We start from the raw sequence: 57,671 nt of genomic DNA, 5'->3' as shown, positions 1-57,671 counted from the left end.
GCCGCAGCCATCACAACCGCAGGCGAGGATGCCGCAAAATCCGGGCGGTGGTGCTCCCCTACACCATATACATCCAGCCCCACCTGATCCGCAAGCACAATTTCTTCTACTACTTCACGCAGCCGCTCCGCGTGGCTCATCGTTTCACCTGTGATTACATCAGGTGTGGTTTCGACAAAAGTGCTGATTCCAAGTTCCACTATTTTGTTCCCCCAAGCTGTTATCAAATTCAATTACTATATTCTATATCTTTATAGTTGAATATTCAAAATTTAAATTCCGCTATATAGATTAAACTTGTGTTCTTCTATTTCGGTATTCCCTGTTTTTTATATTTTCAAGTTCAATCTGTATAGACATGCTGGCAGCAAAAAGCAGATCGAACCGTCACACGGATGACGGCCCAATCTGCTACTAGGATGCGGATTTCTCTACTACTCTTATTTATTAGCGGTTAGTTCAGAAGCCAGCTTCTCAGCCCCGTCAAAGATGGAGTAGCTGTACCCCCAGAACTGGTTGAAGTCGATCGCATAAATCGTTTTGTTCTTAACGGCCTTCAGACTCTGCAGGGAAGGGTCGGCATAGAAAGCCTTCAATGTCTTCTCCGGATCCACGCCTCCGGTATACACGGAGAGCAGCAGGACATCGGGGTTAGTTGCGATCAGCTGTTCTTTGCTGATTTCCCCGGTAACTGTGCCGAAGCTGTTTTTAAGTCCCAGCAAACCAAGCACATCTCCGGCAAAAGTGTCGGTGTTCCCGCTGTATACGGCGATTGCCCCATTGCCGCCATCAGACACATAAGCAAAGGTCTTTTCCCCGCTGGCTGCAGCCTTGTCCTTAAGCGATTGTGCACGCTCTTTCAATTCAGCGATATAGGCGGCTGCATTCTCCTGCACATCAAAGATTTGCCCGATCTGTTCAATGTCCTTGTACAAGCTGTCGAGCGTGGCTCCCTTAACACTGGTGTTTTGCACGAACGTTTTGATGCCCAGTTCGTTTAACCCTTCAACAGTCCCGCTGCCCCAATCCGCATCCGCATACAGGTCACTGCGTCCCAGAACGAGATCAGGACTTGCGCCTACAACCAGCTCTTTACTTGCATATTCCTTGGAGATAACAGGAATCTTCTTGAACTCCTCCTGCACCGACGGATCACCCGCACCGTAAAGGGCGGCAACACCGACCATTTTGTCGGTCAAGCCCAGCTTGATCAGCAGTTCAGCTGCTCCCTGGGTATTGGCCACCACTTTTTCAGGCGCCTTGTCAAAGGTTTGCGGCTTGGCCTTCCATTCCGTTCCTTCCCCGCTATTGGTGTAGTTCTCAATGGTGAGCGGATATACCGTCTTGGTGCTTGGAGCAGCTTCCTGTGTGCTGGCCGGAGCGCTGTTTGCAGGTGCAGCCGATTCCGCCGGTTCATTCGCATTTTTCGTACCGGATGAACAAGCTGCAAGCATAACTGCCATTACCAAAACCGCCAGCAGCGGCACATATCTTTTAAATGATTTCTTCATTGCCTAGTCCCCTTTTCTGTATCTACATTTGTGTATCCTGCATAATTTGTGACAAGCTGATGTCCGGCAGAGGATACACACGTAGAATATAGAATGTCAGACTATCTGTCAATGAGAATTATTATCATTGACAATCATTCTCATTGTGAATTATATTTTAAATTAAACATATTGATTAAGGAGCCTTTTGAATGCCATGCAGACTGATCTAGTAGCGCAAGCCGAACCGAAGCAATCTATTATTCATACACGTTACGGCTTCATAACCGTAATTGGCGTCCTGCTGATTCTTACAATACTGTCAGCGGGCGCAGCTGTCTCCTTTGGACAGGTCGATATTCCCGTTTCACAATCCTACCGGATACTGCTCCATCACATCACAGGCATTCAAATTGGAGATATTCAGGAGCTGACCTCTGGTTCATTCGTCGATATCATTTGGAAAATCCGCTTCCCCCGCGTCCTGATGGCCTTGTTCATCGGTGCCGGACTGACGCTGTGCGGAACCATCATGCAGGCGGCCGTTCAGAACCCTCTCGCTGATCCATACATACTCGGGATTTCCTCCGGCGCTTCGCTTGGTGCAACCTTTGCCATCCTGATCGGCTTCGGCTCCATGGGACTGCTGGGCCAGACAGGCGTCGCATTCTGGGCATTTGCCGGTGCGGTCGGCGCTTCGCTACTTGTCTTGATTCTGGCCAGTGCAGGCGGCAAAATGACCTCCGTGAAACTCGTTCTGGCCGGTATGGTTATTAACGCCTTATGTACGGCTTTTGCCAACTTTATTGTATACTTTGCCAACAATGCTGAAGGCATCAAGACTGTTACCTTCTGGACGATGGGCAGCCTCGCCGCTGCGAGCTGGGATAAGCTGCCGCTGATCTCGATAGCCGTCGTGCTCGCCATTTTCTTTTTCCTGATGCAGTTCCGGGTGCTGAACGCCATGCTGCTTGGGGATGAGGCTGCGGTCACTCTGGGGATTCATTTGGGGGCATTCCGCAAAGCCTACATGATTATCACTGCGCTGATTACAGGGGTGATGGTGGCAAGCTGCGGCATGATCGGATTCGTGGGTCTCATTATTCCCCATCTGGTCAGAGGACTGGTAGGCTCAGATCACCGGAGGCTGCTGCCTGCGTCCATTCTGTTCGGTGCCATTTTCCTGATCTGGACAGATGTGATCGCCCGGACGGTTGTGCCGAATGTGGAGCTCCCGATCGGGATTATTACCGCGTTAATCGGTGCACCGATGTTCATGTACATGCTGATCAAGAAAGGCTACGCGTTTGGAGGGAAAAGCTAATGAACTTAAGCGTTGATCACTTGAGCGTATCTTTCGCCGATGCGAATATTGTCAAAGATGTATCCCTGAAGGTCCGGAACAAGCAATTTGTCGGCCTCATTGGTCCGAACGGCTGCGGTAAATCCACACTCCTCAAGAGCATTTATAAAGTCATTAAGCCACAACAGGGCGACGTGTTCCTTTCTGAAATGAATCTGATGAAATCAAGCCCCCGGATCGTTGCCCAAAAGCTGGGGGTAGTCGGCCAGTTCAACGAGCTGAGCTTTGACTTCACCGTGCGGGAAATGGTCGCGATGGGCAGAACCCCGCACAAAGGAATGCTGGAGACAGACAATCAAGAGGATGCCAGCATCGTCTCCGGTGCTCTGCGCAAGGTCAACCTGGAGGGCCATGCAGCCCGCAGCTATAATTCATTGTCAGGCGGAGAGAAGCAGCGTGTGATCCTCGCCCGTGTTCTTGCCCAGCAGCCGGAATTCATGATTCTGGATGAACCCACCAACCATCTGGATATCAAATATCAGCTGCAAATTCTAAATATCGTCAAAAAGCTTGATATCGGCATTCTAGCTGCACTCCATGATCTCACCCTTGCTGCGGAGTACTGTGATTATCTGTATGTGATGAAAAAAGGCCAAGTGGCCGCCAGCGGGAAGCCTGAGGATATATTGACGAAGGAATTAATCGGCCAGGTTTTCGATGTGGCCTGCGAGACTTACCGCAACCCCGTAACCGGGGCGCTTGGCATTGCTTATCTGGAAGCACAGTAAGTATTGCTGCAGAAAAATGGATGTAAAATGACTGAAAATCGAGAAAGCAACTGTCCGCCCTTTCGCTTCCCAATAAGTAGCCGAAGGGCATTTCTTTGGGTTTCAGACTACCCTAAGTGGAAAAAGGAAAACGAATTAGCTGAAATCCTGGCTACTAAGAATGACTGCTATGATTATAAACTTGGTTACCTGGGCAAAAAGTTCTACGCAAAAAAAGAAACGGCAAATCTGCCGTTTCTTCAGGATGGACTCTCAGGGACTCGAACCCTGGACCAATTGATTAAGAGTCAACTGCTCTACCAACTGAGCTAAGAGTCCACATATGCAGTACCGTTCTTTTCTAATAAAGAGGCTGCAATGTGAATTTGTAAATTTCTCACGTTTAAGAGTGTAACATTTTTGAACGCACAATTCAAGCTTTTATTTTTTCACAAGAATATAGACAATCCTTAATAAACCAACAGTTTCATTCATTATTCGAAAAATAATACGTATGCCCGCACTACGCAGTTTAATTTCCTTACACCCTCGCTTCCACACCAAACCGAACATCAAATCGCTCTTCCATTAATCCTCCACACGTCGAATTTCTTTCCACGGCTTTGTTGATGAAGGACTCTGATCGATATGATCAATACGCTCCAGCAATCCGCGTTCTTCTTCCTTAAGTTCAAGCTGTGCCAGACGTTCATGCATTTCTTCAAATAATGGATATCTTATATAACGGCTCCCGAGTCCGTATCCGCTCAAAAAACAAGACTTTTGGCAAAATAAAGTCTCCTCTGTCCGCTTCAGTCCGCTGACGGAGCCCAATCCTCCTGCATCTCTTATATCCTCTGAGGCTTCCAAGATATCCGCACTTTTTCACATTGTATAATTGCTTAACTACCTCAAAAAGAAATAGACCGCCCTAGTCCAAAGGATGCGGTCTATTTCTGCCCGTAGTACCTTGAAGCCGCCCTTAAAAGCGGCTATTGCTCAGGGAGTCGTGTTGACGCACGGCTCTCTTTGCATTGTACGTTACTTCTATCCAAACTACACCACGATTGAAGCAAATAAAAAAGCCGATATACAAACCCCATAGCAAAAAAAGTATCCTTTGCCAACGGAGCAAAGGCTAACTGTCCGTTTAATCCGCCCGGTTATGGATAGCCACCTTCTTGAACAGCTCATCAAAAGGCTCATCCGCGCATAGCCCCTCCAGTGAAATACCGCTCTCCCCCTGCTCGCGCATGTTCGCCGCAAATTGGGCGACCGTATTCAGGACCTGCGTGCTTCGCACCGGATAATGGCCGACCGAGCTTTCCGCTGACAGCATCACGCCATCGCTCCCGTCCAGAACAGCCTGAGAGACATCTGTTACCTCTGCGCGAGTCGGAACCGGATGCTCTACCATGGATTGCAGCATTTGGGTAGCCGTAATTACATAGGTCTTGGATAGACTGCACTCGCGGAGCACCATCTTCTGAATGAACGGGATTCGCTCAAAGGGCAGCTCCACGCCCAGATCTCCGCGCGCAATCATGATTCCGTCAGACGCCTCCATGATGGCTGGAAAGTTACGGACGGCTTGAATGGTTTCGATCTTGGAAATGAGCCCCGGTTGGCTGTATTTCCCTAGCAGGGATACATACTCGCGAATTTCCTGCAGATGCGAAGCCTCACGGATAAAAGAACAAGCGATCCAATCCACATGATGCTCCAGCAGGAACTGAAGGTCCTGTTTGTCTTTCTCCGTAATGGCCGGCAAGCGAATTAGGGTCCCCGGAAGATTAACGCCTTTTCGGCTGCCGATCATGCCACCGACGATTACCCTTGTTGTGATCCTTTGCGGATGCTTGTCCGTGACCTCAAGCCTGACTTCCCCGTCATTGATTAAAATAGCGGCTCCTTGTAAAATATCTTCCATCACCCCAGGATTATCGAGCGCAGCGCGGTCCCGGCTTCCCGGTTCATCTGACTGGTCAAGGATAAATGTCTGGCCCTCTTCTAATGAAACCCCGTCCCCTTGGATGCTCTTCAGACGGATCTTCGGTCCCTGCAAGTCCCCCATAATCCTCACGGGCTGTCCCGTTTCGGCGGCTGCTGCCCGCACAGCTTCAATGACCCGCGCATGCTCCTCATGGCTCCCGTGTGACATATTAAGCCGGGCGGCAGTCATACCACCCAGCAGCAATTCCTTGAGGACAGCAGGAGAAGAACTGGCCGGACCTATCGTGCAGATCAAATCAATACTCATGTGAACTCACCCTCCCTGCCTGATTGGCTTCCCTGTCTTTTTCGTCTAGTTTGCATTGTACGTTTTTTCTAACTAAACTATACATGATTGAAACAGTTGTCATTCACTTTACGGAAGGGAAGGGGACATATCCATGAATACGAAACAATTGGACCGGATTCACACAGGTAAGGGCTTTATTGCGGCTTTGGATCAAAGCGGCGGAAGCACGCCCAAAGCACTGCTGCAATACGGTATTCAGGAAGACCGCTATTCCAATGAAGATGAGATGTTTGAACTGGTGCATGAAATGAGGACACGTATTATCAAGAGCCCGGCGTTTAATTCCAGACATATTTTGGGTGCTATCCTGTTTGAGAACACGATGGACCGCTCCATTGACGGTCAATTCACTGCCGATTATCTGTGGGAGCAGAAAGGCATTGTGCCTTTTTTGAAAATCGATCAAGGTCTGGCCGAGCCTGAAAACGGGGTTCAGCTCATGAAGCCTATCCCCGGATTGGATGATCTCCTGAAGCGCGCCGTGCAAAAAAATATTTTCGGGACCAAGATGCGCTCACTAATCAAGGAAGCAAATCCTGCTGGCATCAAACAAGTGGTTGAACAGCAGTTTGCCATCGCTGACCAAATCGCAAGTTATGGACTGGTGCCGATTATCGAGCCGGAAGTGGATATTCACATGGCAGATAAAGGACAAGCCGAGCGGCTTCTCAAACAGGAAATCTCCACCCGGTTATCCGCTCTTGGCACAGACGTAAAAGTCATGCTGAAGCTGTCCATCCCGTCCGAAGATGATTTCTACAGCGATTTAATCCAAGATCCGCATGTGGTACGGGTGGTGGCTTTGTCCGGCGGTTATACACAAGCGGAAGCCAATGACAAGCTCGCACATAACCACGGGCTGATCGCCAGCTTCTCCCGCGCTTTATCGCAAGGGCTAAGCGACCAGCAAACAGACGATGAATTCAATGCGTTGCTCGCACAATCCACTGAGGCCATTTACGAAGCCTCTATTACCTAAGGAAGAAATAGCACAACCCCTGAGCTTTTATGCCCAGGGGTTGTTTTTTAGGATGAGGCCGTTATAGAACCTTGATTGTGGAATTAGCCCAGTTTTGCGATAACCGCTTGGGTTACAGCAACCGTCGACTGTGGATTTTGCCCCGTGATCAGGTTGCCGTCCACTTCAACATGAGAAGTCCAATTCGGCGCAGCCACATAGATAGCACCCAAATCACGCAGCTTGCTTTCAAGCAGGAAAGGAAGATGTTGATCCAGCGTCGTGTCCGCCTCTTCACGATCCGTAAAAGCATTTACGCGCTTCCCGGACACAAGGGGTTGACCCGAAGACAATGTAGCACCCACCAGTCCGGCAGGACCGTGACATACGGCAGCTACGATCTTATCCGCTTCATAGAAATCGCGCAGCAGCTTCTGAAGAGCCTGATTATCAGGCAAATCATACATTGTTCCGTGACCCCCCGGCAAGAAAATAGCATCAAAACCTTCAGCAGATACTTCATCAAGCTTTGCAGTGTTCTCCAGATATGTTTTGGCATCCAAAATTTCCTGCGGTGTCTGCTCATCCACACTGCCTGGATCGACAGGCGCTTGGCCCCCAAGCGGGCTTGCCACCAAAACTTCATACCCTTGGTTGATAAATCCCATATAGGCTTCGGCAAACTCAGACAGCCAGATCCCGGTCGGTCTGCCTTCATGAATTTCCGTGTGATTTGTAACGACGATCAACACTTTTTTTGCCATTATACTTGCCTCCAATACTATATTTTTTTGCCTCCTTTATTCTAATTCCGTTAATGCTATAAAACAAATTATGAAATATCAGGTTAACCATAAATATTTTTATACATCGGATATAGACTGACTGCGTCTTTTACCCATTGTCACGTATGATTGTCATCATCTCATGGATCTGAGGCAGTTGTTTATCTTTTAGTTTATAGGCGAAGAACAACTCATTGTTCACTTTTAATTCCTCGAAAATAACCTTTGTCCGTTCATCGCCCGAATTTTTCAATAGATAAGTAGGAATAACACTTAGGCCTGCACCGTCCCCGATGGCCTTTAGGATCATATGCAGATTAGGAATGACATGGACCGGTCTGATTTGCGGACGTTTTTTGAAGTGCTCTCTCCATATTCTCCGGATGATCGGTAAATCAAGCCCATAGCTGATCCAATGCTGCATAGAGAGCCAACGCTCGGTACGCTCCAGACTATCGGTATCTGGAAGCTCATAATGTGCAGGGGCCACGATCACAAATTCTTCATCCATAACCTTCTGGTACTCAATACCGGGGGTTGGAATCTTTTTTGAGGTGACAATGAGATCTAATTTATCTTCCTTCAGCAGTTCCAGCAATTGATCCGCGGTTCCAAAACTTGAAATGACAGAACTATTGGATTGATGAAGCTGAGGAAGAATCTTTTCCGTATAAAATTCATGTGCTGTCCCTATTTTTATAAAAGTGAGCGTAGGTAACGAAGCCGTCTTAAAATTCATTGTGGCCTCTTCAAGCGACTCGATAAGCGGAGCCAGCTGTGAATACAACTGCTTCCCCCGTTCCGTTGGAATCATTTTTCGCGGGGTTCTGATGAATAACGCTTCACCCACCTCAGCCTCCAGAGAGGCTAAGTGCTGGCTCATTGCCGGTTGGGTCATCATCCGCACCTTTGCCGCTTCGGACACCGAGTTATATTTATAGATGATGCAAAAGCTTCTGTACCACTCAAAATCGACCATTTGCTGTAGCTCCTCCGGTTCGAATAGACTATTGCCCGCTATACTCTATAATACATATATAATAATAAAATTGAAAAATCACAGAAGGAGTATTTAAAGCCATGGAACTGAGCCTGAATTGGATTACGCTGAGGGTGCGCGATCTGGAGGCTTCCCTTAATTTCTATCACGACATACTGGGGCTTCCAATTGAGCGCAGATTTGAGAGCAGAGGAAAACAAATTGTGATGTTAGGCACAGGGGCGCAGCCCAAGCTTGAGCTTATTCAGACCATTGACCAGACGTTGAAGCCGGAATGCGGCGTTTCCGTCGGGTTTGAAGTGAAGTCGCTGGATGAGGCCATAGAGTACTTGAAAAGCCGGGGCATTCCCGTGTTGCGCGGGCCGATCACGCCAAACCCTCACCTAAGGTTCTTTTACATCCTGGACCCGGACGGCTTTGAGGTGCAGTTGGCGGAGCATAGCTAGAGAGAAACAGACCTTTATCGTCAAAAAGATTGCGGTCTGTTTCCCGGCTATTTTCTGAAAACAGCGTGCCCTTTAAATCACCAGTCAAATCACATCTTCTATTGTCTTCATCATGGTATGGGTCAATTGATTAATATCGCCGTCAGTTAACCGGTAAGCGGAGGTATCTTTACGGGCAGTCTTTGGGCTATTCGGCAACAGGTCAGCTATGTGCAGGTCGATAAGTACAGCGGGAGCTGCACCTGCTCTTTTTCGGAGTTCTCCTCCCAGCTTCGGGTTGGTGCCGTCCGCTCCACCGCTGATGGACAGGAACCCGTACCTTTGCGGATGTGACTTCAGATACTTAAGATATGCGCGGAGCGGAGCGGCCACATGCCCCATCCAAACGGGTCCAAAAAAGAGAATTAAATCATAGTTTCCTAGGGTTTTTGGTGCCGGCTGTACCTGCGGGGTCCTGCTGAACATCATGTCCAGGGCAATTGAGCCCATCGTGCGGGTCTTCGGTTCGGAAATTTGAATATGCTCTGCCGACAGCTCCTTGGCTACGCTGCCCGCTAATGCCTCATTGTTGCCAGTGTAAGAATACGAAATGACTGCAATGTTCATGTGAATTCCTCCTCATATGAATTATTCCGTCTGTGCTTGCTTTAGCGCATTTTCCAGTGCCTTAAGATGTGCTTTGGAGGTAAGCGTCGCGCCGCTGATGACGTCTACCTGAAGCGATTGCGACTGTATCACATGGCCAAACAAATCAGCTATGCTTTGCCCCCTCTTCAGTTCCAACGGATTTCCTTGTTTATCTATAGCGCCTTTGAGTATTTGGATATCTGAGATCTGTCCCCCGCGAATGGTTACCTGAACCTTGGTATCTCGGAAATGATCCTTTGTGCCGGTGAATTGTCCCACATAGGTACCATTGCGCAGTTTTTTAAAATCTAAGGCGTCGATGGTAAGCTGCTGAATTTCACGGCGCCCCGGTGCGCTGAAAAGTACCCCTCCCAATATTAGGAGTGTGATTACACCAAAAATGATAAAAATAATAATGGCCCACATTTTGAATTTGCGCTTTCTTCTTACAAGATTGCTCATCCACTTCCTCCTTCCTGACCGTGTTTGATTGATTTTATGAATGAATATAATTATATTCATTCATTTTATTTGATAAATAAACTGCCCCTTTGATTTGTCAGGAGCAGTCTGTCAAACCCTTCATGATCAGTTCCGTCATGTGGTCCAGAAGCTGCGGAAAATACTCTGGTCCAATTTCCTCCTTGTGAGTCTCTACGTTGATAATCGCGGTGAACACCATCATGATCATTTTGCTGTCGATATCCCTCCGCATTTTACCTTCAGCCTGCCACTGCTTCACAATCTCAAGAAAACTGTCATAGAGAAAGTCCACCGACTGAGTGCCGTTTTCCTCCCGGAAAAGCTGCTCAATTTTCCCAAACACGCTTTTGTTATACCATTCTTTAAGTATGGGGTTTGCAGTCATGCCTTCCATGTTGAGCATCATCATTTGCCTTACTACGGTCAGCGGGCTTTGGCTTAAATCAAGAGCCTGCATGCATTTTTGTTTCAGCTTGGCATTTTCTGCGAGGAAAATTTCCATAAACAGCTTTTCTTTAGAGGAATAGTAGTTGTAAAAAGTCCCTACCGCCATTCCAGCCTTTTTGGTGATGTCCGAAACATTCGTATCTTTAAATCCTTTATCGCTAAAGAGTTCTTTTGCGCAATCATAAATCAGTGTTTTTTTATCTTCCACGTTCAGCAGCTCCATGAATGAATAATTATTTTTTCATTCACATCATATGATCCGGATGAAGATTTGTCAATTATCAATCAGCAGTAGCATAGAAATAAAGGCAAAATGCTTGACCCATCATATCGTTATACAAATCTTTAATTAAGGGAACATTTGTGCCTACCTACTTACCATAATATGCTATACTAATGGAGCGATAGAAGGCTTGCAAGGGCGGTCGGCTAATCTCCCCCGAAGGGAGGTGAGGCCAATGGAGGTTTATCAAGCGTTGTCTTTGATGTTCATGTTTGGCATGTTCATTATTGCTTTGCTAAATTACCTCAAAAAGAAATAGACCGCCCTCGTCCAAAGGATTACGGTCTATTTCCTGACTGAACTTCCAAAAGCCGCCGCCCTTAAAAGCGGCTATCGCATTGGGAGCCGTGTTGATGCACGGCTCTCTTTGCATTGTACGTTTTTTCTACCTAAACTATACCACGATTGAAACCAAATAAAAAGCGGCTCTGCCTTGCTACCGTTTTTGGCGGGACAGCACATAGTAGACCGGGAGTCCGGCCAGCGTAATGCCGATACCGACCAGAGAGCGCAGCGGATCACTGATGATCGTGCTGGCCAGAATATAGATTCCGCCTGCCACCCCGATGATTGGGGTAACCGGGTAGAGCGGCACACGGTAGCGTCCTTTTTCCGGCGGCATTCTTTTACGTAAAATGAATACCCCGAACACCCCCATGGTGAAGAAAATCCACAGCACAAACACCAGCAGATCGGTCAATGTATTAAAGGTGCCGGAAAAAATATAGATGACCGCCAGCACACTTTGAAAGATAAGCGCATTGGCCGGAGTCTGGAACTTGGGATGGACGCTGCGGAGCACCCGGGAAAAAGGAATCTGGTTGTTCTCCCCCATCGCCTGAGGCACCCGCGCAGCGGTCATCAAATAGCCATTCAACGCACCGAGCACGGACACGATAATCCCTGCCGTAATAAAAGCCCCGCCGCCGCTGCCAAACAATGCCTCTGCCGCATCAGCTCCCGGAGTCGGGGAAGAAATGATCTGATCGTAGGGCAGCGCCTTGAAAACTGCAACATTAAATAACACATAAACAGCAATCACAAAGATTACCCCGATTGAAATGACTTTCGGCAGCGTCTTCGCCGGGTCTTTGATCTCTCCTGCCATATTGGTCACGCTGATCCAGCCGTCATAGGCCCAAAGCGTGCCAAGGACCGCCACCCCAAAGCCCGCACCCGCCGCTGAAGCCTCAATCCCTCCAAAACCGGGTGCCAGATTCGAGAACAGGCCTACGCCTACGATACCCACTACCGGAATCAGCTTGCCAACCGTCGCAACGGTCTGGATGATCCCGCCGAATTTGGTGGCAATGACGTTCATAATCAGGATAAAAGCCAGAATAGAAACCGCCAGCAGCTTCTGCTGCCAGCCATTCAGCGGCAAAAAATAGCCGGAATAGGTGGCAAAAGCAATCGCAAGGGCCGCTACAGAAGCCGGATAGGAGATAACAGCCTGTACCCAGCCCAGCAGATAGCCGAATACCCCGCCGTATAGTTCACCCAGATAAGTGTACAAGCCTCCCGACTTAGGAATTGCGGCTGCGATTTCCGCTACGCTCAGGGCCGAAGCCAGAGTAATGATTCCTCCAATCCCCCAGGCCAGGATACTCATCCAGGGTGTCCCTGCATTATTCAGCACGATACCGGGCTTCAGAAAAATCCCGGACCCGATGATCATCCCAACAACAATGGCCAAAGCTTCAAAGAATGTTACCGATTTTTTTAACGGGTTCGTAGTGTTCATAGTGAAATTTATAGTCCTTTCATCACGACATTATTGCGTATTCCCAACTGATGATATTACCATGAAACCGTGGATCTGAAAGCGAACAATTTCATTTCCAGACATGTATCGTTCAGTCTTCTCCGTTTACAACCGAGCTATTCTGCTCAGATTCAGTTTTCAATGGAGAGAATGCATTTTTGCATACAAAAAAAACGGCAGAGATGCCGTTTTAATTTTATATATTAGTGAAAAATAGGAGGGTAACTCACTCCTCCATTATGGGATATCCGAATCTTGATTACATCCTGGAAGCCATAGAGCCCTAGCGGAAACCCTGTCTGCTCCTATGCCAGTACGCCCAGCGCGTATCCGATAATGCCTACCGCAAATAAAGCGAAGATGAGAGCGATGGCGTTCACTTTCTTTTTGAGCAGCCTCATGCAGAGGAATGTTAGAAGCAGGGGCAACAATCCCGGCATTAACTGGTCCAGAATCATTTGGACTGTAGTGATTACCTCTTTACCGTCCGTACCTGTATATTTGGACACAACGAGCGGCACATTGATGCTGGTCCATTTGGATACGAGCGCGCCCATGACGAATAGTCCTAATATGGAAGCCGATTCCGTAAGCTTACGCAGCCGATTGCCTGACATGTCGGACACGATCTCCGTTCCTTTTTCATACCCGTATTTCAGTCCGTACCACTTGGTCGCCAGCCGGCAGACGTTGAAGAGAATGAAGAACAGCAGCGGTCCAACAATACTGCCGGTCAGAGCAATGGAAGCACCGAGCGCTGCAAGAACCGGACGCAAGGTTCCCCAGTAAATCGGGTCCCCTACCCCGGCGAGCGGACCCATCAAGCCGACTTTGACCCCGCTGATGGTAGCGTCATCAATAGGTTGGCCGTTGGCCTTCTGCTCTTCCATGGCGGCAGTGACACCCATAATCGGGGCCGAGATAAAGGGCTGTGTATTGAAGAACTCAAGATGCCTCTTTAAAGCTTCTCTTTGATCTTCTTTCTTGCTGTATAGCCGTTTGATCGCCGGGATCAAAGTGACACAGAAGCCGATTGACTGCATCCGTTCAAAGTTAAACGACCCGAGCAGGAACCATGACCGGAAAAACATGCTGTTCAAATCTTTTTTCGTTAGTTTCTTATCTTCCATTTTATAATCCCCTCTTTCTTTGGAAACTTGCTACAGTTCATCAATTTCTTCTACCGCCACGCTCTTCGCGTTATATTTCGGGTTCAACTGGATGTACAGAACGGCCAGCACAGCGCCCACAATACCAAAACCTACAAGGTTGATGCCCGTAAAGGCGGCAACGACGAAGCCAAGGAAAAAGAAAGGCATCAGATACTTGGCGGACATCATGTTGATAACCATCGCATAACCGACGACGACGATAAAGCCGCCCGCGATTTGCAATCCTCTCGTTACGACATCCGGAATCGCATTCAGCAGGTCCGTGACCAATCCCGTCTCGGCGGCTACCGCTACCAAAACAGCCGGCAGAGCAACACGCAAACCTTGCAGCAGCAGCGCAATAAAGTGGCATAGCTCAATTCCCTTGAAATTTGACGATTCCGCATATTTATCCGCCAGATGCTGGAAGAAAACGGTGATCGTCCGGACAAAAATCGTAAGTACCTGACCTGCGGCAGCAATCGGTATGGCGACGGCAATACCCGCACCTATGGACTGATGCCCTACAATAACAAGAATAGTTGATACTACACTGGCAAGCGCCGCGTCGGGAGCCATGGATGCGCCGACGTTCATCCAGCCAAGCGCCATCAGTTCCAATGTACCGCCAAGAATAATACCCGTCTTGACATCGCCAAGGACCAGACCGATCAGCGTGCAGGCAATCAGCGGCCGATGCGTCTGCCCTTCGTCCAGCACGCTGCCCATGCCGCAAATGGCTGCAACTATCGCTACCATCACGATTTCAAAAGTACTCATGTCATAACCCCTCTCTTATTTCCTTGACTATAAACCTTGAATTTTGGAAATCAGATTCACCTTCGGATCGCTGGCAACTTTTCTGATTTCCAATTCAATGCCCTTTTCATGGAGCTTGCGGAAAGCCTCAACATCCTGTTTGTCGACGGATACTGCTCCCGTAATCTGTTTCTTGCCTTCCTTGTAGCACATACCGCCGACATTCACCGACTTGAATGGTACTCCACCTTCCACTACGCGAAGCACGTCCGATGGATTGGTAAACAGAAACAGCGTTTTGAAATCAGCGTATTTCGGATTGTTGTACGCCTCAATTGCTTTATCAATCGTAACGACATAAGCATTGATTCCTGGCGGTGATACTTGGAGCAGCAAGGTTTTCCGCAATGTATCCGCTGCCACTTCATCGCTCACGGCGATAATCTTGTTGCATTTTGCTTCTTTCACCCATACCGTTGCTACTTGGCCGTGAATCAGTCTGTCATCAATACGAACAAATGAAATTTCCATATTATAATTCCTCCTCTGTTTGAATTTCTCTAATGGTGCGGAACGATTTCATCGAATCCTGCCCTGCACGAATCGCCAGCTTTACTAGATCCTCCAATTGCTCCGTCGATCTGCTGACCAGAACGTCAACGACCATTGGGAGGTTAACACCAGATACAATATCCATATTCTCATAGCCGGCCGCGATCCGGCTGGCTGCGTTGTACGGGCTGCCGCCGAACAAATCAACCAGAAATATAACACCGTCGCTCCAATCAATCGTACCAAGTGCTGTTTTGAATTTATCTACAAGTCCGTTAACGCTTTCACCCGGTTCAAATGTAACTCCCGCCACGTTCTCCAATTGACCATAAACCATCGATGTAGACCTCAGCAGTTCTTCGGAAAATCTTCCATGCGTACCCACAATGACTCCAATCATTTTATTTTCACCCCCTCAGCTCTCTATGCCCTTAGATATGCAATATCCATGCCAAACTTCTGTATCATCCGAAAATTTTTCTTGAAACCAAAAAATCCCCGCTGCTACAGGGATTTTTGTTCTTGGGAAAACGCTTTTTTTGTTCTAATTTGTATCTTTCATACACAAATATAAACGCTTCATACTCTTTGTTCCTTTAATGGGGCCGTTTTATATACATCGCTCAGGATTTCACAAATATAATATTTCTCATCATCTGTGAGGGTTAAATTTATTCCATCGGAAAATATACTGCTAGCCCGGTTTACTGCATTCAGAACATATGAATCCAGAATGCCCGTCTCGCCGCGGTAAACCAGCCCGTCCTGTATGACCATCCGCTCCAGGGCTTGGGCAGTATGAATGACAATCTGGACCTTCACAGCATATTCAAAATCTTTCTGCAGCTCCCGTTCAAGCACCTCGACAAATTTCATCAGGGTCCCCAATATTTTGTGAGGATTCAGATAAGTCAAAAATTCCTTTAAGCCGTCTTCGCACAAGCCCTTAATGACCACATTTTGATTGGCCTGCGTAACGGGCAGCTCATGATGCACCAGCAGGTCTCTTAGCAGTTCCTGACCTCTTGCGTCAATGAGCAGTTCCAAAGGAATGAACGGAACACTGTTGTCGCTCGGCCGTTTTACGCCTATTACGGCGAGAACGCTTTGTTTGGCCTGAAACTCTTTAACCACCTTGTCTAGCTCCCTGATTTTTGCCGGAATAACGGTAATTTTCTTTTCCGTCAGATCGTAAACGATTTTCTCGACGAATTCCTTTACCTTAACCGCGGCGCCTTTGCCGGAGGAGCAGACTGTGATGATCACCTTGTTGTCCAATATCGCTGTTAACGAAGCCTCCATGTTGTTGTAGCCTCTGAAATCCTTGAGCGACCGGTGGATGTCCTCAAGCTCCATATCGAGAATGCTGGCCTTACGGACAGCCTCAAGCGTAAGCGGTGTGGAAACCATGTCGATCGTCTTGACCTTGACCCCGACCCGTTCCATAATGATCGCTTCAAAACTGAGCAGAGACCCCATATCCACCAGCATCAGTACGCCTCTGCCACAGTCAATCCCCTTAACCTTGTCGACAATAATTTCTAAAATTTCTTTCGGGCTGACATCGAGCGGCATGTCAACCGCGCAAATATTGGAGCTGCCGAGGAGACTGTTGACAACACCGACAATGCTGCTTGCGGTGCTGTTACCGTGCGTGGCCACGATAATCCCGACGTTGCCCTGCCGCTCCTCCTCCACCGATTTGAGCAGGATGGCCACGTACGTTATTTCAGCCCCCGGCACGTCAATCCCGAACCGGTACTCTATCATGTCCTTGATGGTCAAAGCCACTCTGTATTCTTCTTCATGCTCGTCGACGGGATCATAGACCAGTTTGCCACCGTATTTCTTCTCTCTGATCCGCTTGAGAAAGGCGCTCAAATGAAGACTGAAGGCATAGACGAAACGTTCGCTGAATTTCCGGTCAAGCTCCCGCTCGACTAGTTCTTTAACTTCATCAGAAAATTCGAGAATTTCATTATCCACAATTTTGAGAATTCGTTCCCTGCTCCCTTTCAGGTTATAGAAACGGTTATAAAAGCTTTTAATATGGATATTGACATCCGTAGTGATAAACCTGTTAATGTAACTGTCGTCAAGCCCCTCATCCTTAAGCAGGCTTATTTTATCCTCAATCAGCTTGTAGAGGTTGAACGGAGGCTCAAGAACATCCTCCTCCAGCGAATGGCTTCCTTCGGGTGAAATGTATAGTTGGGATACAATTTCACCAAATTCTTCGATCTCCCTGCGGTTCTTACCAAGATTGAACAACCCTTCTCTGATATTGCCCGGCAGTAGTTTGAAATCGAGTACAAGCTCCTCCCTACTCTCGCGGATGCTGTTCAGGAACCCTTTAGCGCAAACGAGTTGGACATTTGATTTGAGCTGTCCGATATTTCCATAAGTGACACTGCCGATTAGCGCTTTGACAACCTCCGGCTCGACTCTGATCGGTTTGTTGACACGAAGGCCTTCACTCTCCAGCAAATGCTTGATTATCTGAAACTGCTCCGCAGGCGTGCGCTCCTGAAAGGGGGGAATATTGATTGTAATCGGAATACGCCGGATAAAGGTCTTTAGCATGGAAGAGGCAGGATCTTCCGTAGTGGCCGCAACGAGCAGTACATTCGCACTGCGGTCCCGCTCTGATTCACCTAATTTGTTGTAAGTATGGGTATCCATGAAATAAAAAATCATTTCCTGGCCTTCCGGCGGCAGACGGTGAATTTCATCCAGGAACAAAATGCCCCCATCCGCTTTCTCCACAAGCCCTTTTTTTTCTGAATCGGCCCCGGTAAATGCTCCTTTGACATGTCCAAAGATATGGGACAGCAGCAACTGGGGATTGTTGTAATAATCCGCACAGTTGAACACGATAAAGGGTGAATCGTCGGAGAACCGCTTCATATGCTTCCCGTAGTTGTACATCAGCTTGGCAAACAGCGTTTTGCCTACTCCAGTCTGTCCAACAATCAGTGTATGCAATCCTCTTGGCGGATAAAGAATCGCAGCCTTCCCCTGCTCCACCTGGTTACGCATGCTATCCTTGAAACCGATCAGGGAGTGAAAAGGGTCGACCTGTTCGCTTGGACGCAGAATCTCATCCAGGCTCTGAGCCTCAATCTGCTTCTCTTTAAACTTAGTCTGGAGAATGTACTCGACGGTTTCCTTATGCAGAAACTTGACGGGTCTTCCCTTAATTTTGATAATATAGTCTGCCCGCAACAGCTCATTCAGCTCTTTGCTCACATTATTTCTCAGCATATTCTCATGATCGGCGATCTCCGCAGCGGTAATCCCGCCGCCACGCCGTAAATCTTCTTCGGCCATCCTGCCCGTCTGCTCCGCAATGTATTCCAAAATCCTGTCGATTCTCTTCATTTGCACACCTCCAGTCTGAATCTTTTTCAAGCTAAATATAACAAACTCAATGTGCATATGGTAACAAAAAAATGCACAAAGAACTCTTTATTTGAGCAGGAAAGTTGGTCATAATTCACGAAATGCTCTTCTATAAATATCTGATCGGGTGAATTGCTGCCATCGGATACCCGGAAGGAGTGCTGAAGATCCATGAACCAACTCGGTTTGAAGCAAGAACAGAGGTTGAAACTGACGATGACGCCCGAATTGCGGCAGGCTATCCAAATCCTGCAGTATTCATCGGAAGAACTAATGTCCTATCTGCGGGAACAAGCGAATGAGAATCCGGTTATTGATCTGCAGGAATATGATATATCTATCGCCGGAGAGAGCGGGGAGAATTTGAAATCCAAAAGCGCGAACACGGAGGAAATGCTGGACTGGGTTGCCAAACCGTCCGATACCCTCTATGAGCATCTGAAGTCACAGCTTGGACTGGTCTGTGGCCTAACTTGCATGCAGCGGAAGACGGCGTTATATCTGATCGGCAACCTGGATGAAAAAGGCTATTTGGCAATGGACGCGCTGGAGGTTGCCGGACTGATAGACGTCAATCCGGCAGAGGTTCTGGCTATGCTCGCCCTGGTGCAGGGCTTCGAACCGGCGGGCATTGCTGCCCGCAACCTGGAGGAATGCATTCTTTTACAGCTCCGGCGCTCCGGCACGGAGGATGAGCTTGCCATTGCAGTGGTGCAGCGTCATTTGGCGGATCTGGCGGCCAACCGGCTGCAGAGAATCGCTGATGCGCTCGGAGCCGGCATATCTGAGGTTCAGCAGATGTCCGACCGGATACGCAGGCTGAATCTGTTTCCGGGCGCGGCATTTAACCATAACGAGCACCGGTACATTATCGCGGATATTATGGTGGAGCAATCCGGCAGCGGTAAGTATCAGGTGCGGCTGAGCGATACCGGTTCGCCGAAGGTCGCGGTCAATCCGCATTACCGGCAGATGCTTCGGGCTCTTCCTGAACAGGAGGACGCCCGGCAGTTTATTCATGACAAGTACAGCACCGCTTACTGGCTAATCAAAAGTCTGGAGCAACGCAGGCAGACTTTGACACGTGTCGCCGAGGCTATCGTTGCGGTGCAGCATGATTTTTTCGACGGCAGAATTCATGGACTGCAACCGCTCACCCAAAAAGACATTGCCAGAAGCACCGGGCTGCATGAATCCACGATCAGCCGGGCGGTCAACAACAAATACATGCAGACGCCCCGCGGATTGTTCGAGTTGAAATACTTCTTCACTTCAGCTCTTGCATCGGCGAATGGCGAAACCTCTTCCTCGGAAAGCGTCAAAAAACGCATTCGGCAGGTAATCGATGAAGAGGATAAGCGCAAACCGCTGGCTGATCAGACGATTGCGGAAATGCTGGTCAGAGAAGGTCTGGAAATTTCCCGCAGAACCGTAGCTAAATACCGGGAGGAAATGCGGTGCCTCTCTTCTGCCAAAAGAAAACGGTTTTGAATTTCAAGATACCAGGCCTGGAAGCAGTCACGACGCGTGGGACCTTTTGGCGTCAGACGCTTCCAAGCTTTCGATAATACTCAACCGGTGCTTGCTACTGTTCCGATGCAATCACGTACTTTTCCAAGCTATACTTCAGCCCGTCTTTGTCATTGCTTAGTGTTACATCATCCGCATAGCGTTTGACCTCATCAGGCGCATTAGCCATAGCGATTCCTAATCCGGCAAAGGATAACATATCGATATCGTTGAAATTATCACCAATCGCCATGATCTCTTCTCTTGATAAGCCTAGCCTTTGCAGAATGATTTGAATGGCTTGTGATTTGGATGCAGAGCTATCCATGATCTCTAAATAGGTTTCCTTTGACTTATAGATTGAAACGCCCGTGGTTTCATTCTTTAACGTTTGTTCAAGGTCGTTAATTTCCCGGGAATTTCCCATGCATAAAATTTTATGCGTTTGCTGATTGTTCTCTAAATAAGCGGCGAAATCCGCCTTCGTTGGGCTGGTATGGATGATTTCTTGTTCTTGAGTCACCCAAGCATCTCGGGTATCCCTAACCAACCACTCATTATAGCTATATAGACTGATGCTAATGGTTGGGTATCTGTCATTTACAATTCCGAGAATTTTTCCGGTTTCTTGACGGGATAAACTTGTACTGTGAATAGGCGTCATGTTCCCTTCACTGTTTTCCTCTAAAACAAGTGCTCCGCTATAACAAATAATGGGGGAATGAATGGCCAATTCCTCTTGAAGAGAAACCACTCCGCCAGGCATCCTTGCAGTAACAAGCACAAAAGGGACCCCACTTTTTACCACCTTTTGTATCGCTCGCTTTGTCAGAGAAGTAATTTTATGGTCAGAATTTAATAATGTTCCGTCTACATCACTAAAAACCGCTTTTACCGTCAAGACCGTTCATCTCCCTCTTCATGAGCAATTTCAATCTTTATTCTATGCGCTTTCAGAATCCTCATATATTTATCCGGGGGGGCTTCATTGGTTATCAAGGTATGAATGTCCTGGAAAGAAAGTCCCTTATATGAACTGACCAGATTGAATTTATGGGAATCCGTTAAAAGAAATACTTGTTCAGCGCGCTTTGCTACCATTTGCTTCATATAAGCATCTTCTGGGTTTGCAAAGTATATCCCGTCCTCCAAAATGGCCGCGGCCCCGAAAAACGCTTTATCAAAATAGATATCATTTAACCGGGAGGCAAGAGCAAGATCATAAAAGAAACGATTCTCATGATTAAACTTGCCCCCGAGCAAGTGTACCTCTATTTCTTTTTGGGTTGACAAGACCACTGCATTGTCCAGTGAATGGGTATACACGGTTATATTCTTCTTGATTTGCTCACATAAAAATTTATTGGTTGTTGATACATCTATGAAACAAAGGTCTCCGTTCGCGATGTATTTCGAGGCTGCTCTTCCGACCATAAACTTCTGCTTCGAAGCTGTATTCAGCCGTTCTTTGTATGCTTTTATGGCTTCTTTGAAATGAGGCAGGGCAATTCCTCCATGGGTCCGTATCGCTGCCCCTTCTTCAACCAGCTTGATGAAATCTCTTCGCACGGTATCTCTTGAAATATTCAACAGTTTAGAAATTTCATCATTTGAAGCCTTATCATTACTTTTAAGGTGTTCCAGGATCTTGACTAAACGTTCCTCCTGATAAATAAGAATCCCTCCCTCGTTTCCACCATTATAAGCGATCATGCAAGTTTTGTTAAGTGTTTATAAGTGTTTTTTTGTTGAACTTGTCCATAATCAGCTTAACTTGGATACCTATGTGTTATCACCTAACGGGTGAATAATCACTCGGGCAAGTTTGGTTATAAAACAAACTCTCTCTTGTAACATCCATTGTTTGGAAATATACTTAAACCTAATCGTGCCGGCTAGCCATTGTCATAAGAAGGCCCGAATAAGCGAGTCATTTTGAAAGCGCTTAGATAAAGTGGTTAGCCTTGCATGGCGTAAATATTTATAAGGAGGCATATATTTCATGCTGTATACACCAGGAGTTACCGACTGTTCACCAGCAGAGGCGGGTTATGACACTTCAAGAATTGAGGTTTTGAATGCCCATTTCCAGACCCTGATCGATCAAAAAAAGATCCAGGCCGCATCCTACTGCGTTTCCAGGTATGGAAAGACATTTATGCACGGTGCTATCGGACCGCTTTCTTTCCGGGAAGACAGGGCGGACCCGCTTTTACCGACAACCCTTCATAATATCGCGTCCATTACCAAAGCCGTTACCTCAGTAGCAATCGCCAAGCTTGTTGAGGACGGTATTCTCCGGTTTGACCTTCCTGTCAGCACGTTCCTGGAGCAGTTTAACGTGGACCCTTTTAACAAAATCGATATCTACAGCCTTCTGACCCATACCTCGGGTATGTTTCCCGACTGTGCGGGCAGCTTAATTCCCTATCATAAATCTTATTGGCAATTAATCGGTGAATATTTCGAAAAGTATAACCCTGAGAGTGGGGATCCGGACTGGATCACAGCCGCGCTGAGCTGCGGGGTCAATAAAAAAGTCGGCGAGGAATGGCAGTACTGCTCATTCGGCTTCTGCCTGCTCGGAGAAATTATTAAAAAGGTGACCGGCGTAACTGCTGAGCAGTACATAGAAGAGCAAATCCTGAAGCCTCTTGGCATGAAGGATACCGTGTGGGGGCTGACTCCGGAGCTAGCCAGACGCGCCATTATAAGAAACGAGAGGCATGAGAAGCGGCTGAACGATCTAATTAACGGTAAACAGCCTGAAGACTCGCAGATGGAGAAGCTGTGGGATACAGTCTCCAGCACCGGTGGAGGCCTGGCCTCTACGCCAGCCGACCTCATCCGGTTCGCCAACATGCTCCTGGGCATGGGAACACTGCATGATACGCGCATTATTGGCCGCAAAGCGGTCGAGAAAATCACGACACGCACCCTATACGGGGTTCCCGATTACTGCTGGGGTAACGATGTCAGCGACCGGAGCTACGGCATTGGACTGGATATGAGAAGAGGCCCTGCCTTCCTCTATTCAGACACCAGCTATTTTCATGAAGGCGCAGGAGCCTGCTGCATGGCCATCGACCCTACAGAGCAGCTCGCCGCCGTATGGTTTGTGCCTTTCACCGAAGATAATTGGTACGCAGAGGCGTTGTTTAATGTGACCAATATCATTTGGTCAGGGCTCATCTGATGAACAGCTTTAAACAAAAATGGCTTATTTGCCGGACGGTAGCGGACGTGACCTACAAAGAGTGGAGTGCTTACCGCACTCATTCCATGGTTTCCATTATCGTCGGTCCTGTATATTTTATGGTGCAATATTTCATCTGGACAGCAGTATATGGAGATCATCCCTCGCTCGGCGGGATTGAGCTTCCCCAGATGATCCGCTACTTCGGTGCTACTGCGCTTATCGGTTACCTGACCATGGATTTTGCCGATTGGAACTTGTCCATGCTTGTGCGCACCGGTAAATTCCTCACCTTTCATTTGCGCCCGATTCACCACCGTTCGTTCGCTTTATTTCAGAAAATCGGACACCGGTCTTTGGGCTTCCTGTTTGAATTTTTGCCCTGCCTTTTGATCTTCATTTTTATTTTTGGAGTCGATATGCGGCCGGCAAGCCTCCCATGGACAATTCTGTCGGTGCTGCTTGCTTTTCTGATGAATTTTTATGTGAACTACACGATTGGCCTGACTTCCTTTTGGCTTGTCCAATCGGGCGGGCTTCGAAGCGCATTTATGCTGGTGTCGGGTATTTTTTCGGGAGCGCTTATTCCGCTTGACTTCTTTCCGCACTGGCTTCAGATGAGCCAGTTCTTCCTGCCGTTTCAGTACTTAGCCTATCTGCCTGCTATGGTGTTTACCGGCCATTATTCGCTTGGAGGCTTTGAGCTTTCCATTGGGCAAGCAGTAGGTATACAGGCGATAGCAGTGTTGGTGACATTCGGATTTAACGAGCTCGTTCGCCGTCTGGCCATGAAGCAGTTTACCGCTGTCGGCGCGTGAAAGACCCCATGAAAGGACAGTTCTTTACATGAAACGGTATCTGGACGTTTACAAGCAGGGTATGTATTCCGCTTTGCAGTCGGCTGCGGCCTACCGCATGAATTTTATCGTCAGCAGTCTGATCACGCTGGCCGGCAACATTCTGTTTCCGTTGGTAACTCTGCTCATTTACCGGGCAGGTACCAGTTTTCCCGGTTGGAGCTTGTATGAGGTGTTGTTGATCCAGTCTGTATTTACCATGTCCAACGGGCTTTCGAGTCTTATTTTCGGCGGCGTTCTATGGACCACGATGTCGCATGTCCGAGAGGGAAGCTTCGAGGTTATTCTTCTTAAACCGCTGAACCCGCTGTTTTTTATTGTTGCTACTACATTTTCAATCGATAGTGCGGGACTGTTTCTGGGCGGTGTTTCGCTTTTTATCTTCTCCGCTATGCATGTAGGCGCCATTCCGGTATTGTACTGGCTGCAATTTGCCGGGATGTTCATCGCAGGGACCGCGGTTCTGGCAGGATTAACCCTTATGATGGCCGCTATTTCCTTCAAGTGGGTAGGCAATTCGAGAATTTCGGAGCTTGCTGACAGTGTGCTTCACATCGGAAAATATCCGCTGCCTATCTTTCCGAAGGCTGTGCAGGCTGCGGCCACGATGATCATTCCTGTGGGAATGGTGGGCTTCCTCCCTGCGTCTGCTCTTCTTGGCCGGATGCATGCCAGCGATTACGCGGCTATTCTGCCCTGCTTTTTATTTCTGGCGGCAGGCATATGGATTTACCGGCATATGATCAGATTATACGAGGGGGTGGGCGGGTGATGCCGGTTATTGATGTACAGCATTTGACCAAAACATATAAAACCTATAAGCGTGGCGCAGGTATGGGGCAGACCTTCAAGAGCTTCTTCCAGCGCGAAGAAGTCGTGGTCCACGCAGTCAACGATATCAGCTTTGCCATTGGGCAGGGGGAGATCTGCGGCATTCTGGGTCCCAATGGTGCAGGGAAATCTACGGCGATCAAAATGCTCTGCGGCGCGTTGTATCCGACAAGCGGTGAAATTCAAGTTCTTGGTTATTCGCCTGCCCGGGACAGAAAGCGCTATGTCGGCAAAATCGGAGCCGTATTCGGCCAGAAATCCCAACTAATCTGGGATATTCCGCCGATCGACAGCTTCCATATGAACAAGGCAATCTACGGAATCGCCAACCCGGATTTCAAAAGCCGTCTGGAAGAGCTGACGGAGCTGCTGGATATTGCACATGTGATCGAAAAGCCGACACGAGTGCTGTCCCTTGGCGAACGCATGAAATGTGAGTTCGTCATGGCTATGCTGCACCGGCCGGACATTTTGTTCCTGGATGAGCCGACCATCGGGCTTGATGTGATCGCCAAGGTCAAAATCCGTGAATTCATCCGCCAGATGAATAAAAAGCAGAATATGACGTGTATTCTGACCACCCATGATCTTGAGGACGTCGAGGAGCTTGCTCACCGGGTCATTGTCATTAACCATGGGGAGAAGGTGTTTGATGATTCCCTTCAGCAGTTGAAGCTGTTTCTGGGGGAGAAGAAACGGGTCAATTTTACTTTTGCGGAGTCCGTGCAGGGCACCGTCTTCGACAATGCCTATACCAAGGTAATCGATAGGCTCTCCGACTTTCAGATTACGCTTGAAGTGGACACAGCTCACATATCGGTCAGCGATTTTCTAGAAGATATCTCCCGGAAGCACCGCTTCTCCGACATTTCGGTCAAGGAACTGCCGATCCAGCAGGTGGTTATGAATATTTATGAGAATGCGGGCGGGGTGTCCGGATAACGATATGATTCGTGCTGTTCACATGCTTAGGAAAGGATGACAAAAAGTAATAGACCGCGCCAGTCCAAAAGGTGCGGTCTATTACTTTTCCCATTCGCGCTCTTTGAAAATCCGCTCTCCCAAGATTCCCCATATTCTGCTATGCTAATAGAATCACAAGAAGAAGCGGGAGGCGCAAATTTGAATGGATGCATTTCAATACGAGCTTACTTCAGAGACTACGATTAATCTGAAATATGAATATGGAGGCGAGTACTTCACGTTCAGCCTGTACAGGGATGACATGGGATGGGTTCTTCACCCCTTTGACGGTATCCTGCTGAGGAATCAGACGATGTGCGCTCTTGTTGTACAAGAGTTGTTCAAGCACAAGCCTTTTCAGGTCATGCTGGCGAAAGAGGGTATTCTCTTCACCGATATACGTTCCACCGTCAACCTCGAAAATGTTAACACTCCGATTGCCGCACGCAATGAGCGGGAGTCTCCCGATAATCCGGCTGATGACCTGATGGAATTTGTTCAGCAGCATTCGGTTGAAGAGGTCATTGATTACGAATGTAGTCTTGTCGGAAGCCGTATCTCCTTTTATAGAGAAATCCTCCAGCGTATGTTCATGGACAATCTGGGTCCCTCGGATCCGGAGTTCCAAAAAGTACAGGATATTGTCCGTATTTACGAACATGCCTTGGATATGCTATCCAGTCTGAACGGTCCAAATCTCGACGCCGGAAGACGCGGCAGATGATAATCTCCCCAGGTATTGATCCGAGCTCTACTAATCTTTTGAAAGGCTGGTTCTAATGACATTTGATCTAATAAAGGGACAAAAATGCAACTTAACGAAAGACAATCCTCTCCTTACCCGTATTATAGTAGGAATGGGCTGGCACAATACAAGATCTGAGGTTGAGGTTGATTTTTCTGTGTTTTTGCTTACACCGTCCCAGACTGTTTCTAAAGATGAAGACCTTATTTTTTATGGTAATCCTTCTACTCCGAACCAGTCCGTAGCGATATTGCAGTCCGATAAAAGAGCCTACACAGGGTTAACCGACAACACTCAAATCGCTGTCGAGCTCAGTCAAATACCTGCAGATTATGAACGGATTGCATTCGCACTAACGATTTATGAAGGTGAGAAACGGCTGCAAAACTTCTCGCTATTGGAAGATATGTATTTACGGATCATCAACGCTGCCGATGGAACGGAACTTCTCCGCTACAGGCTGGGTAAAGATTTTTCCATAGAGACCGCCATTGTCGCCGGAGAAATCTATAGATACCATAATGAATGGAAATTCAGCGCTGTGGGTTCCGGATATGCAGGGGGCTTAGCCGCCCTATGCGAAAGTTACGGGATAAAGGTCAATAACATACTGCCGTCAGTTCTACCTGCTGACCCGGTAATTCAATCGCAGCAGCCCCCCTTTGTTCTCCCAGAGCTGCGGCCACGGCCTAAGACGCCGAATGATGTGCCCCCCTCTTCACCTGCATCACCTCTAGCCCCGCCTTTAAATCTCAATACTATCCTGCTTAAAAAACGCGGGGAGAAGATCAATCTCCAGAAAGGGACGGAATCCCTGGGCGAGATCCTGATCAATCTCAACTGGTATCAGAAAAAATCATCGGGCTGGTTCGGAAGTAAAGGTGTCGACCTTGATCTTGGTTGTCTGTTTGAATTAAAAAATGGCATCAAAGGCTCTGTCCAAGCACTCGGTGAATCCTTCGGAAGCTTGAACAGGCCGCCTTACATCTCCCTGGACGGGGATGACCGCACCGGGTCCATAGCCACGGGCGAGAATCTGCGGATTAATGGCCATTATCTTTCGGAAATCAGCAGAATTGTTATCTTTGCTTTTATCTATGAGGGAATCACGAACTGGTCGGAGGCTGACGCCCTTGTAACCATCAAGCAGCAGGGCGGACCGGAGATCGAGGTCCGGCTGGATGAGCATAACAATAATAAAGGGATGTGTGCCATCGCCATGATCCGTAATCAGAATGATGAGACCTTCAGCGTGGAGAGACTCGTGGAATATTTTGGCGGGCACCAGGAATTGGATCAATATTATAACTGGAATCTGAGATGGGAAGCCGGCAGCAAATAATGATCACTTTAGATGGAATGAGTAAGAGCTTCCCAGAAACGCCCCCTTTAGCTAAGATCCATACGATGTTACGATGAACCCTTAACAAGACTCATTCATTACACTAGCCTAAGCTAACGTAACACAATATCCCATATAAATTGCTGCGTGCAGTCCGAACCACTAAAGGGGTTCGCTCTTGCCCTAGGAAAAACAAAAGATCCGTTGCCACATCTGGGACGGATCTTTTATTACTATTTAGACGTCGTTTTATTTGAACCGCTGGGCTTGCCTTGAAGGCATAATGGTTAGTTCCGGAATGCTGACATGCTCCGGCTGCTCCAATGCATAGAGTGCCGCCTCTGCAACATCATCGGGATGCAACGGCAGGACTTTCGAAGCAAACGCGCGTATTTCATCCTCGGAATACCCGGCCACCTGAGAAAATTCCGTTGCCACCGCTCCGGGCTGAATCGTCGTAATGCGAATCCCCTGATTGATTGTCTCCAAACGTAATGCAGACGCTATGGCGTTAACGCCGTATTTGGTAGCGCTGTATGGACCTCCTCCGGCAATCACTTCCTTGCCGGCAATGGAGGAGATGATGATGACATCTCCCTTGCCCTGACCCAGCATGGGCGGAAGCCCATAGTGCAGCGTCAACATTAGACCGTGTACATTCGTCTTGTACAGCTCCTCCCATCTTTCCAGATCTACTTCTGCCAAAGGACTTCGATACCCGAATCCGGCATTGGCGACAATAATATCAAGACGGCCCCAGCGGTTAATCGTTTCATTGACCACATGCTGTACTGTTTCAGCCTTTTGTATATCAGCAGGTACCGCCATAACCTCGTACAATCCTTCTTTATGCAATTCCTGAACCAGCTCATCCAATCGGTCCCGTCGACGTGCCACTACCGTCACATGGGCGCCGCGCTTTACCAGTTTCCTGGCGATCGATGCCCCGATTCCACTGCTAGCGCCTGTCACCAAGGCTACTTTGCCGGTCAGACTCTCCTTCTCATTCCAAGATAGCTCCAAATTATCCAGATCCATTTCGCACCCTCCCAGATTCCAACCTTATTTTGTTAAAAGCACGCGATGAAGGACCTTGCTGCCTTCAGGTGCCGTTAACTGGTTTATTGAGTATTAAAGCGCCTCCTATGTCATTTTTGAGAGATTTTAGATTTGGACTACGATTTTACCAAAGTATTGCTTTCCTTCAGCCAAGAGCGCGAAAGCTTCTCCAATTCGATCTAGAGGGAATACACGGTCGATGACGGGATGTAAACGATGATGGGCAATCGCTCGATTCATCTTTTCCAAGTGATCCCTGTTGCCGACTTGACTGCCGCGAACGGTTGCGGCTTTCTGCAAAATACCGGTAACATCGTATTCCGAAATGGTCAAGCCGGATAAGAACCCGACCATACTCACGGTCCCTCCTGTACGAAGCGCATTGATGGATTTCACCATCGTTGCGGCTCCTCCGACATCCAGCACATGATCGACGCCGCCATCAGTCAGCTCGAGTACCTTCTGATCCCAATCGGGAACTTCGGAATAGTTGATTGTTTGCCATGCGCCGAGAGCTTTTGCCCGTTCCAGCTTGGCGTTGCTGCTCGATGTGATGATCGCTCGTGCTCCGGCCATAATAGAGAATTGAAGGCCGAAGATGGAAACACCGCCTGTTCCCTGCAGCAGCAGGGTATCGCCTGCTTGCAAACCACCGTATTCAATCAGCATACTCCATGCGGTTAATGACGCGATCGGTAAGGTTGCAGCCTCTTCCCACGAAAGGTGATCGGGAATAGGGACCACTCCATCTTCATGTAAAACGACATACTCTGCTGCTACTCCGTTCAATGGACCTCCCAGACTTTCTTTTAATACCTCCGCTCAGGACCATTAGATCCCGGTAATTGAGAGACGCTGCCCTCATGCGGATCAGCACCTCATAAACGCCTGGCGTTGGGATGTCGCGTTCCACGAGGGTCAATTCCTCAAGACCCAAATTGTTTGTCAATTGTATAGCTTTCATTGTATTTGTCCTCCCTACAAGATCGGATTGATTGCCCGGATTGTTATTCTTACTGGAGCCTTTGCGCGGACGAAGCATGCCCTGCAACAAGCCGAAGACCTTGCTTTCGTGTAATGAATCGCGCCAACTGCGCCATTGCCTCGCGAATTGTTCTCCAATACCGGAACAAGCTCCCGTGACGAGCGCCTATTTCCCCTTATTTTTCATAGTGCTGCTCTCCTTTTCGATACTATGTTATATTATAGAAACACCGTTACCGTTGCTCGGAAGTAATTTGCTTCTCTCATGAAAGTTAAGAATTACCACAAATCGGTAACTACGTTTCCTATTGGCATCATTGTATCCACTCTATTTTAGAAAGTCAATATGATCTTTTAACCTCCATCGTTTTATTGACAAGTGAAGGACAACTGTATACAATTCCTCGCGTTTTGACCACCTGTTTCCTGAATGAGAGGTGCGTGATTTCAATAACGGCTACCGTTATCTGGATTTGACTTATATGCCTGGAGGTGTGAAAGACGGGATTGAAATTCAAGGCTACGGACCGCATGCCAGAGATCTTGATGTCAGGAGGTTCAAGGATTTATGCCGACGGCATTGCTTGCTCCACTGGATGGTTTGTACCACTTTACCCATTGCTTAACCTTCGATTGTGGAGAGTCCAAGCAATGTTAGCTTTTTGTCCTAGCTTTTATTGGTAAATTCATCGTGACGGATTCTTCTTTTACATTAACTTGGCTGGAAGCGGAGTCTGCAAGGAATTCCGGGAAGTAGTGGTTAGTCTGATGCTGGGTTTTGGGGTTAGCGGGCAGACGCTCGTATCTGGTGGTCGGCGTTCGCATTCGGTATCGGCAGGTGTCTTTTAGCAATTGGCGTTGGCATTTCACCTCTCCGTTGTAGTCACAAACAGATCAGTGTAGTCCCCCTCTCCGCTCCCCGCTTATTCCTCCCGCATCCCGAAACAGCAAAAAAACGGCATCTCTGCCGTTTCTTCTGTGATGGACTCTCAGGGACTCGAACCCTGGACCAATTGATTAAGAGTCAACTGCTCTACCAACTGAGCTAAGAGTCCATATGATGTTATTGGTGGAGCCAAGGGGGATCGAACCCCTGACCTCATCGCTGCCAGCGATGCGCTCTCCCAGCTGAGCTATGGCCCCATGACCCGTTTTAGAACTACAATATGTATTCTAAAAACTGACTTAAGGAGTAACATTTATGCCGCTTAGTTGATTAATGTTTCGTAGGCGACTTCTATATAATATAAAATATCGGGATCTATGTCAACACTTTTATTAAAAAAGTTATTGAGGCGATGATTGGTTCCTTCGGCTTAACTTTGTCTATGACTGAAGTGGAAAAAGTATAACTAATCGAGCCCATTCGGCTTATGGATTATCCTATGTGGGAAAAAGTACCACTAATTCTGATAAAAACGGTCGTTTCGGATGAATATGCATGAATTAGGTGTACAAAATCCCACTAATCTCCGCAAACGCAACAAATTGGGCGAATTAGTTATACTATTTCCACTTAGCTTTGAACTACTCACTTATTTCCACTCGCTGCTCCGATACTGGCAATAAGCCGCCCAGGATAGCGGCAGCTTATTCTTTTAGTAACAAAGCATACACAGCCTGTATCCTACGGAGAGGCATGTCCGCTGGATGATCCCCCATAGGAACCCGTAGACCGCTTGCAGGAATCCTTCATTGACCCGTAAATCACTTGTTGCATATGTCACGCCCCTACAATCCCTCCAGCTCCCCTGTGCCCTTGGACAGCAGGCCCTTCAGTTCCTTCATGAACATGTTAATGTCCTTGAACTGGCGGTAGACGGAGGCGAAGCGGACGTAAGCGACTTCATCCACTGGGTACAGCTGTTCCATGACCAGCTCGCCGATCTGGCGGCTCTCCACTTCGGCTAAGGCGATGCCGCGCAAAGATTTCTCGACCTCGGAGACGATGACCTCCAGGCGTTCGACGGAGACGGGACGTTTTTCACAGGCGCGGATAAGGCCGCGCAGAATTTTGTCGCGGCTGAATTCCTCGCGGCTGCCGCCTTTTTTGATCACGATCAGCGGCGTTTCTTCGATCATCTCAAAGGTTGTAAACCGCCGGCTGCATGATTCGCATTCCCGCCTGCGGCGGATTGACTTATTCTCGTTGGCCGGACGCGAGTCAAGCACTTTGGTATTGGTGTGATCGCAGTAAGGGCATTTCATAAGCATAATCACTTCCTTTTGCAATATAGGTACCTTCCCGGCCCGGCAGGTGTCCGGCGCCTGAAGAGGTTCATTCTAATTTCCATAAATCACCGTTTTTTTGTTGTTATGAAGATGGCATGTCCAGCACATAATACTGTTACCAACCGATAGGAGGTGAACAGCAATGAGCCAAAACAACAGCTCCAATAACCTTGTAGCTCCGAACGCACGCGGTGCCTTGGAACAACTGAAATTTGAAGTTGCCCAAGAACTCGGTATTACCCTCTCCCCAGACGGATACCAAGGCAATAAAACTTCTTACGAAAACGGTTCGATCGGTGGTTTCATCACCAAACGTCTTGTAACTCTGGCTGAACAATCACTGGCAGGTCAGTTCAGATAACCTGTCCCCATAAGCTTGCCTAAGAAGTATTGAACGGTCTTCGGACTGTTTAATACTTCTTTTTACATACAGGTTAAAACTCATTATAGATTTCCGAATATTGGTCGTAATAATAAATCACACGCTGCACATAGTGACGAGTCTCGCCGATCGGGATATTCTTCACCGCAGCCTCGGTGCCGTCCCAGTCACCTTCATCCAGCCAGCGCTGCACCTTCCCCGGACCCGCGTTGTAAGCAGCAATAACTGCTATGCGGTTGCCCTCGAACTTCCGGGACAGGGAGGACAGATACCAGGTGCCCAACTCGATGTTGGCCGAAGGCTCTTCCTTCAGCCTCTCCAGGGATACATCCGGCAGCTTGGCCTTTTCAAGCGCCCACTTGGCGGTATCCGGCATCAGCTGCATCAGGCCGAGTGCTCCCTTTTTGGACTCACGGCCGGTTTTGAAGTTCGTCTCCACCCGGATGATCGCCGCCACAAGGAACGGGTCTATCTCATAGGTGGTGCTGTGCTTGCGAATTTCATTTTTATAGTAAATGGGATAAAACCAGGACATCCAGTTCGTACTCAAGAATAGAACGGCCGTAAAACCAATAAACAGCAGGAGCAGCACCCTTTTTTTACGCAGCCATTTCATAACAGACCCAGCCTGTCCCACAGCACATCAACCTGCTGCTTCGCATAAGCCAGATCACGGCTGTTGTCAATGATATAGTTGGCCCTGCTGCGCTTCAGCTCAATATCCATCTGGGCCTGCAGTCTGCCTTCAGCCTGCTCATGCGTCAGGCCGCTACGTTCCATCAGGCGGGCCAGCTGCAGCTCACGGGGAACATAGACTACTATGATCTCCTGAAACAGATTGTCCAGTTCAGATTCATACAGCAGTGGAATATCTACAAGGGTCAAACGCTCCGGGTCTTCCTGCTCTAAAGCATACATACGGTTCTTGATTTCCCGGCGGATCGCCGGATGGGTCAGATCATTCAGCTTCTGCCGGGCTTCAGAATGATTAAAAACGATCTCTCCAAGCCTGGCCCGGTTCAGTGTGCCATCCGGCAGCAGGATGCCTTCTCCGAACTGCTGGACGGCAGCGGCCAGCACCGGGTGACCGGGGAGCATTACTTCTCTGGCAATGACATCCGCATCCACCAGCACTGCTCCCTTATCCACAAACATTGCGGATACGGTGCTTTTTCCGGAGGCAATGCCTCCAGTTAAGCCCATAATCATGTACTCACCTCATAATAGCTTCATTATTCCCATTGCGATTAATAATAACGCAGGCAGTGCAGCGGCATGCTTCATCCAGTAGCTTCCTGACAGCTTCAGTCCCGTCTTCATTCCCAACAGCAAGAAGGTGCCGCTGAAAAGGGCAATCATCAGCGATGTAGACACCGGACTGAACCCGAGCAGGGCTGCCCCAAGTCCCGCGCCGAACGCATCCAGCGACAGCGCAATCCCGAGCACCATCGCCTCTGCCGAGGAGATACTGCCGGAAGCGTCCATATCAGCGGAAGAAGGGGTACGGAGAATCTGGATGACTACACCCAGATGCCGCAGCTCCAGCGAGAAAACCGCTGACTTTGGAGATTCCCCCTCTTCCGCCCGGGGGAGTTCAGCCGCCGCAGCACTCCCGGAAGAAGCGGCCGCTGTTTCCAGCCGGGCTTCATGATCAGCCCGCCCGTGCTCTGCACCGGGGCTCTCACCGTCATGCTCTTTTTCCTTCTGCGTAAGCATCTGGAATAAGGACCAGCAGCCCATCAAGACGAGAATAACCGCTCCAATACTGGAAGCGGCATGCGGAGAAACCACCTTGGCCAGCAGCACACCGACCTGCATCGAGACATAAATAACGATCCCCGAGCACAGCGAGATAATCAGGATCGAGAGCAGCGGAATTTTCATTTTTCGCAGCCCATATGTAATACCAACACCAAATCCGTCCAAACTTAGGGCAAACGCCAGCAGCAGTAGTGAAAAAAATGGGCTGAGCACCCGCAATCCCTCCCGTGAAGAACCGGCAGCCCGCCTGGATGGCTCCAGGGCAAGGCTCCGTTCGCTCTAATCAGCATTCTTCACACAGTATATGGGCGGGACGGGCAGTGAGTGCCTGACTTTTATAGCTGCATGGACAACCTTAACGTATTTCCGGCAATTCTGCAGTGCCATATCTTACGATGTAACGCTTACTTGCGGATCCCGGCTTGCGGCTGGCAGCTAGGACAATAATGCGTGCCTCTGCCTCCCACCACAGTCTTCTCGATCAGTGTTCCACAGCTCGCACAAGGCTGGTCCTTGCGTCCGTAAATAAGCAGCTGATGCTGGTAGCTTCCGCTCTCTCCCTGGCCGTTGACATACGATTTGACGGAGGAGCCTCCTGCATTTACAGCCTCTGTCAAGGTTGCGACAATTGCATGATGCAGCACATCCAGCTGACTGCCGGTAAGCGCTTTGGCGCCTGTCTCCGGATGAATGCGGGCGCGGTGCAATGCCTCATCCACATAAATATTGCCGATGCCGACGACATATTCCTGATTGAGCAGCAGCGGTTTGATTTTGGTGCTTTTTCCCGAGACAATTTCCTTGAACCGTTCCGGTGTAAAAGAAGGGGCTAGCGGCTCCTCCCCCAGCTTCTTCAGCGGCGGCAGCAGCAGGTCCTCTCCCGGCTGGAACAGATGCATGGTGCCGAACTGGCGCACATCCGTGTACCGCAGCTCCGTGCCGTCGGTAAAATGAAAGATGACATGGGTATGCTTGTCCAGCGGCTCCCCTCCCGGATAAAGACCGTAGCGGCCTTCCATCCGCAGATGGGACACCATAACCAGACCATCCAGCACAAACCGTAAAAACTTCCCTCTTCGTTCCACTTGCACTACTGTATGGCCTGCCAGCATGTTGGCAAAAGCCTGAATATCATCCGGGCGCTGAATAATCCGCGGCAGCCGGACGGTGACGTTCTGTATCTGCTTGCCTGTAATCAAGGCATTAAGTGTTCTTTTGACGGTTTCTACTTCCGGTAATTCCGGCATTATGGCTCACCTCCTCTCCATTATACCGGATATGCCCTCCTTGCGGGGAGCCTATTTCGCTTCATACCAGTTGCTTCCATAACTTACCTCCGCCTTAAGCGGCACAGAGAGCTTCAAAGCCCCTGCCATCACCTCAGGCAGCAGTGTTTTCATCAGCTCCAGCTCATCTTCCGGCACCTCGAATACCAGCTCATCGTGCACCTGCAGCAGCATCCGGCTTCTCAGTCCGCGTTCGTACAGCGCCTTGTCCATGTGGACCATAGCCAGCTTAATAATATCCGCTGCCGTTCCCTGGATCGGGGTATTCATGGCTGTACGCTCGGCAAAAGAGCGCAAATTGAAGTTCTTCGCGTTGATCTCCGGCAAATACCGGCGGCGCTCCAGCAGTGTAGTGACATAGCCCTGCTTCCGTGCTTCTACCACAATCTCATCCATATAGCGGCGCACTCCCTTGAACACTTCGAAATACTGCTCAATGAACTGCGAAGCTTCCTTGCGCGAAATATTCAGGTTCTGCGACAGGCCGTAATCACTGATGCCGTACACAATCCCGAAGTTGACCGCTTTGGCAGAACGGCGCATGTTGCTGTCCACTTGATCGGCGCTGACTCCGAATACATCCATCGCTGTCTTCGTATGAATATCCATATCCTCCACAAAAGCTTCCTTCATCCGCTCATCTCCGGAAATATGCGCCAGCACCCGCAGTTCGATCTGCGAATAATCCGCTGCCAGAATCGACCAGCCGGGCTCGGAGGGTACAAAAATTTTGCGGATTTTGCGGCCTTCCTCCAGCCGGATCGGAATATTCTGCAAATTCGGAAACTGGCTGCTGAGACGTCCGGTTGCCGCAATGGTCTGGCGGTAGAACGTATGCACCTTTCCGGTATCCGGGGAAATTTCCTTGAGCAGGCCTTCCACGTAGGTCGACTGAAGTTTAGCAATAGTGCGGTATTGCAGAATCAATCTGACCGCATCATGGTAAGGAGCCAGCTTCTCCAGCACCTCGGCGTCTGTGGAATAGCCTGTTTTGGTCTTTTTGACAACAGGAAGTCCCAGCTTCACGAACAGGATTTCCCCCAGCTGCTTCGGAGAGTTGAGGTTGAACTCGGTGCCGCAAATCGCATAAATATCAGCCACAAGCTTGGAAATCTGCGCTTCAAATTCCTTGCCGAGGTCGATCAGATCCTCTTTATTCACGGCAATTCCCTGCTTCTCCATATCGGCCAGAATGCGCGACAGCGGCATTTCCAGATCAACGAACAGGCCGGTCATATCCGTGTCTGTCAATTCCTGCTGCTGCTTCTGTACGATGCCAAGCACGGCGGCGCTTTTGCGGGCGATATGATTGCCCAGAATTTCAAGCTCAGGTATTTTATATTTGGCGCCTTTGCCGAACACCTCTTCATCCGGAGACAAGCGGGGCAGGCCATATTTGGCTGTAAGGTCGTACAGATTCTGGTTGGCTTCCGTCGGGTCCAGCAGATAAGCAGCCAGTTGAACGTCATTCGCCGCTCCGGCAAAAGCAATCCCCTGCCAGTGCAGCGCCAGGTCTGCACGGTGCAGATCATACCCGCTTTTCGGCGCCTTCTCATCTCCCAGCCAATCCCGCAGTTTAGCCGCTGCAGGACGCTTAAGCAGCTCAAACGGCACGAAGTAATGCCGCTCTGGAGAAGACAGGCCTATGCCGATCACTTCGGCACGGTGCGGATTCTCGCCGTTAGACTCGACATGCAGCGCAGAAATGCCCGGCAAAGCGGCAATCAGGTCCGGCAGCTCTGCTTCGCGGACAATGGTGATGTCCAGCACAGCAGCCTCCACGGCTTCGGCGCCCTCATCGCTGTTCCCGCCAGAAGGAGCATACGCGCTCAGCGACAGGCGTTCCAGCAGGGATTTGAATTCCAGCTTGGCCAGCGCCGGGCCGGCGGTATCGCTGCGGATTCCGGTGAAGACCATATCCTCCCAGGCATGTTCCAGCGGAACCTCACGGTATATCGTCGCCAGCTTCTTGCTCATGATGGCACTGTCGGCATGCTCCTCCAGCTTCTCCTTCATCTTCCCCTTCAGTTCGTCCGTTCCGGCTAATACGCCCTCCACCGACCCGAACTGCTGCAGCAGCTTCAGCGCTGTTTTCTCACCTACACCCGGTACACCGGGGATATTGTCGCTGGCATCGCCCATCAGACCTTTAAGGTCGATGATCTGCTGCGGTGTCAGATCATACTTGTCGCGGATCTGCTGAGGCCCGTACATTTCAACTTCGGTAACCCCTTTGCGCACCAAGGCCACCGTCGTATGCTCTGAAGCCAGCTGCAGCATATCCTTGTCCCCGGACACGATCATGACCTGCCGTCCGGCCTCGTCCGCCTCGCGGGAGATGCTGCCGATAATATCGTCGGCTTCGTAGCCGTCGATTTCAAACTGCGGCACACCCAGATTCCGCAGCAGCTCCTTCAGCATCGGGAATTGCTCGGAGAGCTCAGGCGGTGTCTTTTGACGGCCGCCTTTATAATCTTCATAACCCTCATGCCGGAACGTGATCTTCCCCGCATCAAACGCAACAATCATATGGGTAGGCTTATGCTCTTCAATTAAGCGCAGCAGCATAGTCGTAAATCCATACACTGCGTTCGTCTGCTGCCCTGCGGTATTCGTCAGCGGCGGCATTGCAAAAAATGCGCGGTAAATAATGTTATTGCCATCTATAAGAATTAACTTGTCCACTTTAGCACCTCGCCTTTACATTGCATACTCCTTACATTTTAACATATGCCCCGCTCAAGCAAAAACGCCTAAGCCGTTATTGCCCAGCATTTTGTTTGATTGCAGGATGTCCATCCGCTCCCAGCTATAAACCGGAAAGAATAATTGCACAAGAAGAAACGGCTACGCCGTCCTTATAAGGACGGTAACCGTTTCAGCGAGAAATAGAAGGATAATTTATAGCGCGAAGCATATAAATTCGCTTATATTTGAACAAACGGGCTGCGCCGTCCTTCACTGGACCGTGCATCCGTCTTAGACCTCCGTCTATATGGAGTGAGCTTAAGAATTTAACTTAATTTTTATGGCAAAACCCTTGGCTCACCAGGTATTCTCCAGTCATCCTGCCACAATTCTAAAGTTCAATTTATCTAGCGTTTCCTGGAGAACGACTCCCCATGAACCCTACGGCAACTCCAAGTGGAAAAAGGGGCACTAATTTGCTCGGCTCGTGCACCCCATTCTCCGGACGTTAAGTGGAATAAGGATCACTAATTTAGCCCCTTTCGCTCCTGACGAGGTAGTATGGCCCAATTAAGTTTCCTTTTTCCACTTAAATCTCAATATTTTTAAATTTCCACAAAATAAGTTCCCTTTTTCCAACTATCGCTTGCGGAGAAAACGTCCAAGATATCCACATGGTTGGGTATTGCATAATTACCCATAAAATACAAAAAGCAAGCCTCCATAATAGAAAGCTTGCTCTTTGCATTGAACAAGGCAATATGTCCGGCTTGATTGCACAATGATGCGGAAACCGGGCTAAAGAGTCTGCTATTGATTCAGATCAGGACGTTTGCCGGTTACCAGGTAGACTACACTCTCACCAATGTTAGTGGCATGATCGGCTATCCGTTCGATATAACGGCCGACCAGCGTCAGCAGCATGGCCTGATTCAGGGACTCCGGTTTTTCAACCATAAAAGCGTACAGCTCATTAATCATGCCGCTATACAAATGATCGACCTGGTCGTCGTCCTGAGCCATTTTGTAGGCCAGATCGGTATTCTCATCCAAATAGGACTGGATCGCTTCCGTTATCATTCCGGTTACCACTTCTGCCATACGCGGAATATCCACAAGCGGTTTAATGAGCTGCTGACCCTGGACGCGCATAGTGACCTTCGCCACATCAAGCGCCAGGTCGCCCATACGTTCCAGATCGCTGGATATTTTGAAGGCAACAATGATGCGGCGCAGGTCCTTCGCTACCGGCTGCTGGGTGATAATAAGCCGCGAGCCAATTTCCATGATTCTGTCTTCCATGGCATTCAGCCGCAAATCCGCTTTCACAATCTCCTGTGCACGGGCAGTATCCAGGGTCTGCAGAGCCAGTATCGCGCCTTCCAGCGCATCCGTCACATGCTCGCCCATCTGCTGCAGCAGGCTGCGCAGCTCTTCCAAATCTTTATCGAATTCTTTTCTGCGAATCATGATAAAAGCGTTCCTCCTCAAAAACATATGGTCAGCTTGTCATTCCCAGGAGCATTCTGCTCCCCGATCAGCCGAAGCGTCCTGATATATAGTCCTCGGTGCGGGAGTCCTTGGGATTCGAGAACAGCATTTCGGTATCCGCAGCCTCCACAATTACACCGTTCAGGAAAAATACTGTGCGGCCCGACACCCGTGCGGCCTGATGCATATTATGTGTGACCATAACAATCGTATACTTGTCCCGCAATTCCTGCACCAGTTCCTCGATTTTGAGTGTGGAAACCGGATCGAGCGCAGAAGTCGCTTCGTCCATCAGCAGAATATCCGGCTGAACCGCGAGCGCACGGGCAATACAAAGACGCTGCTGCTGCCCGCCTGACAGGCTGAGTGCGGATTTCTTCAGAAAATCCTTGACTTCCTCCCACAGGGCGGATTGGCGCAGGCTTTGTTCTACCAGCACATCCAGCTCGGCTTTGCCGCGGATTCCGTGCAGGCGTGGCCCGTAAGCCACATTGTCATAGATCGATTTGGGGAATGGATTCGGCTGCTGAAACACCATGCCCACCTGCTTGCGCAGGCTTTCCACTTCTACCTCATCGCTGTAAATATTTTTGCCGCCAATGTTGACTTTTCCTTCAATCCGTGTACCCGGGATCATGTCGTTCATCCGGTTAAGCGTGCGCAGCAAAGTGGACTTTCCGCAGCCGGAGGGTCCGATAAAAGCAGTTACCTGTTTCTCCGGCACTTGCAGGTCTACGCTTTTCAGCGCGTGAAATGACTCATAGTAGAGATCTAGCTTCTCTATGTCAATGATGGATTTCATTAGTTTTTGCGTCTCCTTCTCATCATCTTCGTACCCCATGATAAGCTTTCAGTGTAAATGCAGTTGAAGAGAATTGTTAACGCTGTGTAAAATCACATGTCAGGTTTAATAAGCAGAAACGGCTTCGCCGTCCTTTTAAAGGACGGTACCGTACCAGCGAGAAATTAAGGACCATTGATTGCGTCCAAGCAGATAAATGCTTATTTTTCGAAAAAAACGCCGTCATCCTAAATGACTGGCGTTCTTTTTTTGTTCACTACGAGTTTATAGCCTACGCCGCGAATGGAATCGATATGCACCGATTCCGGGTCCAGTTCCAGCTTTTTGCGCAGGGAGCTGACATGCACATCCACTGTACGCTGCCCGCCGATGTAGTCGAAGCCCCAGACAGCATTCATCAGATCATCACGCGTCAGCACCACCCCCGGCTTGCGGGCCAGATACAGCAGAACCTCAAATTCCTTGGGCCGCAGGTTGATGCTCTGTCCGCCCAGCGAGACCTCATACCGCTCGGGATAGATCTCCAGCTGTCCCAGGATAATCGTTGAAGCGGATACTGCGGTTTCCGGCTGGACTTCTTCGGCGAGGCCGGAAATCCGCCGCAGTACCGCACTGACACGGGCAAGCAGCTCCGATACGCCAAAGGGCTTGGTTATGTAATCATCGGCACCTGATTTCAGCCCTCTGACCACATCCTCTTCGGCATTTTTGGCGGTCAGCACAATTACAGGTGTCCGGATGCCCTGGCCGCGCAGCTTATCCAGAATATCAATCCCGTTCATCCCCGGCAGCATCAAATCCAGTACGATTAAGTCAAAAGGTTCTCTAGCCGCACGGTCATACCCTGCCGTTCCATGATCCTCCACTGTGACTTCGTAGCCTTCCTGCGTCAAGTTATACGACAGCAGCCGGGACAGTGTCGGTTCGTCTTCAATGACAAGCAATCGTTGTGCCATAGTTTCCCCCGTCTTCTATGTTTTCAATTTTACAAAACTGCAGGCAAGCTCATCATATCACCGGAATGTTAACCCGGTGTAAAATAACTAAGGTTTCATGATTTTTCCGGTTTTCTACACTAATACTATATAGATTGAACATAAATCGTCCACAATAATACTAGCGCTTCAGACCTTAGCTGGCAATCCGTCTAAAAGGTATATGTTGCTCCGAACTTTCAAATAAATCCTGTAAGCTCAGTGTGAACCTTCCTGCAGGAGAGGAAGCTCCAGGATAAAGGAGCTGCCGATTCCCAGGTCGCTTTCTACTGAAATCGAGCCGTGATGCAGTTCGACCAGGTGTTTGACGATCGACAGTCCGAGCCCGGTTCCGCCGGAGCTTCTCGACCTGGCTTTGTCCACCCGGTAGAATCTCTCAAAGATCCGCGGCAGGTCCTTGCGCGGAATCCCCATGCCGGTGTCTCTGACGGTAAAAATGACTGTCTCCGTACCATCAGCCTTCTGGCCGTTCACCACGTTGACATTCACACTTCCGCCATCCTGGGTGTAATTGATGGCATTGGAGATCAGATTAATGAAAATCTGGCGCAGCTTGTCCTCATCCCCCTCCATGAAAAGCTCTTCGGGAACTGTTGCGTTCAGGCTGATATTTTTCTTCTCAGCTACCTTGCTGAGCGTTTCCAGCAGAGAATCGAAGAACTCAATGAGATGGACAGGTGAGCATTCAAGCTGCGCCCGTTTGGATTCTATTTTGGATAACTCCAGAATGTCACCAATCAGCCGGTTCAGCCGCTCATTCTCATCATAAATAATCTGCAGAAAAGAGCGGGCAGTCTTCTCATCCTTGACCCCGCCCCCAAGCAGCGTCTCCGCAAAGCCCTTGACGGCAGCGACTGGAGTCTTCAGCTCATGGGAGACGTTGGCTACAAACTCGCTGCGCATTTTCTCCAGACGGCGGATTTCCGTCACCTCCTGCAGCAGAAACAGCATCCCCCGGTTAGAGCCGTCCTGGATCATGGGCACCCCGTCCAGCCGCACGATCCGTTCGGTGGGGTTATAGATACTACGCTCTTCATGAACCGCCTCATTGCGGGAAACCCCTTCCTCAATCAAACGGGTCAGCTCATAGTGATGCTTCAGCTCCTTGAAGGAGTGGCCGGCCATCTCGCTGTTCTTCACATCCAGCAGCCGCTCCGCAGCCCGGTTCAAAAGCGCAATCTCACCTTCTGCATTAATCATCACAATGCCGCCTGTCATATTATCCAGCACGCTCTGCAGGAGGTCTTCGTTGTCACGTATCGTCTTGAGCTGGGCTTGCAGGCTGTCGGCCATAGCATTAATGGCGGTTGCAAGCTGCCCGATTTCATCCCTGCGGTTCATTGGAACTCTGGCATCATAGTCCAGATCTGTAATTCTCCGGGCTACCCGTGTAATCTGCTCAAGCGGAGAGGTCATGCTGGAGGCAACCTTGTAGCTCACAAAGGTAGCTGCAATGAACAGCAGCACCAGTCCCCCCGCCATAATCATCCAGGCCCGGTTCAAGCCCTCGGTGACCGCATCCAGGGCCATGGAAAGACGGATATAACCATCAAAGCCCTGATCGGAAACAACGGCACCGGCTACATACAGCATCTCACGGTTAAGGGTGTCACTGTACCGGATCGCACGGCCGATCCCCTCTTTTGCTGCCAGCACTTCCTCCTCGCGGGTGGAATGGTTGTCCATCTCCAGCGGATTTTTCTCGGAGTCGCCGATGACCTTACCATCCTTAGTAATAAAAGTAATCCGTGAATTGGTTAGCTTGGCAATGTGTTCTGCCTGCTCCGTATAGTAGCTGACTGCACCCGGACTGTCCGTGTCTGTAAACTGAAAGGTACCGGAGAGCAGTTTTATTTCCCGGGACATGTTCTCTTCCAGCGCGGAAATATGCGAATCCTTAAACAGCTTGGCCATGGTGATCCCGGCACCGATCATGGATATGCCAATCAGGGCCATTAGTATGAATGTAAGACGAATGCGAAACGGTCTCATGGGATGTATCCTCTTTCTCGTCAATGTGTCCTTGAGAACATCCTACCTTCATTTCCGCCAAAATACCAGTTCCCGCAGCAATTATCAACGCAGTGTAAAATGGGGGGATGCCAATGCGCCGGCTTACATCCGGTTATTCTGGCTAGCCTAGCATGAAGTTAATTCCTTCAATATGTAAAACAAGGACCAGCCCGTTCAGAGCCGCTCCTTGTTCGAGGTTTTTTGCATTAATGTCAGGTTTTACCAGCATTTTTCATAATGCTGTTATTGATCTTTCCAGCGCTGTACGGTCAGGTTCACAGTTTGCGCTCCTCCGGCTGGTGTCAGCGTCCGGTTCGCAATATCCGCACCGCTTGAGCTGGTCTCTACTGTGGCCCAGCTTCCGCGTGTGATCTTGTATTGCACCGCCGTGCCTGCGGGCAGGCTCAGTGTGACGGAATAGACTCCATCGCTGCCTTTGGTCAATAGGTACGCAGGGTCTGCTGCGTTCCAGCTGTTGAAGCTGCCGGTTAAATACAGCGGATCGTTTGCGGGAGTTGTGCCCGGCACGCTCACCCGAAAAGTCACGCTGTCACCCTGCGGTTCTCCTGCAGCAATGCTGCCGTTCACCAGGCTCCACGCGCCTGTTCCAAAGTGATAATTGCTGCTGCCGTTGTTATCCCATGTGCCGCTGCCATTGTTAAAGGCGGCGGTTAGGCCTGCGGCACTGCCCAGTTCGATAGTAGCCGCCTTGTAGCCAGAGAAAGATGATGTTTGCATCTGTACTCCCGGCGAGGTGGTCCATTCTGTCGACCCGTCCAGCTTATAATGAATATAGGAGTTCGTAAATGCTGTGTTCTTGTAATAAATGGTCACTGAATTGCCAACTGGTGTCGCCGTAGGTGTAGCGGTCGGTGTTACCGTTGGCGTTGCTGTTGGTGTGGCTGTTGGTGTAGCCGTTGGTGTTGCTGTCGGCGTTACCGTTGGTGTTGGTGTTGGTGTGGCTGTCGGCGTTACCGTTGGTGTTGGTGTTGCTGTGGCTGTCGGCGTTACCGTTGGTGTTGGTGTTGCTGTCGGCGCCACCGGTCCGCCCGATTTGATGTTTCCGGTAGGTGTGTAGGTCCAGGTGCCGGTGCCGAACAGATAGTTGCTGCCGCCGTTGCTGTCCCAGGTGCCGCTGCCATTGTTGAAAGCGGCCTCCAATTGGGTGGCGGAGCCGATATTGATTGTAATTTTGTTGTAGCCGGACACTTCGGCTGTCGGCATGACCACTCCCGGTGCTGTCGTCCATGTGCCGCCAACAGGACGGTAGTGGATGTAAGGTGTAGTGTAGCCTTGCTTGTAGTAAATTGTTACATTATTCCCGGCAGGAGTGGTCACCAGCGCCGCTGCGCTAAGTGCCGACAGGTTCCCTGCGGCATCAAAAGCTTTTACCGTATAGCTGTAATTGGTCTGCGATGCTACAGTATTATCTGTATACGATGTGGTTGCTGATGTGCCCACTTTGACTCCATTGCGGTAAATTTCATAACCGGTAACCCCGACTGCATCAGTAGAAGCTGTCCAATTGACAAGCACACTGGATGCATTCTGTACGGTGGCTGTTACATTGCTTGGAACAGACGGAGCTACGGTATCTGCTACCGGCTGTGTTTTGGAATAGATTTTGGCTGAATTCGCCCCTACTGTTACGGTAATTTGCTTGCCGGTTGTTCCACCTGACTGCACGGTTACCTTGTCGGAAGTATTTAGTTGGTTAATCAGAACTGTTCCTGGAGTTAGAGAGCTTTCTGCGCGCAGCGGAATCGTAACCGTCTGTGAGCCGCCGGATGCATTGCTGAAAACCGAAATGACTTCCTGTCCCACATTGGTTCCGCTGTCTATACGGCGCGAGAAGGCGTACAGATTCTGGGCTGACCACATTTCACGCTGGGTGCCTGTGCGCAGCGCCGGATTATTTTTGCGGATTTCATTCAGTTTGGCAATATGCTTATAAGTGCTGGCATTCTCATTAAAATAGTTCTCCAAAACCTGGCCGCTGGCATCCCGCTTCACCATCGACCAGCGGTTCCAAGTATCGGCAATCCCGCCTGTCATAATCTGGCCGTTGCCGTTGCCTTTATTCTGTTCAGTACCCTGAAAAACTACCGGTGTTCCACGGACCGTAAAGATGAAGGACAATGCGTTCTGCATTTTGTCTACATTGCCTCCAGCTTCCGTCAAGAAGCGGTTGCGGTCATGATTGTCGATAAAGGTAACCATATGGTTCGCATTTCCGTTGTAATAAGAATCCTGGGCAAGCGTGCTCTTAATGTTGGATTCAAAGGATTGGCCATAAGCGAAACTATTCAACACCGAGAAAAACAGCGGGAAATCAAGCATGCCCCACTCCTTGTTGGGACCTACCCAGCGGGAGACAAATTCCGCATTGCCGTCAAAATTCTCACCAAACGTATTAACTCCCAGGAGATTCTGAAGTTCACCGATATCCGTCGGCTTGATCAGTTTGGCGGCATCTACACGCGCACCGTCCGCCCCCGTGTAGTCAAACCAGCCTTTAATGGAATTGAATATAGCCTGTTTGGCCGCAGGAACGTCAAGGTCGATATCATCCAGCCCTCCAAGATCGTGATTCTCCATATAATCCTGAGCCCATTGATCATATCTTCCGTCAACCAGTGACCAGTTAATATCGCCATTATGGTGATACCAGGCCGGATTATTGAACGGTTCTGCGGGCTGCAGTCCTGGGATATCGTAATAAGCCTGATTGCCCAGCATATAGTCCCCGATGTGATTCGGCACAACGTCGATAATAACTTTTATGCCGAGCGCATGCGCGGAATCCACCAGTTCCTTAAGCTTTTCTTTGGTTCCAAAGTAAGGATTGGCAGCATTGGGGTTCTTAACATTGTAACCGTGGTAGGCTGTGTTTTTTCCTGTACCGTTGTTGTCACGGCTCGTCACCTGCGGTTCTGCCACCGGAGAAATCCAAATCGCGGTATACCCCATGTTATGAATATAGGGGAGCTTGTCTATAACCCCCTGCCAATCGCCGCCCTTCATATAGCGGAAATCCTCCTCCGAGGTTTCGCCGTAGCGGATAGCCGCACCGGTAGCATTATTGGAGGTATCCCCATCATTGAAGCGATCTACCATAATCTGATAAATCGTGTCATTTTCAGTAACAGTACCAATGCTGGCTGCCTCAACCTGTGTAGGTGGAAGCACAAACAAGTTAGCCGTAATGGACAGAACAATGGACGTAATTAGAGCCGGAATAAGCCATAGTTTTCGTTTCATTCCTCATCTCCCTCTCATAAGAGCACATATCAAACCTTACTGCTGTGAATACCCTTACATAACTTACAAGACTATGCTGCGGGATGGGAAACCGGTTTCCCTCATAAAAATTACCATGTATATGTATGCGTTGTCAAGCATAATAAATAACCCTAACCGGAATGAAGAATTCCTATGGATTAATGGGGTGGCGGGTTTTACAGCAACAGAACAGTTAACCCAAAATATGGTTTATAAGCATATTTATGCACACTTCCTCTCTGATTTCTGTCCGGGGCCTGCTGGCGGGCTAATCAGAGGTACTTCTACCTCTGATTTCTGTCCGGCGCCCGCTATACAAGTTGAGCCCGGAGAACTTGAACGCTCGGGGATGCAATGAAGCTCAACAGGACTAAAGCTAAGTGGAAAAAGTAAAACTAATTCGCTGAAATTCGGGATACAGGAGGTATTAGTTGGAATTTGTACACCTAATTCAGGAATATTCATCACTTACGGCCGCTTTCAGCCAAATTAGTGGTACTTTTTCCAACATAGGAACTTCCATAAGCTAAACGAGTTCAATTAGTGGTACTTTTTCCAACATACGATACTCTATAAGCGAATGAATTCAGTTAGTGAACCTTTTCTCACGAGACGACTGCTCAGAGGGCTGAAGCCTGTCCGTTTGCGGTGCACAAGCTTCAGCTGCCAGCGCATTTTATAATAGTTGAAAAAAGCCTCCTCCATCAGAAATGGAAGAAGGCCTGTGAAGTAACTATGGACAAGCTTTTGCGCTTACCTGGGGAGCCTTTTCAGGCAGCTACCCGGGGAGCTTACCGGGCCGGTATTCGCTCGCTTACCGGGAGCGCTTCGGGGCGCTCATTTAAACACAGGTTCCCGGAACTGCGCCAGTTTGGCGGCAGAATCCTTTTCCACATCAGCATGGAGGCTGTTGCCGTGAGCATCCATGGTCACAATTGCCGCGAAGCCGTCCACCTGCAAATGCCACATGGCCTCTGGTATGCCGAATTCCATGAAATCCACACTGTTTACCTTCTTGATGCATTCGGCATAATACTGCGCGGCACCGCCGATCGCGTTGAGATAGACACCGCCATGCTCCTGCAGCGCCTTCAGGGTTTTGGGGCCCATTCCCCCTTTGCCGATGACAGCACGGATGCCGAACTTATTGATAATGTCGCCCTGATACGGCTCTTCACGGATACTGGTAGTCGGGCCTGCCGCTTTTACATGCCAGCCTTCCTCGTCCTTCAGCATGACCGGGCCGCAATGATAGATTACCGCCCCGTTCAGATCGACCGGTGCGTCATGGTCCATCAGATACTTATGCAGCGCGTCGCGGCCGGTGTGCATTTCTCCGGACAGGATGACTACATCGCCCACCCGCAGGCTGCGGATGTCTTCCTCGCTGATCGGCGTGGTCAGCCGGACCTCCCGGGCTTCCCCCGCCGCAGCTTCCGCAGGCTTCCCGGCAAGCTTCGCCTCAGCTTCAGCCGCCGAAAGCACGGCAGGTGCCGCAGAGATCACCGCGTCCCCGGAAATCACACCGCAGTCTGCCCCTTCAGCAGCGGCACCTACTGTCTCAAGCACAGGTGCAGTGCTGTCTTCAGCCCCCACGGAGATTCCCGTGCCGCTCTCATACAGCCATTCCTGAATATGGCCGGTGGCCGGATCAACCAGGATGCCCTGGCGGCGGAACGCCCAGCAATTATAGGCCACGGAGACAAAAAAGCTGGCCGGAAGCCGGTTCATTACGCCAATTTTGCAGCCCAGGAGCGTGACTTCTCCGCCGAAGCCCATCGTGCCGATCCCCAGCTTGTTGGCATTCTCCATAATGTACTCTTCCAGCTTAGCGAGATTTTCATTTGGATTGACATCCTCCACTTTGCGGAACAGCTGTTTCTTGGCCAGCTCATACCCGGTAGTCCGGTCCCCGCCGATGCCCACACCGATGAAGCCTGCGCTGCAGCCCTGCCCCTGTGCCTGATATACGGAGTGAAGGATGCATTTGCGGATACCGTCGAGATCGCGGCCCGCTTTGCCGAGGCCCTCCAGTTCCGCCGGGAGGCTGTACTGGATATTCTTGTTTTCACAGCCCCCGCCCTTCAAGATCAGACGGACATCCACCCCAGCTTCTTCCCACTGTTCAAAATGAATTACCGGTGTGCCGGCACCCAGATTATCTCCGCTATTCTCGCCAGTCAGCGAGTCTACGGAGTTGGGGCGCAGCTTGCCGTTTTTGGTTGCACGGATGATCGCGTTATGAATATCCTTTTTCATCTCAATCTGATTCACGCCGACCGGCGTATGAATAATAAAAGTCGGCATCCCCGTATCCTGGCAGATTGGCGATACCTGAAGCTCGGCCATGCCGATATTCTGCGCAATGGTGGTGAGTGCGAGACCGGAACGGGTAGCGCGGTCCTCCAGGGCGCGTCCTTTGGCTACTGCCCGGCGCACATCGCCCGGCAGATTGGTGGAGGTTTCAACAATCAGATCATAAACGCTGTCTTCAAAATGCTGCATCTTCAGTCCAGCTCCTCTCCATGCGTTTGTGGTTGTCCAAACTCTGTTACAATTAGTTTTATCATAACATATTACACCACGCATGAAAGGGGTTACTTTAAAATTGAATTACCATTTTTCAGCCTATTTGTACCGGCTTCAGTATATCCAGCGCTGGAGCCTGATGCGCAGCACCGCACCGGAGAACGTGGCACAGCACTCGTTCCAGGTAGCCCTGCTGTCGCATATGCTCTGCTCCATCGGCAACGTCCATTTTGCCCGTTCGCTGAACGCCGACCGGGCGGCTGCAATGGCGCTGTTCCATGACGCCACCGAAGTCTTCACCGGCGATATCGCCACGCCGGTCAAACACAACAACCCGCAACTCCTGTCCAGCTTCCGCGACATGGAACGGATTGCCGCCGAGCGGCTGAAGGGGATGATTCCGCCGGAGCTTACCTCCGTCTATGCGCCGCTCCTGCAGCCGCAGGACAGCCCCGCCGGCTCCGAAGACGCCTATTTGCTGCGTTATGTCAAAGCGGCTGACCATCTTGACGCTTATTTGAAATGCGTCTGGGAGGTAGCCGCACGCGAATTTGCCGCCGCCAAAGCGCAGACTGCCGCGAAGCTGCGCGGGCTTGAGATGCCGGAAATGGAGTATTTTCTGGCCCATATGGCCCCCGGCTTCGAGCTGTCCCTGGATGAGCTGTCTGCCGGAACTGACGGAGGACAGGCCTTGGAGGGCGGGGACACTACGTGAAGAGCAGCGGACAAGCTGTGGAGAAACAGCGGACAGTTCATGCAGGGCTTGGGGCCGCGAAGAAGAGCGGGTCCCCCTTCACTTTTCCAAGTAAACGGGCGGTTCGGATGCTGTGATTGATGTATAAACTAATGCGGGCTAAAGAGGTTCCCGCCGGATCGCAGGCGAGGTGACCCTTTCTGCAAAGTTAGGTGGAATTAGTATAGCTAATCCGCTGTATTTTGCCCTTTCTCGCTGTATAGTGGGATTTTCTCCACCTATTCCAGTTAAAGCGGGGTCAAGACGCACATAACGCTGAAATAAATATACTTATTCCCACTAGAGGTGTTTAAGGAAGCAGACTGCCCGTTTTAGTTCTACTTTATCCACTTAAGTTCCTTCCCTCACAGTGAACAAACTCTCTTAAAATTCTCAGCAGGCGGAGTCAGATAGAATAAAATTTGCCGGCTATGAGCTGCTGTCACAGTCAACTTTCTATTACGCTTGCAGCCTCAGCAGATCCCAATCCTTGAAGACCGGCTGCAGGCCGTTTGCCTGAAGCATGTCCGTAATTTCTTCTACACTCCGTTCATCCGAAATTTCGAACTGCGGAGTTCCGCCATCCTGGGTGTGTCCTCCCACTTCAGTGGAGACGCCTGCGGACATTTTGGTGATGCCCAGGTGGATCAGATGGTTACGCAGCGAGGCAGGCTCCCGGGTAGACAAGGTAATGCCGGAACGGGGCAGAAACAGGCGGTACGCCAAAATAATCTGTACCAGCGCCCGGTCCGTAACATCGCTATCCGGATTGAATTCCCCCAAATACGGCCGGAAACGCGGGGCGGATAAGCCGATTTCGCATTCCGGATACTTGTCCTGCAGATACCTCGCATGCATCGCGGTCATGAATGCCTCCTGCCGCCAATCATACATCCCAAGGAGCGCACCGATGTTGACAGAGCGGAAGCCGGCCTGACAGCCCCGCTCGGGGGCATCCAGCCGGTTGCGGAAGACTCTTTTGGGACCTTTTACATGCAGCTTCCGGTACGTTTCCTGATGATAAACCTCCTGATACAGGGTCAAGCCGTCCACTCCCGCCTCTCTAAGCTCCCGGTATTCCTCCGTGGACAGCGGATTCACCTCAATACTTACGGAAGGGAAGTACTCGTGCAGAATTTCTACGCATTCCTTCACATAAGAAGCCGGGCTGTCACTGCGCGATTCGCCGGTCAGCACCAGAAGATGGCGCAGGCCTGTGGAGGAGATCGCAATCGCCTCTTGCCTGACCTCCTCCGGCGTCAATTTTTTTCTCGGAAAATCATAAATGGAGCTGAAGCTGCAATAGGTGCAGTGATTCACACAAAAATCGGCCAGATACATCGGTGTGAACAGCTGCATCACATGCCCGAAATGCGTACGGGTCAGCCGCTGCGCACGCTGGGCTATCTCCTCCAGGCATGGCTCCGCAGCCGGAGACAGCAGGGCCAGCAGGTCGCTTTCATCCAGGCGGTCCTTGCATAGTGCCCGCTTCACATCCTCCACCTGGAACTGCTGCCATAGGCTCTCGTAAGGAAGCTGCTCCAGACGGGTCAGTGTTTCATAAAAACTCATGTTTCTCCCTCCTTTCGGTATGGCTCAGAATCACTTCAGAAATCCGGTCAAAGGCGAAGACGCGACCGCCGTCTCTTCCACCGGACCGAGCCCGGCCAAATAGGCCTTGCGGCCTGAAGATACGGCTTCGCGGAAGGCTTCGGCCATCAGCAGCGGATCACGGGCAGTAGCGATAGCCGTATTGAGCAGCACAGCGGAGGCCCCCAGCTCCATAGCTTCCGCCGCTTCGGACGGTCGGCCGATACCGGCGTCAACAATAACCGGAAGCTCCACCTCAGAGATGAGAATGCGGAGCAGCTCTTTGGTCCGCAGGCCGCGGTTGGAGCCGATAGGCGAGCCAAGCGGCATAACCGCGGCAGCTCCAGCCTCTTTCATTCGAATTGCAGCGGAGAGGTCCGGGCTCATATACGGCAGCACCACAAAACCTTCGGCGGCAAGTATCTCCGTAGCGCGGATGGTCTCAAGATTATCCGGCAGCAGATATTTCTGATCGTTAATGACCTCAATCTTTACCCAGTTGCCAAGGCCTGCGGCTCTGGCCAGTCTGGCGATCCGCACGGCTTCCTCGGCGGTGCGCGCCCCCGATGTATTAGGCAGCAGGGTCATATGGGGAGGAATATGGCTGACAATATTGTCGCGGCTCTCCGGATCTATGCGGCGAAGGGCAACCGTGATCACTTGTGAGCCTGAAGACGCAACCACCTCGGGAATCAGTGTATTCCGGCTGTATTTGCCGGTGCCGATGAACAGCCGGCTTGATAACGTAATACCGCCAATCACAAATGGATCTAACATAAGCATGCCTCCTGGTATGAAATCGGATAATATCTGCTGGGGTTGCAAAATGAAGAGATGCTATGGGAACGAACGCCCCGCATTGTGCTCTCTCAGGAAGCAGTGCTTCAGCCCCCGCCTACAAAATGCACCAGCTCCAGCCGGTCACCTTCACAGAACGATGTCTCGCCGTAATGCTCCCTGTTCACAATTTCACCATTGCGCTCCACGATCACAAGCCGTCCGCTCCATTCGGGCCGGCTGAGCAGGTCAGCTACCGTCCGGCAGTCTTCCGCAATCTCCAGGGCTTTGCCATTGATGATCAGATTCATGCCTTCTCACCTCCTTTGCGTGACATATCCATAGCTCACTAAACGCATAACAACTTAAACACATAACAACTCCGGTCTTAAGCCTCCTGGACCGCCAACCGGTAAGCACGCGCAGCGGATACAGCGTCTCCGGCACCACAAATGCCGGACATGACTGCAATCCCGGCTGCCCCTTGCCGGATCACCTGACCGGCATTGCCCGGCTCTATGCCGCCGATGGCAATCAGCGGAATACGGCTGCAGCGCACCGCTTCCCCCAGCGGCCCCAAACCGCGCTCCTGCTGGCCGGGTTTGCAGGCGGTAGGAAAAACATGGCCGAACAGGCAATAGTCGGCCCCCTGCAGGCCCGCTTCCGCAGCTTCCGCCGCGGAATGCACCGACCTGCCCAACCGCAGGCCGGGAGCGGCGGCACGGGCGGCAGCCGGCGGCAGGCTGTTCCAGGCCAGCTGAACAGCGCCTGCACCAGCGGCCAGCGCAACATCCAGCCGGTCATTGATGACCAGGCTGGAAGCGGGAACCCCCGCAAGCAGCAGCTGCTTCGCCATGTCCAGCAGTTCCAGGGCAGACCGGTGCTTTTCCCGCAGATGGATGTAGTCCACGAGCGGATATACAGCCGCAGCAAGGTTAATGAATTGTCCCGGCGCAAGCCTTCCGTCCGAGATCAAATGAATCTCCGCCACAGCTTCACCTTCTATTCGCTATATTCTTTGAGCAGACCGGGAACAGAACAAACCAGCCTTCGACCCTTCAACAAAGGCATTTCTGCCGTTCTTTCCAGGCAATCCAGCCTTTGGTCCTTCAACAAAGGCATTTCTGCCGTTCTTTCCGGGCAAACCAGCCTTCGCCCCCTCAACAAAGGCATTTCTGCCGTTCTTTCCGGACAAACCAGCTGTCGACCCTTCAACAAAGGCATTTCTGCCGTTCTTTCCGGGCAAACCAGCCGTCAACTCTTCAACAAAGGCATTTCTGCCGTTCTTTCCGGACAAACCAGCCGTCAACTCTTCAACAAAGGCATTTCTGCCGTTCTTTCCAGGCCAACCCGCGTTCAGATCCAAATTTGTTCTTTAAACGAACCAAGTAAAAAATCCCTTCTCCCCTTACACACCTTATCCAAAACAGAAAAAACACATAATTTCCAGACAACAAAAAAACCGCCCCCCGCGATAGGAGGCAGTCATAAATTTGTACAGGAATACGGGCGTATGGATACAACCCCGCTGCAGTTCATTCATTCTCCGCTTTCCTACGCTGGGTTTAACCAGATCAGGTTCAAAGGGTCCGAACGGAACGTTCGTCTCAGCCTTGCGGCACCCCTAGGGACAATTCCATTATTCAGTTGCTGACGTGGTTCATATTAACATATAATTCCTCGGAAAAGCTATCCCTTTTACTGAAAAACTGCTTCCTTGGCATGTGCAGCAAAAAGAGCGGGCCGCGGAGGCACGCTCTTAAAACTGCTGCTGTATTTTCACGCAAACCAAGTTTACCACAAAGCTCTTAGCCGTTGACCACTTCTCCGCCATTGACATGCATGACCTGCCCGCTGACATAGGATGAATCATCCGAGGCCAGATAGACATAGGCTGGAGCCAGCTCTTCCGGCTGTCCCGGGCGTTTCATCGGCTGTGTGCCGCCGAACTCGCTGACCTTTTTGGCATCAAAGGTGGATGGAATCAGCGGTGTCCAGATCGGGCCCGGAGCTACGGCATTGACACGGATGCCTTTTTCCGCCAGATTCATCGACAGCGAGCGGGTGAAGCTGAGAATAGCGCCTTTGGTAGACGAATAGTCCAGCAGCTGCGGGCTGCCCCGGTAGGCTGTGATCGATGTCGTGTTGATGATTGTAGAACCTTTTTTCAGATGCGGCATGGCGGCCTTGGTCAAATAGAACATGGAAAAAATATTGGTGCGGAATGTCCGCTCCAGCTGCTCCGAGGTAATATCCTCAATCTTATCCTGCGGATGCTGCTCGGCGGCGTTGTTGATCAGGATGTCGAGTTTGCCCAGGCCTTCCACCGTTTTGTTGATGAGATCCTGGCAGAACGCTTCCACCCCGATGTCACCGGCAACCAGAATACACTTCCGGCCCTCCTGCTCGACCTGGCGTTTCGTTTCTTCGGCATCGGAATGCTCATTCAGATAGGAAATGACCACATCCGCACCTTCCTTGGCAAAATGAACGGCAACTGCACGCCCGATGCCGCTGTCGCCTCCCGTAATAAGAGCCGCCTTGCCCAGCAGCTTGCCTGCCGCTTTATAGCTTGAGGTTTCGAATTCCGGGCGCGGCTTCATCTCGCTCTCAATTCCGGGCTGACGGTCCTGCACCTGGGGTGGCAAAGTTTTAGTGGATTGTTTGTTGTCTGGCATGATCCATTCTCCTTTCGCTGTGCAACTTTTTTGGGAAGTAACCACATCGTATTAGGATGGCTTATGCGTCATCAATTATACAATCGCTTTACGTTATGTTACTTACCACACTTCCAGGTGATCCAAACAAAAAATCCAGCCGTTTTTGGCGGGGACGGCCCTCCGTCATCATCACCTGTCTCTGCATCTCCACAAAAAACGGCCCTCGCAGCCGCAGCCGCAAGAGCCATTTTACGAGATTTCAACTTAGATGATATGTCTGTACACCATAAAAAACATCATCACAATCAGCAGGGCCATCAGCAGCAGGCTCAAGGTGCGCAGCTTCGCGGTATGGTCAGACACATCGCGGTTCTCGCGCATTCCGGCAGCTGCCAGACGCAGCGGCTTGCCCATGATGCCGCCCAGGGCAAACATCGCCAGCAGGAGAACTACAACCACCACCATCCAGGCTACGGTATAATCTCCTTGTGAAATCATATAGCCCCCTGTCAGCAGTTGAATGACCAGACCATACTGGGCGAACCGGTTAAATCCGCCGATAGCGCTTAACGTTCCCTCTTTGGCTGAAGCAGAGAGCTTGGCCGTACCGCTCAGAATAAACGGCAGCACCAGATAGAAGCCGAGCGCCAATGTCCCGATCATATGTAGGAAAAAGAAAATCCGATCCATGATTAGCCTCCTCATTTTTCGCTGTGATATAAGTTACATTCTTATTATACCCAACCGCATAGTTTATGAAAAGAAAGCCCTCATTTCTTAAATGGAAATGAGGGCTTGTGTCCGTTTGAACCTACACCGTAACCACAGAAGTTACCGCACGTACTGAATCCGCAGACTTATCGAGAGCCGCCTTCTCTTCCGCTGTCAGCTCCAGCTCGAAGATCTTCTCAATGCCGTCCGCACCCAGCAGCGCCGGGATGCCCATGAACAGACCGTCGTACCCGTATTCTCCTTCGAGAAGGGCGATGACAGGAAGTATCCGCTTCTTATCCTTCAGAACCGCTTCGGTCATCTGCACGAGAGATGCCGCAGGTGCATAGTAAGCACTGCCGTTGCCAAGCAGGCTGACAATCTCACCGCCGCCAACCCGGGTACGCTGCACAATCTCCGCAATCCGCTCTGCCGGAATCAGTGTTTCGATCGGAATGCCGCCGACACTGGAATACCGCACCAGCGGAACCATGTCATCCCCGTGGCCGCCCAGAACAAAGCCGCGCACATCCTCCACCGAAACGTTAAGCTCCTCGGCGATAAAAGTACAGTAACGCGCGGTGTCCAGCACGCCGGATTGGCCGATGACGCGGTTTTTGGGAAAGCCCAGCGTTCTAAAGGCCACGTAAGTCATGGCATCTACCGGATTGCTCAGGATGATGACAATGGCTTCCGGCGCCACACGCTTCACATTCTCGCAGACCGATTTTACAATGCCCGCATTCGTGTTGACCAGATCATCGCGGCTCATTCCCGGCTTGCGCGCAATCCCCGCCGTGATGATAACAATATCCGAATCTGCAGCATCGCCGTAGCTGGAGGTACCCGTAATCCGGGCATCAAACTTCAGTACCGGACCAGCCTCCAGCATATCCAGCACCTTGCCCTTGGTCGGGTTCTCCAGCTGGGGAATATCCAGAAGCACCACATTGCCAAGCTCCTTTTGGGCAAGCATTAGCGCAGTGGTGGAGCCGGTAAAACCGGCGCCTACGACTGTAATTTTATTACGTTTGATAGCCACGTTTATCCTCCTAAGAGTTTAGTGAGCATATCCAGCCTTGACACAGCTTCGGCAAATTGACTTCGCAGCACAAGCTGAGGAGGGTTGGTCTTATAGATGACTGATGATTTCGTCAGCAAAGGCCGAGCATTTCAGCTCTGTTGCGCCTTCCATCTGGCGGGCGAAATCGTAGGTCACGGTCTTATTATTGATGGCCGTGCTCATGCCTTTGTAGATCAGATCTGCCGCTTCCTGCCAGCCCAGATGCTCAAGCAGCATAACGCCGGACAGGATTACCGAACCCGGATTGACTACGTCTTTATCGGCATATTTCGGTGCAGTGCCGTGTGTAGCTTCAAAAATAGCGTGTCCTGTAACATAGTTAATATTCGCTCCAGGCGCGATGCCGATGCCGCCGATTTGCGCTGCGAGCGCGTCGGACAGATAGTCCCCGTTCAGGTTGAGCGTGGCGATCACATCGAAATCGGTTGGACGGGTCAACACCTGCTGGAGGGCGATATCCGCAATCGCATCCTTGATGATGATTTTGCCGGATGCTTCCGCTTCCTTCTGGGCAGCATTTGCAGCAGCCTCGCCGCTCTTCTCCTTGATGGCATCATATTGGTTCCAGGTGAAGACCTGGTCGCCGAATTCCTGCTCCGCCACTTCATAACCCCAGTTCTTAAAGGCCCCTTCAGTGAATTTCATGATG

Annotated in this window: 54 protein-coding genes, 3 tRNA genes, 1 pseudogene and 1 riboswitch (2 of these 59 cut by a window edge); of the genes and pseudogenes, 15 read left to right on the top strand and 43 right to left on the bottom strand. The window is 50.2% G+C overall.

The window, feature by feature from the left end:
* A protein-coding gene (locus tag BLQ82_RS00535; RefSeq protein WP_062526378.1) for an LLM class flavin-dependent oxidoreductase crosses the window boundary here: on the bottom strand, positions 1-200 show its 5' end (the start). 856 nt of this gene lie to the left of the window's left edge; 200 of the gene's 1,056 nt are visible here — the first part of the coding sequence; it begins with the start codon at positions 198-200; its stop codon lies beyond the left edge, outside the window.
* Positions 201-440: 240 nt separating this feature from the next.
* Positions 441-1,511 (bottom strand): ABC transporter substrate-binding protein, encoded by a 1,071-nt coding sequence (locus BLQ82_RS00530; RefSeq protein ID WP_062526376.1) that lies wholly within the window; start codon positions 1,509-1,511, stop codon positions 441-443.
* A 196-nt stretch (positions 1,512-1,707) separates the two neighbouring features.
* On the opposite strand from BLQ82_RS00530, the gene BLQ82_RS00525 reads away from it, so the two are divergent.
* Together BLQ82_RS00525 and BLQ82_RS00520 are read left to right on the top strand one after the other, a co-directional pair.
* Complete coding sequence (locus BLQ82_RS00525) at positions 1,708-2,814, top strand: FecCD family ABC transporter permease (RefSeq protein WP_062526375.1); 1,107 nt, start codon at positions 1,708-1,710, stop codon at positions 2,812-2,814.
* Complete coding sequence (locus BLQ82_RS00520; RefSeq protein WP_062526373.1) at positions 2,814-3,581, top strand: ABC transporter ATP-binding protein; 768 nt, start codon at positions 2,814-2,816, stop codon at positions 3,579-3,581. The genes BLQ82_RS00525 and BLQ82_RS00520 overlap by 1 nt, the downstream gene beginning before the upstream one ends.
* A 245-nt stretch (positions 3,582-3,826) precedes the next feature.
* On the opposite strand, the gene BLQ82_RS00515 is transcribed toward BLQ82_RS00520, so the two are convergent.
* From BLQ82_RS00515 to pyk, 3 genes are all read right to left on the bottom strand, one after another.
* A tRNA-Lys gene (locus BLQ82_RS00515) sits at positions 3,827-3,899 on the bottom strand.
* Between the two features lie 249 nt (positions 3,900-4,148).
* Positions 4,149-4,394: a hypothetical protein gene (locus BLQ82_RS00510; RefSeq protein WP_062526371.1), complete on the bottom strand. Its 246-nt coding sequence runs from the start codon at positions 4,392-4,394 to the stop codon at positions 4,149-4,151.
* 316 nt (positions 4,395-4,710) lie between these two features.
* A complete protein-coding gene (gene pyk / locus BLQ82_RS00505) occupies positions 4,711-5,820 on the bottom strand; it encodes a pyruvate kinase (RefSeq protein ID WP_074647551.1) in 1,110 nt (369 codons plus the stop codon).
* A gap of 133 nt (positions 5,821-5,953) precedes the next feature.
* Here pyk and BLQ82_RS00500 point away from each other — a divergent pair, with 133 nt between their 5' ends.
* Complete coding sequence (locus BLQ82_RS00500; RefSeq protein ID WP_062526369.1) at positions 5,954-6,841, top strand: fructose bisphosphate aldolase; 888 nt, start codon at positions 5,954-5,956, stop codon at positions 6,839-6,841.
* An 83-nt stretch (positions 6,842-6,924) separates the two neighbouring features.
* Here the strand turns inward: BLQ82_RS00500 and BLQ82_RS00495 are convergent, their stop codons facing one another.
* Together BLQ82_RS00495 and BLQ82_RS00490 are read right to left on the bottom strand one after the other, a co-directional pair.
* A complete protein-coding gene (locus BLQ82_RS00495) occupies positions 6,925-7,584 on the bottom strand; it encodes a type 1 glutamine amidotransferase domain-containing protein (protein WP_062526367.1) in 660 nt (219 codons plus the stop codon).
* A 130-nt stretch (positions 7,585-7,714) separates the two neighbouring features.
* A complete protein-coding gene (locus BLQ82_RS00490; protein ID WP_062526365.1) occupies positions 7,715-8,584 on the bottom strand; it encodes a LysR family transcriptional regulator in 870 nt (289 codons plus the stop codon).
* A gap of 101 nt (positions 8,585-8,685) precedes the next feature.
* Here BLQ82_RS00490 and BLQ82_RS00485 point away from each other — a divergent pair, with 101 nt between their 5' ends.
* The gene (locus BLQ82_RS00485; RefSeq protein ID WP_062526362.1) at positions 8,686-9,051 is read left to right on the top strand and encodes a VOC family protein; all 366 of its coding nucleotides are present in this window, start codon (positions 8,686-8,688) and stop codon (positions 9,049-9,051) included.
* Between the two features lie 84 nt (positions 9,052-9,135).
* On the opposite strand, the gene BLQ82_RS00480 is transcribed toward BLQ82_RS00485, so the two are convergent.
* The 3 genes from BLQ82_RS00480 to BLQ82_RS00470 all read right to left on the bottom strand — a co-directional run bounded on the left by BLQ82_RS00480 (position 9,136) and on the right by BLQ82_RS00470 (position 10,816).
* Positions 9,136-9,657, bottom strand: coding sequence for a flavodoxin family protein (locus tag BLQ82_RS00480; RefSeq protein ID WP_062526361.1), 522 nt, complete (start codon positions 9,655-9,657; stop codon positions 9,136-9,138).
* 21 nt (positions 9,658-9,678) lie between these two features.
* Positions 9,679-10,140: an FMN-binding protein gene (locus BLQ82_RS00475; RefSeq protein WP_062526359.1), complete on the bottom strand. Its 462-nt coding sequence runs from the start codon at positions 10,138-10,140 to the stop codon at positions 9,679-9,681.
* 97 nt (positions 10,141-10,237) lie between these two features.
* Positions 10,238-10,816: a TetR/AcrR family transcriptional regulator gene (locus tag BLQ82_RS00470; protein ID WP_062526863.1), complete on the bottom strand. Its 579-nt coding sequence runs from the start codon at positions 10,814-10,816 to the stop codon at positions 10,238-10,240.
* A gap of 250 nt (positions 10,817-11,066) precedes the next feature.
* Between BLQ82_RS00470 and BLQ82_RS32925 the strand changes: the two genes are divergently transcribed.
* Entirely contained in the window at positions 11,067-11,150 is an 84-nt protein-coding gene (locus BLQ82_RS32925; RefSeq protein WP_219214875.1) for a putative holin-like toxin, read from the top strand.
* Positions 11,151-11,327: 177 nt separating this feature from the next.
* Here the strand turns inward: BLQ82_RS32925 and BLQ82_RS00465 are convergent, their stop codons facing one another.
* The 6 genes from BLQ82_RS00465 to BLQ82_RS00440 form a co-directional block, all read right to left on the bottom strand.
* Positions 11,328-12,635, bottom strand: coding sequence for an APC family permease (locus tag BLQ82_RS00465; protein WP_062526357.1), 1,308 nt, complete (start codon positions 12,633-12,635; stop codon positions 11,328-11,330).
* 326 nt (positions 12,636-12,961) lie between these two features.
* Positions 12,962-13,786 carry a PTS mannose transporter subunit IID gene (gene manZ / locus BLQ82_RS00460; RefSeq protein WP_062526355.1) on the bottom strand — a complete coding sequence of 275 codons (825 nt, stop codon included), beginning with the start codon at positions 13,784-13,786 and terminating at the stop codon, positions 12,962-12,964.
* A gap of 30 nt (positions 13,787-13,816) precedes the next feature.
* Positions 13,817-14,587, bottom strand: a complete 771-nt coding sequence (locus tag BLQ82_RS00455; protein WP_062526354.1) for a PTS mannose/fructose/sorbose transporter subunit IIC — start codon at positions 14,585-14,587, stop codon at positions 13,817-13,819.
* 27 nt (positions 14,588-14,614) lie between these two features.
* Positions 14,615-15,097, bottom strand: coding sequence for a mannose/fructose/sorbose PTS transporter subunit IIB (locus BLQ82_RS00450; RefSeq protein WP_062526352.1), 483 nt, complete (start codon positions 15,095-15,097; stop codon positions 14,615-14,617).
* Position 15,098: 1 nt separating this feature from the next.
* Entirely contained in the window at positions 15,099-15,518 is a 420-nt protein-coding gene (locus BLQ82_RS00445) for a PTS sugar transporter subunit IIA (RefSeq protein ID WP_062526348.1), read from the bottom strand.
* Positions 15,519-15,697: 179 nt separating this feature from the next.
* Positions 15,698-18,499 (bottom strand): sigma-54-dependent transcriptional regulator, encoded by a 2,802-nt coding sequence (locus tag BLQ82_RS00440; protein ID WP_062526346.1) that lies wholly within the window; start codon positions 18,497-18,499, stop codon positions 15,698-15,700.
* A gap of 192 nt (positions 18,500-18,691) precedes the next feature.
* On the opposite strand from BLQ82_RS00440, the gene rpoN reads away from it, so the two are divergent.
* Positions 18,692-20,011, top strand: coding sequence for an RNA polymerase factor sigma-54 (gene rpoN / locus BLQ82_RS00435; protein WP_062526343.1), 1,320 nt, complete (start codon positions 18,692-18,694; stop codon positions 20,009-20,011).
* 94 nt (positions 20,012-20,105) lie between these two features.
* Here rpoN and BLQ82_RS00430 read toward each other — a convergent pair whose 3' ends face one another.
* Together BLQ82_RS00430 and BLQ82_RS00425 are read right to left on the bottom strand one after the other, a co-directional pair.
* Positions 20,106-20,930 (bottom strand): Cof-type HAD-IIB family hydrolase, encoded by an 825-nt coding sequence (locus BLQ82_RS00430; RefSeq protein WP_062526336.1) that lies wholly within the window; start codon positions 20,928-20,930, stop codon positions 20,106-20,108.
* Entirely contained in the window at positions 20,927-21,742 is an 816-nt protein-coding gene (locus BLQ82_RS00425) for a DeoR/GlpR family DNA-binding transcription regulator (RefSeq protein WP_062526331.1), read from the bottom strand. Before BLQ82_RS00425 ends, BLQ82_RS00430 begins: the two co-directional genes overlap by 4 nt.
* A gap of 289 nt (positions 21,743-22,031) precedes the next feature.
* On the opposite strand from BLQ82_RS00425, the gene BLQ82_RS00420 reads away from it, so the two are divergent.
* The 6 genes from BLQ82_RS00420 (at position 22,032) to BLQ82_RS00395 (ending at position 27,963) form a co-directional block, all read left to right on the top strand.
* Positions 22,032-23,225, top strand: a complete 1,194-nt coding sequence (locus tag BLQ82_RS00420) for a serine hydrolase domain-containing protein (protein ID WP_062526329.1) — start codon at positions 22,032-22,034, stop codon at positions 23,223-23,225.
* Positions 23,225-24,043, top strand: coding sequence for an ABC transporter permease (locus tag BLQ82_RS00415; RefSeq protein WP_062526327.1), 819 nt, complete (start codon positions 23,225-23,227; stop codon positions 24,041-24,043). Before BLQ82_RS00420 ends, BLQ82_RS00415 begins: the two co-directional genes overlap by 1 nt.
* Before the next feature lie 28 nt (positions 24,044-24,071).
* The gene (locus BLQ82_RS00410; protein ID WP_062526325.1) at positions 24,072-24,854 is read left to right on the top strand and encodes an ABC transporter permease; all 783 of its coding nucleotides are present in this window, start codon (positions 24,072-24,074) and stop codon (positions 24,852-24,854) included.
* Entirely contained in the window at positions 24,854-25,855 is a 1,002-nt protein-coding gene (locus BLQ82_RS00405; RefSeq protein ID WP_062526323.1) for an ABC transporter ATP-binding protein, read from the top strand. The genes BLQ82_RS00410 and BLQ82_RS00405 overlap by 1 nt, the downstream gene beginning before the upstream one ends.
* A gap of 184 nt (positions 25,856-26,039) precedes the next feature.
* Positions 26,040-26,600 carry a hypothetical protein gene (locus BLQ82_RS00400; protein ID WP_062526321.1) on the top strand — a complete coding sequence of 187 codons (561 nt, stop codon included), beginning with the start codon at positions 26,040-26,042 and terminating at the stop codon, positions 26,598-26,600.
* A 55-nt stretch (positions 26,601-26,655) separates the two neighbouring features.
* Complete coding sequence (locus BLQ82_RS00395) at positions 26,656-27,963, top strand: TerD family protein (RefSeq protein ID WP_062526320.1); 1,308 nt, start codon at positions 26,656-26,658, stop codon at positions 27,961-27,963.
* A 249-nt stretch (positions 27,964-28,212) separates the two neighbouring features.
* Here BLQ82_RS00395 and BLQ82_RS00390 read toward each other — a convergent pair whose 3' ends face one another.
* Together BLQ82_RS00390 and BLQ82_RS00385 are read right to left on the bottom strand one after the other, a co-directional pair.
* Positions 28,213-29,001, bottom strand: coding sequence for an SDR family oxidoreductase (locus BLQ82_RS00390; RefSeq protein WP_062526317.1), 789 nt, complete (start codon positions 28,999-29,001; stop codon positions 28,213-28,215).
* A gap of 126 nt (positions 29,002-29,127) precedes the next feature.
* Entirely contained in the window at positions 29,128-29,811 is a 684-nt protein-coding gene (locus BLQ82_RS00385) for a zinc-dependent alcohol dehydrogenase family protein (protein WP_341874767.1), read from the bottom strand.
* Positions 29,812-30,416: 605 nt separating this feature from the next.
* On the opposite strand from BLQ82_RS00385, the pseudogene BLQ82_RS32475 reads away from it, so the two are divergent.
* Positions 30,417-30,748, top strand: a pseudogene (locus BLQ82_RS32475) (transcriptional regulator); the annotation flags it as partial.
* A 240-nt stretch (positions 30,749-30,988) separates the two neighbouring features.
* Here BLQ82_RS32475 and BLQ82_RS00375 read toward each other — a convergent pair.
* The 3 genes from BLQ82_RS00375 to nrdR all read right to left on the bottom strand — a co-directional run bounded on the left by BLQ82_RS00375 (position 30,989) and on the right by nrdR (position 32,214).
* Positions 30,989-31,061: transfer RNA gene (locus BLQ82_RS00375), tRNA-Lys, on the bottom strand.
* A 12-nt stretch (positions 31,062-31,073) separates the two neighbouring features.
* Positions 31,074-31,149, bottom strand: a tRNA-Ala gene (locus tag BLQ82_RS00370).
* A 588-nt stretch (positions 31,150-31,737) separates the two neighbouring features.
* A complete protein-coding gene (gene nrdR, locus BLQ82_RS00365; protein ID WP_025703498.1) occupies positions 31,738-32,214 on the bottom strand; it encodes a transcriptional regulator NrdR in 477 nt (158 codons plus the stop codon).
* Positions 32,215-32,380: 166 nt separating this feature from the next.
* On the opposite strand from nrdR, the gene BLQ82_RS00360 reads away from it, so the two are divergent.
* Entirely contained in the window at positions 32,381-32,599 is a 219-nt protein-coding gene (locus tag BLQ82_RS00360) for an alpha/beta-type small acid-soluble spore protein (RefSeq protein WP_039839840.1), read from the top strand.
* A gap of 73 nt (positions 32,600-32,672) precedes the next feature.
* Here the strand turns inward: BLQ82_RS00360 and BLQ82_RS00355 are convergent, their stop codons facing one another.
* From BLQ82_RS00355 to BLQ82_RS00305, 11 genes are all read right to left on the bottom strand, one after another.
* Positions 32,673-33,236, bottom strand: coding sequence for a lytic transglycosylase domain-containing protein (locus BLQ82_RS00355; RefSeq protein WP_062526313.1), 564 nt, complete (start codon positions 33,234-33,236; stop codon positions 32,673-32,675).
* Positions 33,233-33,829 (bottom strand): dephospho-CoA kinase, encoded by a 597-nt coding sequence (coaE, locus tag BLQ82_RS00350; protein WP_062526306.1) that lies wholly within the window; start codon positions 33,827-33,829, stop codon positions 33,233-33,235. The genes BLQ82_RS00355 and coaE overlap by 4 nt, the downstream gene beginning before the upstream one ends.
* Before the next feature lie 9 nt (positions 33,830-33,838).
* Positions 33,839-34,594 (bottom strand): manganese efflux pump, encoded by a 756-nt coding sequence (locus BLQ82_RS00345; RefSeq protein WP_062526304.1) that lies wholly within the window; start codon positions 34,592-34,594, stop codon positions 33,839-33,841.
* A gap of 191 nt (positions 34,595-34,785) precedes the next feature.
* Positions 34,786-35,628, bottom strand: a complete 843-nt coding sequence (mutM, locus tag BLQ82_RS00340; protein WP_062526297.1) for a DNA-formamidopyrimidine glycosylase — start codon at positions 35,626-35,628, stop codon at positions 34,786-34,788.
* Between the two features lie 51 nt (positions 35,629-35,679).
* Positions 35,680-38,352 (bottom strand): DNA polymerase I, encoded by a 2,673-nt coding sequence (gene polA / locus BLQ82_RS00335; protein WP_074647550.1) that lies wholly within the window; start codon positions 38,350-38,352, stop codon positions 35,680-35,682.
* Positions 38,353-39,165: 813 nt separating this feature from the next.
* Entirely contained in the window at positions 39,166-39,825 is a 660-nt protein-coding gene (gene phoU, locus BLQ82_RS00330; protein ID WP_060860332.1) for a phosphate signaling complex protein PhoU, read from the bottom strand.
* A gap of 67 nt (positions 39,826-39,892) precedes the next feature.
* Positions 39,893-40,648 (bottom strand): phosphate ABC transporter ATP-binding protein PstB, encoded by a 756-nt coding sequence (gene pstB / locus BLQ82_RS00325; RefSeq protein WP_020427951.1) that lies wholly within the window; start codon positions 40,646-40,648, stop codon positions 39,893-39,895.
* Positions 40,649-40,875: 227 nt separating this feature from the next.
* Complete coding sequence (locus tag BLQ82_RS00320; protein WP_025708182.1) at positions 40,876-41,604, bottom strand: response regulator transcription factor; 729 nt, start codon at positions 41,602-41,604, stop codon at positions 40,876-40,878.
* Positions 41,605-41,841: 237 nt separating this feature from the next.
* Positions 41,842-43,635 (bottom strand): two-component system histidine kinase PnpS, encoded by a 1,794-nt coding sequence (pnpS, locus tag BLQ82_RS00315; RefSeq protein ID WP_062526288.1) that lies wholly within the window; start codon positions 43,633-43,635, stop codon positions 41,842-41,844.
* Between the two features lie 264 nt (positions 43,636-43,899).
* Positions 43,900-46,917 (bottom strand): alpha-amylase family glycosyl hydrolase, encoded by a 3,018-nt coding sequence (locus tag BLQ82_RS00310; RefSeq protein WP_062526286.1) that lies wholly within the window; start codon positions 46,915-46,917, stop codon positions 43,900-43,902.
* 858 nt (positions 46,918-47,775) lie between these two features.
* Positions 47,776-49,443 carry a fumarate hydratase gene (locus BLQ82_RS00305; protein WP_062526284.1) on the bottom strand — a complete coding sequence of 556 codons (1,668 nt, stop codon included), beginning with the start codon at positions 49,441-49,443 and terminating at the stop codon, positions 47,776-47,778.
* Positions 49,444-49,546: 103 nt separating this feature from the next.
* Between BLQ82_RS00305 and yfbR the strand changes: the two genes are divergently transcribed.
* Entirely contained in the window at positions 49,547-50,182 is a 636-nt protein-coding gene (gene yfbR, locus BLQ82_RS00300) for a 5'-deoxynucleotidase (protein WP_082722781.1), read from the top strand.
* Positions 50,183-50,659: 477 nt separating this feature from the next.
* On the opposite strand, the gene thiH is transcribed toward yfbR, so the two are convergent.
* The 9 genes from thiH to icd all read right to left on the bottom strand — a co-directional run.
* A complete protein-coding gene (gene thiH, locus BLQ82_RS00295; RefSeq protein ID WP_025706710.1) occupies positions 50,660-51,772 on the bottom strand; it encodes a 2-iminoacetate synthase ThiH in 1,113 nt (370 codons plus the stop codon).
* A gap of 30 nt (positions 51,773-51,802) precedes the next feature.
* Complete coding sequence (locus BLQ82_RS00290; RefSeq protein ID WP_062526280.1) at positions 51,803-52,567, bottom strand: thiazole synthase; 765 nt, start codon at positions 52,565-52,567, stop codon at positions 51,803-51,805.
* 107 nt (positions 52,568-52,674) lie between these two features.
* On the bottom strand, positions 52,675-52,878 hold the full coding sequence (gene thiS / locus BLQ82_RS00285) for a sulfur carrier protein ThiS (RefSeq protein WP_025707058.1): 204 nt from the start codon (positions 52,876-52,878) through the stop codon (positions 52,675-52,677).
* A 77-nt stretch (positions 52,879-52,955) separates the two neighbouring features.
* Positions 52,956-53,558, bottom strand: coding sequence for a thiamine phosphate synthase (locus tag BLQ82_RS00280; RefSeq protein ID WP_062526278.1), 603 nt, complete (start codon positions 53,556-53,558; stop codon positions 52,956-52,958).
* 18 nt (positions 53,559-53,576) lie between these two features.
* Positions 53,577-53,933 carry a hypothetical protein gene (locus BLQ82_RS00275; RefSeq protein WP_062526277.1) on the bottom strand — a complete coding sequence of 119 codons (357 nt, stop codon included), beginning with the start codon at positions 53,931-53,933 and terminating at the stop codon, positions 53,577-53,579.
* A 168-nt stretch (positions 53,934-54,101) separates the two neighbouring features.
* A riboswitch (TPP riboswitch) is annotated at positions 54,102-54,203 on the bottom strand.
* Positions 54,204-54,375: 172 nt separating this feature from the next.
* Positions 54,376-55,245, bottom strand: a complete 870-nt coding sequence (locus tag BLQ82_RS00270; protein ID WP_025707783.1) for an SDR family oxidoreductase — start codon at positions 55,243-55,245, stop codon at positions 54,376-54,378.
* A 246-nt stretch (positions 55,246-55,491) separates the two neighbouring features.
* Complete coding sequence (locus BLQ82_RS00265) at positions 55,492-55,917, bottom strand: hypothetical protein (protein ID WP_062526275.1); 426 nt, start codon at positions 55,915-55,917, stop codon at positions 55,492-55,494.
* A gap of 121 nt (positions 55,918-56,038) precedes the next feature.
* On the bottom strand, positions 56,039-56,980 hold the full coding sequence (gene mdh / locus BLQ82_RS00260; protein ID WP_062526273.1) for a malate dehydrogenase: 942 nt from the start codon (positions 56,978-56,980) through the stop codon (positions 56,039-56,041).
* 90 nt (positions 56,981-57,070) lie between these two features.
* Positions 57,071-57,671, bottom strand: the end of a protein-coding gene (gene icd, locus BLQ82_RS00255) for an NADP-dependent isocitrate dehydrogenase (RefSeq protein WP_062526270.1). The gene runs 695 nt beyond the window's last position; the window shows 601 of its 1,296 coding nt (coding positions 696-1,296); its start codon lies beyond the right edge, outside the window — the gene reads right to left on this strand; it ends in the stop codon at positions 57,071-57,073.

Origin of the sequence: Paenibacillus jilunlii (genome assembly GCF_900102965.1) — a bacterium.
Taxonomy (GTDB): domain Bacteria; phylum Bacillota; class Bacilli; order Paenibacillales; family Paenibacillaceae; genus Paenibacillus_AQ; species Paenibacillus_AQ jilunlii.
Note: the sequence above shows the minus strand (reverse complement) of the source record. Positions and strands in the feature narration are given on the sequence as shown.

Excerpts from the sequence above, each read along its gene's own strand:
- BLQ82_RS00530 (WP_062526376.1), bottom strand. The coding sequence starts at position 1,511 with ATGAAGAAATCATTTAAAAGATATGTGCCGCTGCTGGCGGTTTTGGTA.
- BLQ82_RS00525 (WP_062526375.1), top strand. The coding sequence starts at position 1,708 with ATGCAGACTGATCTAGTAGCGCAAGCCGAACCGAAGCAATCTATTATT.
- BLQ82_RS00520 (WP_062526373.1), top strand. The coding sequence starts at position 2,814 with ATGAACTTAAGCGTTGATCACTTGAGCGTATCTTTCGCCGATGCGAAT.
- pyk (WP_074647551.1), bottom strand. The coding sequence starts at position 5,820 with ATGAGTATTGATTTGATCTGCACGATAGGTCCGGCCAGTTCTTCTCCT.
- BLQ82_RS00500 (WP_062526369.1), top strand. The coding sequence starts at position 5,954 with ATGAATACGAAACAATTGGACCGGATTCACACAGGTAAGGGCTTTATT.
- BLQ82_RS00495 (WP_062526367.1), bottom strand. The coding sequence starts at position 7,584 with ATGGCAAAAAAAGTGTTGATCGTCGTTACAAATCACACGGAAATTCAT.
- BLQ82_RS00490 (WP_062526365.1), bottom strand. The coding sequence starts at position 8,584 with ATGGTCGATTTTGAGTGGTACAGAAGCTTTTGCATCATCTATAAATAT.
- BLQ82_RS00485 (WP_062526362.1), top strand. The coding sequence starts at position 8,686 with ATGGAACTGAGCCTGAATTGGATTACGCTGAGGGTGCGCGATCTGGAG.
- BLQ82_RS00480 (WP_062526361.1), bottom strand. The coding sequence starts at position 9,657 with ATGAACATTGCAGTCATTTCGTATTCTTACACTGGCAACAATGAGGCA.
- BLQ82_RS00475 (WP_062526359.1), bottom strand. The coding sequence starts at position 10,140 with ATGAGCAATCTTGTAAGAAGAAAGCGCAAATTCAAAATGTGGGCCATT.
- BLQ82_RS32925 (WP_219214875.1), top strand. The coding sequence starts at position 11,067 with ATGGAGGTTTATCAAGCGTTGTCTTTGATGTTCATGTTTGGCATGTTC.
- BLQ82_RS00465 (WP_062526357.1), bottom strand. The coding sequence starts at position 12,635 with ATGAACACTACGAACCCGTTAAAAAAATCGGTAACATTCTTTGAAGCT.
- manZ (WP_062526355.1), bottom strand. The coding sequence starts at position 13,786 with ATGGAAGATAAGAAACTAACGAAAAAAGATTTGAACAGCATGTTTTTC.
- BLQ82_RS00455 (WP_062526354.1), bottom strand. The coding sequence starts at position 14,587 with ATGAGTACTTTTGAAATCGTGATGGTAGCGATAGTTGCAGCCATTTGC.
- BLQ82_RS00450 (WP_062526352.1), bottom strand. The coding sequence starts at position 15,097 with ATGGAAATTTCATTTGTTCGTATTGATGACAGACTGATTCACGGCCAA.
- BLQ82_RS00445 (WP_062526348.1), bottom strand. The coding sequence starts at position 15,518 with ATGATTGGAGTCATTGTGGGTACGCATGGAAGATTTTCCGAAGAACTG.
- BLQ82_RS00440 (WP_062526346.1), bottom strand. The coding sequence starts at position 18,499 with ATGAAGAGAATCGACAGGATTTTGGAATACATTGCGGAGCAGACGGGC.
- rpoN (WP_062526343.1), top strand. The coding sequence starts at position 18,692 with ATGAACCAACTCGGTTTGAAGCAAGAACAGAGGTTGAAACTGACGATG.
- BLQ82_RS00425 (WP_062526331.1), bottom strand. The coding sequence starts at position 21,742 with ATGATCGCTTATAATGGTGGAAACGAGGGAGGGATTCTTATTTATCAG.
- BLQ82_RS00420 (WP_062526329.1), top strand. The coding sequence starts at position 22,032 with ATGCTGTATACACCAGGAGTTACCGACTGTTCACCAGCAGAGGCGGGT.
- BLQ82_RS00415 (WP_062526327.1), top strand. The coding sequence starts at position 23,225 with ATGAACAGCTTTAAACAAAAATGGCTTATTTGCCGGACGGTAGCGGAC.
- BLQ82_RS00410 (WP_062526325.1), top strand. The coding sequence starts at position 24,072 with ATGAAACGGTATCTGGACGTTTACAAGCAGGGTATGTATTCCGCTTTG.
- BLQ82_RS00405 (WP_062526323.1), top strand. The coding sequence starts at position 24,854 with ATGCCGGTTATTGATGTACAGCATTTGACCAAAACATATAAAACCTAT.
- BLQ82_RS00400 (WP_062526321.1), top strand. The coding sequence starts at position 26,040 with ATGGATGCATTTCAATACGAGCTTACTTCAGAGACTACGATTAATCTG.
- BLQ82_RS00395 (WP_062526320.1), top strand. The coding sequence starts at position 26,656 with ATGACATTTGATCTAATAAAGGGACAAAAATGCAACTTAACGAAAGAC.
- BLQ82_RS00390 (WP_062526317.1), bottom strand. The coding sequence starts at position 29,001 with ATGGATCTGGATAATTTGGAGCTATCTTGGAATGAGAAGGAGAGTCTG.
- nrdR (WP_025703498.1), bottom strand. The coding sequence starts at position 32,214 with ATGAAATGCCCTTACTGCGATCACACCAATACCAAAGTGCTTGACTCG.
- BLQ82_RS00360 (WP_039839840.1), top strand. The coding sequence starts at position 32,381 with ATGAGCCAAAACAACAGCTCCAATAACCTTGTAGCTCCGAACGCACGC.
- BLQ82_RS00355 (WP_062526313.1), bottom strand. The coding sequence starts at position 33,236 with ATGAAATGGCTGCGTAAAAAAAGGGTGCTGCTCCTGCTGTTTATTGGT.
- coaE (WP_062526306.1), bottom strand. The coding sequence starts at position 33,829 with ATGATTATGGGCTTAACTGGAGGCATTGCCTCCGGAAAAAGCACCGTA.
- mutM (WP_062526297.1), bottom strand. The coding sequence starts at position 35,628 with ATGCCGGAATTACCGGAAGTAGAAACCGTCAAAAGAACACTTAATGCC.
- phoU (WP_060860332.1), bottom strand. The coding sequence starts at position 39,825 with ATGATTCGCAGAAAAGAATTCGATAAAGATTTGGAAGAGCTGCGCAGC.
- pstB (WP_020427951.1), bottom strand. The coding sequence starts at position 40,648 with ATGAAATCCATCATTGACATAGAGAAGCTAGATCTCTACTATGAGTCA.
- BLQ82_RS00320 (WP_025708182.1), bottom strand. The coding sequence starts at position 41,604 with ATGGCACAACGATTGCTTGTCATTGAAGACGAACCGACACTGTCCCGG.
- pnpS (WP_062526288.1), bottom strand. The coding sequence starts at position 43,635 with ATGAGACCGTTTCGCATTCGTCTTACATTCATACTAATGGCCCTGATT.
- BLQ82_RS00310 (WP_062526286.1), bottom strand. The coding sequence starts at position 46,917 with ATGAAACGAAAACTATGGCTTATTCCGGCTCTAATTACGTCCATTGTT.
- BLQ82_RS00305 (WP_062526284.1), bottom strand. The coding sequence starts at position 49,443 with ATGCAGCATTTTGAAGACAGCGTTTATGATCTGATTGTTGAAACCTCC.
- thiH (WP_025706710.1), bottom strand. The coding sequence starts at position 51,772 with ATGAGTTTTTATGAAACACTGACCCGTCTGGAGCAGCTTCCTTACGAG.
- BLQ82_RS00290 (WP_062526280.1), bottom strand. The coding sequence starts at position 52,567 with ATGTTAGATCCATTTGTGATTGGCGGTATTACGTTATCAAGCCGGCTG.
- thiS (WP_025707058.1), bottom strand. The coding sequence starts at position 52,878 with ATGAATCTGATCATCAATGGCAAAGCCCTGGAGATTGCGGAAGACTGC.
- BLQ82_RS00270 (WP_025707783.1), bottom strand. The coding sequence starts at position 55,245 with ATGCCAGACAACAAACAATCCACTAAAACTTTGCCACCCCAGGTGCAG.
- BLQ82_RS00265 (WP_062526275.1), bottom strand. The coding sequence starts at position 55,917 with ATGGATCGGATTTTCTTTTTCCTACATATGATCGGGACATTGGCGCTC.